Genomic DNA, 57,671 nt, shown 5'->3' on the forward strand with positions numbered 1-57,671 from the left:
CGACGGCGGCTACGGCAACGACGTGTACCGGTTTGGTCGTGGGTCTGGTAGCGATCGTATTTCTAGCTACGATTATTCGTCTAGCGGCGACAAGGTTATCTTTGGAGACGGAGTCGCAATTGATCAGATCTGGTTGGCGCGGACTGGTAATGACCTCGTGCTTTCGATTGCCGGGACGAATGACCAGCTATCTATCGCAAATTGGTTCTCCGACTCTGGCTATCAGGTGGATCAGTTGCAGGTAGCCGACGGGAAAGTTCTTGACGCAAGCGAAGTGGCTAACTTGGTAGCGGCAATGTCTAGTTACAACATGCCCGTTGGGGGGCAAACGACACTAAGTTCGCCAGAGTATGAAAAGCTGATCCCCGTGATCGCAGCTAGCTGGTAATTAAAAAGCCCCGCTTATGCGGGGCTTTTTTTGGCCACCTGAAGCCACTAAGTAATGTAGTGGCATGCCACCGGGCTGGAGCATGAGGGCTTTTGTTGTTTGTTTCTATAGGGCAGCTCTAAAAACCCCCGATCCTTGGCATCATAGTTCCACCGCCATCCAGGGTAAGAGCCGATGATCAGTCTGTTTGCCGGGGCCGAGCGCGAAGCCAAGCGCCAGCAGTTGAGCGATCCGCTGGAGCTGCTGTCGCGGCACATCGATTTCGTCGCGATCGCGGCGGTGATCGATGGCCACCTTCGCCTGGGCACGGGTGCCAAGGGCGGTCGCCCGGCGTGGCCGACGGAGCTGATGATCCGGCTGCTGCTGTTGCAGCAGTTGTACAACCTGTCCGACGAGGCGCTGGAGTACCAGGTGCTGGACCGTCGCAGCTTCCAGCGCTTCCTGGGGTTGGAACACAGCGGCAAGGTGCCTGACGCCAAGACGATCTGGGTGTGGCGTGAGCGGCTCAAGAAGAACGATCTGATCGGCGACATCAGCGCGGCGGTGAGCGGCCAGTTGCAGCGGGCCGGGTTCATTGCCCGGGGTGGACAGATCATTGATGCGAGCATCGTCAGCGCGCCGATCCAGCGCAATACGCGCGAGGAGAACGCCCGGATCAAGCGAGGCGAGGCTGTGCAGGACTGGAGCGATGCCAAGCGGCGGCAGAAGGACGTGCAGGCGCGCTGGACGCTCAAGCACGGCAAGGCCCATTACGGCTACAAGCTGCACGCCAACACGGATCGGCGCTGGGGGTTCATCCGGCGGCACGAGGTGAGTGCGGCCAACGTGCACGACAGCCGGCACTTCGAGACGCTGCTCGATCCAGTCAACACCGGGCGCACGGTACGGGCCGACAGCGCCTATGCCAGCCAGGCTCGGGAAACCGAACTCAGGCGACAAGGCTACCGCGCGGACATCCAGCACAAGGGGCAGACGGACAAGCCGCTGAGCCTGGCCCAGCAGCGTCGGAACCATCGCATCGCCAAGGATCGGGCGTTCGGCGAGCATCCGTTTGCCCGACTCGCCCAACAGGGAGGCAAATGCCTGCGCACGATTGGCCTGGCGCGAGCCCAGGTGGTGATCGGCCTGAAGGTTGCCGCACACAACCTGATGAGGCTGGCGCGGCTGCAGAGCCAGGGGATCGTGCCGGCGTGAGCGGAAACGGCGGCTGACAGGCCGCAATCCGGGTTTGAAATGCCATGGGTCGGCTCTTCGCGCCCCTTCGACCGGCAGGTGCGAGGGGGGCCTGTCGCCTTACCGAACATCTCAAACGGCAGAATCGAGGTTGTTCGAGGTGCCCTATAGAGGCTTGCTACGCATACCGACATTGGTATCGGGTGCAGGTCGGGTAGCGCCGCCGAGATTCAGACTAGAATTCCCCCATGAGCAACGCACCCCCCGATTACCCCACCCTCCAATCCATTGGCTGGCCCTGGCCTGGTCCTGCCGAGGATCCGGCCTGGCAGGCGCTCTTTGCCGCGCATCCGCAGGCGTTGCCGGCGCGGGTGGTGGAGCAGCACCGCACCGGCTATGTGGTGGCCGATACGCCGGAGGCCGGTCTCAAGGCCGAGTCGCTGCCGGAGTGGCAGCGGCCGCGGTTTCCCAGCCATGAGCGGGCGTCGGTGGGCGATTGGGTGCTGATGGAGGGCAAGCGCATCGTGGCCTTGCTGCCGCGGCGCACCTCGATCAAGCGCGGTGCGGCCGGCGAGCATTACCACCAGCAGGTGATCGCGGCCAACATCGATACGGTGTTCATCGTGTGCGGGCTGGATGCGGACTTCAATCCGCGCCGCATCGAACGCTATCTGCTGCTGGTCGGTGGCGGCGGTGCCGAGCCGGTGGTGGTGCTGACCAAGGCCGATCAAACCGAATACGCCGAGGACGCATTGGCGGTGCTGGAGGAACTGGAAGCACAGAACATCCCGTTGCGCGCGGTCAACGCCAAGGATCCGGACAGCGTGGCGGCGTTGCGGCCGTGGCTGGGCGATGGCCGTACCGCGGTGCTGGTGGGCTCGTCCGGTGCCGGCAAGTCGACGCTGACCAATACCCTGCTCGGGTCGCAGAAGATGAAGACCAATGCAGTGCGCGAGAACGATTCGCGCGGCCGGCATACCACCACCCACCGCGCCTTGATTCCGTTGCCGTCCGGTGCCTGCCTGATCGATACGCCCGGCATGCGCGAACTCAAGCCCACCGGCGAAGAGGATCTGGCCGAGGGCGGCTTCTCCGATGTGGAGGCGTTGGCGGCGCAGTGCCGCTTCAACGATTGCGCGCATATCGCCGAGCCCGGCTGTGCGGTGCGTGCGGCGATCGAGGCCGATACGCTGGATCCGGAGCGGGTAGCCAATTACATGAAGCTGCGCGTGGAAGTGGCCGCAGCGGCCGAAAAGCTTGCCACACGCCTGGCGCAGAACAACCGGGGCAAGGGGTCGGGCCGGCGGCCTGCCAGCGTCGACCGTAACGGACGCCGCTGATGCCATCGCGCAAGGGGCCGCCGGACATCGTCCATCATGCGGCGCTGGATGCGCGCCTGGTCAAGGCCGTGCGCGGCGTGCGCCTGCTCGCGCTGGCCAGCTGGCCAGCTGGCCGCGCTCGCTGCAGGAGCCGTTCCTGCAGAGCGTGGCGCGTGGGCAGCCGGAGCTGCCGCAGGTGGAGTATCCGGCACTGGATTTCGGCGATACCCGCCGCGAGCTGGCGGCGATCGCCAAGCAGGCCGATCCGCATCACCCGCTGGGCGCCTACCTGATCGACTCGACGCATAGCTGGGGCCTGGCCGCCGGCCTGCTGGAATCGCTGGGCACTCCCGCAGTCAGCGATTACTCGGCGCAGCTGTTCGGCGTGCCTGACGACCCGATGCCGGGCAACGGCCCGAGCACGCGCGAGGCGGCGCGGCACTTCATCCAGATCGCGCAGGAGCTGGACCGCGAACTGCTGGCGCCGGAAGAACAGGTGCCGGTGTCGGCAACCGCCCTGCGCATGCAGCTGCAAAACGATCTGGACGCCTTCTTCGAAGGGCGCGTCATCACCGTCACGCTGGATCCGGATCTGCTGGCCAAGGCGGCCGCAGGCGCGCATCGCATCCGCCTGCGCAGCGGCGCCACCTTCAGCGATTACGACCGCGCGCAGCTGTTCCATCACGAGGCACTGGTGCATTCGCTGACCGCGCTCAACGGGCGCGCGCAGGCGCACCTGCCCAGCCTGGGCATTTCCTCGCCGCGGACCACCGCAACCCAGGAAGGCCTGGCGACGTTTGCCGAGCAGATCACCGGCAGCATCGATATCGAACGCATGAAGCGCATCAGCCTGCGTATCGAGGCGATCGCGATGGCGCGCTCGGGCGCAGATTTCATCGAGGTGTTCCGCTATTTCACCGCAGGCGGGCAGAGCGCGGCGGAGAGTTTTTCCTCGGCGCAGCGTGTGTTCCGCGGCGTGCCGACCTCCGGCGGCGGCGCCTTCACCAAGGACACGGTGTACCTGCGCGGACTGGTGGCGGTGCACACCTTCTTCCGGCATGCGCTGCAGCGCGATCAGTTGCAGCTATGCCGTTACCTGTTCGCCGGCAAGATGGCACTGGGCGATGTGACGCGGCTTGCGCCCTTGTTCGACAGCGGCGTGCTGGTCGCCCCGCGCTGGCTGCCGCCATGGGTGAGCCGGGTCAGCGGCCTGGCCGGCATGCTGGCGTTTTCGTTGTTCGCCAATCGCATCCGCATGGACCAGCTGCAGCCACCGGCGATGAACGTCTGACGCTTGCCGGGCAACTTGCGCGCAGTCGCCGCGCCGGCGCGCTGGCGCGGCGAAGCTGCCGCAGGCGCGGGTCGGGTGACAAAGCGCAGTACATGACGCATGCCTGGCATTGCATTGCTACCACTGCAAGGCGCTGAACCGTAAGCATCGTGCCGACGCGTTCTACACGATGCTGCAACGGGCCGCACCGGACACTGTTCGCCTTGCCCGAGATGGGCCATGACACGAGGCGATACGATGAAAATCCTGATGGTGCTCACTTCCCACGACCAACTCGGCGATACCGGCAAGAAGACCGGCTTCTGGCTGGAGGAATTCGCCGCGCCGTATTACGTGTTCAAGGATGCCGGCGCAGACATCACCCTGGTCTCGCCCAAGGGTGGCCAGCCGCCGCTGGACCCCAAGAGCGACCAGCCCGATGCACAGACCGAGGCCACCAAGCGCTTCAAGCAGGACACCGACGCGCAGCAGGCATTGGCCAGCACGCAGCGCCTGGCCGACGTCAAGGCCGCTGACTTCGATGCGGTGTTCTACCCGGGTGGCCATGGCCCGTTGTGGGATCTGGCCGAAGACGCGGATTCGATCGCGCTGATCGAGGCATTCGCCGCGGCCAACAAGCCGCACGGCCTGGTGTGCCACGCACCGGGCGCGCTGCGTCGGGTCAAGGGCAGCGATGGCAAGCCGTTGGTCAACGGCCGCCGCGTCACCGGCTTCACCAACAGCGAAGAAGAGGGCGTGGGTCTGACCAAGATCGTGCCGTTCCTGGTCGAAGACGTGCTGACCGAACTTGGCGGCCGCTACGAAAAGGGCGCCGACTGGGGCGTGCATGTGGTCACCGATGGCTTGCTGGTCACCGGCCAGAACCCGGCTTCGTCGGAGAAGGCTGCCGAGGCGCTGCTTGAGTTGTCGAAGCGCTGATTCTGCGGTTGTCGTGCGGCGATGCATGGGCTGCCAACGGAAGGCATCGCGGGTTTGATTCAGAGCGGCCAGCAAAACGGAGCGAGTAGTCGTCAGGTGAGGTGCGGACGTCGCGGAGGCATCGGAGTGTACGCATGGTGCATACCGGTGCCGAGCGGCAGCCGCACTTGTCCGACGGTGAGCGCAGTAGTTTCTAGCGTTTTCCGTCGTGCACTTCCAGAGCGCCGCAGCATCCTAAGAACCGGACGCAATCCGGTGCTTGCAACCAAACGAACCGGCCATGCTGACTGGTCCTTGTCCGCCCACCGTCGCGGGACCTTACGCGGCATGGATGCCGCGTAAGAGCCTACACGGACGTACTTGCGGCGTGTCCCGCGATGGTGGGCGGACAAGGGCCGTGCTGCCAAGCCACAGATCGTCCGTTCAAGCCACAGATCGTCCGTTCAAGCCACAGATCGTCCGTTCAAGCCACAGATCGTCCGTTCAAGCCACAGATCGTCCGTTCAAGCCACAGATCGTCCGTTCAAGCCACAGATCGTCCGTTCAAGCCACAGATCGTCCGTTCAAGCCACAGATCGTCCGTTCAAGCCACAGATCGTCCGTTCAAGCCACAGATCGTCCGTTCAAGCCACAGATCGTCCGTTCAAGCCACAGATCGTCCGTTCAAGCCACAGATCGTCCGTTCAAGCCACAGATCGTCCGTTCAAGCCACAGATCGTCCGTTCAAGCCACAGATCGTCCGTTCAAGCCACAGATCGTCCGTTCAAGCCACAGATCGTCCGTTCAAGCCGCAGATCGTCCGCCCTGCAAGCGCGCTAGGAACGCTAGGAACTTGCACCATCCCGTTCAAACAACACGCTCCAGCCAACGCACTGCATACGCCGGCAGCACCAGTCGCATGTCATCGCTCAGCGACTCAGCAGCCGTCTCGCCGCCATCTGCCACCACCTTCCATCGGCCATCTCCGAGCGCGGCAAGCGCCACCGTCAGCGGTTGTTCGCCGAAGTTGTGCACGGCCAAGAAGCGATCGCCACGCGTCAATGCAAACAGGCGTGCATCGCCCAGCGCAACGCTGCCCAGCGCCTGATCGGCAGCTAGTGCAGGCAGCGCGGCACGTTGCCGGATCAATCCACGTAGCCGGCGATACACCGTGCCGCTCAGGCTGGCTGCATCTTCGCGCTGTGCTGCAAGCGGCCAATCCATCGCCGGGCGATGCAACCAGCGACCTTCGTGCCGACGCTGCGGATCGTCGCGGTAGCTGCCGTCGTTGGGCAGGGCGAGTTCGTCGCCCATGTAGATCAACGGCACACCCGGCATCGCCAGCGCGATGGCATAGAGCAACACCAGCCGATCCACCGCCATGCGCAACGCCGCCGCATCGCGCGATGCCTGTGCGGCCTGGATCCCGGCCAGCGCCGCGGCCATGCCATTGGTGCCGTGCACGCCGTCGCCACTGCTCTGGAAGCTCTCGCCGCGCGCGTAGCTGCCCGGCACCTCGTTGGCATAGAAGCGCGCGACATCGCGCAGCGCGAATGGCGGCTGCGCGGCGTTGCCGGCGGCTTCGTGTTGCAGCACGTTCCAGCCGATGTCGTCGTGGCAGCGCACATAGCTCAGCCATGCGCAGTTGGCCGGCAAGGGCGGGCTATGCGCGATGACGTTGTGCAGGATGTCGCCGCGTTGCAGCGCCAGCGCCGACCAACCGGCCGCCATCAGCGTGCTGTGATAGGCCAGGTGGCATTCGTGGCCCTGGTCCGCACCGCTGCCGAAGTAGGGCGGCAATTGCGTCATCGGCACGATGGCTTCGGCCTTCATCACCACCGACGGCGCAACGATGTCGGTGACCGCGCGCAGCGCCACCAGCAGGGTATGCGCCTCGGGTTGATTCATGCAGTCGGTGCCGGTGCGCTTCCACAGATACGCGGTGGAATCCAGGCGGAAGGCTTCCACACCCAGATTGGCCAGCTGCAGCATCGCCAGCGCCATCTCGCCGAACACCGCCGGATTGCTCCAGTTCAGATCCCACTGATAGGGATAGAACGTGGTCCACATCCACTGGCCGGTGGCGTCCACCCAGGTGAAGTTGCCGGGCGCGGTGTGCGGGAAGACCTGCCCCAGCGTGGCTTCGTACTGGTCGGGCTGCGTGCGATCGGCGAAGTGATGGTAGTAGTCGAGATAGCGCGCATCGCCGGCCCGCGCCGCCTGCGCCCAGGCGTGATCGTCGGCGGTATGGTTGAGCACGAAATCCGCGCACAGGCTGATGCCGGCCTCGCGCAAGCGTGTGGTCAGCGCGACGAGATCGTCGTTGCTGCCCAGGCTCGGCTCCACCTGGCCATAATCGCTGACCGCAAAGCCGCCATCGTTATCGCCGGCGCGTGCACGCAGGAACGGCAGCAGGTGCAGATAGCGCACGCCCAGCTCCTGCAGATACGGCACGCGTTCGGCCACGCCTTGCAGCGTGCCGGCGAAGCGGTCCACGTAGGCGCTGTAGCCCAGCATGTGCTGCTCGCCGAACCAGCCGGGCTGACGCGTGATGTCCAGCTGTTGCAGCGCCTGCGGGCGCTGCTGTGCGTGGCTGCCCAACGCACTCAGCCACTGCGTCAACCAGGATGCAGTGTCGGGGCGTGCGCCGTACAAGGCGTGCAGGGCATCCAGCAGACGCGGCGCATGGCGGTCGAAGCGCGGCAACAGCATGCTGGCACGCTGCGCATCCAGGGGCGCGGCAAAGGCCGCGCGCAATGCAGAGAAATCGGTGGGGGAGGTGCTCATTGGCAAGCGCCGGGATGAACCCGGCCAGGGGTCCTTAGAAGTCGTAACGCAGGCTGATGCTGGTGGTGCGGCCGGCAATCGAGCGCGCGCGGATGATGCCGTTGGCCGGGATGCTGGCTTCCTCGGCCTCGGTCAGGCCGAAGGTGTTGAACAGGCTGTTGACGTTGAGCGCGACGGTCAGTGCGTCGGTCACGCGGTAGTCGCCGAACAGGTTCACCTGCGTATAGCCCGGCATCTTCAGCTGATTGGAATCCTGGGTGTAGGCATCGGTGGTGCCGATCAGGTTGATGCCGAACTGGTAGCCGTCGCCGCGATAGCTGGGCGTCAACTGCCACACCACATCGGCCTGGCGACGCGGCACGTTGCCGGTGTTTTCCGGGGTGATCTGGTCCTTGGAAATCTCCGCATCGGTCCAGGTCAGGCCGCCGTTGACGGTGAAGCCTTCGTAGCGGTAGCTGGCTTCCAGCTCCACGCCGTGCGCCTCGTAGCTGCGGTTGAAGAAACGCTGGCTGGTGACTTCGAAATTCTGTTCCTCGGTGCGCGCCGAGAACGCGGTGGCGAACAGGCTCAGGCCATCGCGGCGCCATTTCAGGCCGGCTTCGGCCTGGCGGACCACGTTGACGCCTTCATCGGAGGAGACCGAGCCGTCGTCGCGGACCACGCCGAACAGCAGGCGGTCGGCATTGGCGCGTGCGCCGCGGCTGATGCGCGCGAACGCGCCCAGGTCGTCATTGATCAGGTAGTTGCTGCCCAGCGAATACGACAGGTAGTTCCAGTCGTAATCCACCGGCCGTGCGTTGGCGGTGTCGACGGTGGCCACGCGCTGTTCCACCGGCTGGATCACGCCATCGCCGTTGACATCCAGGTTTTGCGCGATCGCGGTGCCGGCATAGCTGCCGCGTGCATCGCCCATGTCGTAACGCAGGCTGCCGTCGATGCTGAACTTGCCGCTGTCGAAGGTCAGTGCGACGTACGGCGCGTTGACGTCGTAGCGCACGTCGTAGCTGCGGGTGATGCAGCAATCGCCCCAGAACGGGGTGCCGTACGCATACAGGCCATTTTGCGAGCGCGACACGCCGCCGGCATCGACCACGTTGAGCAGACGCGAATCGCGGCCCAGGCTCTGCACGTAGGAGTTCCAGGTCCAGTCCATGTCGATGGTCTGGCGCGAGCTGTAATAGCCCATGCGCAGGTTGAGCGTGCGGCCGTCGCCGCCGAACTCGCGCGAGACGCTGAGGTCGTTGGTGACGTTGCCCAGGTCGTTGATCGCCACGTTGAACAGATGCGTGCGGATCGCGTTGCCGGTGTAGGCCTGGCCGGCGTCCGGGCCGCTGGCCTGCACCAGTTGCGCGCCGGCGCCGCCGATGGACGCAGCCAGCGTGGCGGCATCGGTGACCTCGGCCGGGAACGGGCTGACGAAGCGGCCGCTGTTGTCGGCGATGCGGAACTTCTCGCTCAGGTTCCAGCCGCTGCCCAGGTCGAACCAGGCCTCGGCGCCGATGGTGCGCGAGATCGGATGCATGCCGTCGCCCAGGTCGGTGCGGCGCGGCTGGTTGTTGCCGTCCAGGCCGACATCGCTGCGGAAATTGCGGCTGTACAAGGTGTCGTTGCCCGGATCGAAGCCGGCGAAGCCGCCCAGGTCCGGCGAGCCATCGCGGCCACGCACGGAGGTCGGCACCGGCAGATAACCGGCGGCGCGATCGTTGAGGTATTTGCCGTAGACGCGCACGTAGCCGTTCTCGAACAGCCGGGTCAGGTTGGCCTTGAGCTGGCCGCCCTTGTCGGTGGTGTAACCGGCATCGCGCACGCCATCGCCCTGGCGGAAGAAGCCGCCGATGTTGAACTGCCAGTTTTCCGCGAACGGCGCGCCGTAGTCGAAGTCCACGCGGGTGTTGTCGTAATCCAGGCCGCGGCTCACGCCGACGCTGCCGCCTGCGGTGTCGCCGGTCTTGCTGATGAAGTTGATGATGCCGCCGGGCGCATTGCTGGTGAACGTCGATGCCGAGCCGCCGCGGATGGCTTCGATGCGGTCCAGGGTGAAATCCGAGCGCAGGAAGATGTCCGAGTTGCCGAAGGCGATATCGCCGAATTCCATCACCGGCAGGCCGTCCTCCTGCAGCTGCAGGAACTTGGCGCCGCCGGAGGCCACCGGCAGGCCGCGCACGGCGATGTTGGCATTGCCTTCGCCACCGCTGGATTCGGAGCGGATGCCGGGGATGTTGCGGAAGATCTCGGCGGTGCTGCGCGGCGCCGATTGTTCGATCGCCTCGGCGCCCACGGTGCTGACCGACACGCTGGACTTCAGCTTGGTGGTGGCGGTGGAAGTACCGGTGACGAACACCGAATCCAGATTGACCGCGGCGCTGTCGGCGGCCGGCGGGGTGACGGGTGCGGCCGTGGTCGCGTCCTGCGCCAGCGCGGCAGGCGCGCACAGGCAGGAGGCGACCGCGCAGGCCAGGGCATGCAGGCGCAGGGTGTGCAAGGTGGACATTGCGGTTCTCTCTCTCACGGATGGTGGTATGCCGACGCCTGCATCGTTCCCTCCCAGGGAGTGGCCGTGTGGCCTGCAGTGCGAGCGCAGTGATACGCCTCAATACAATCGATTGCAATCTTGCGCTGCAGCATCATTCCTTGGCTTGCGCGCTGATGTTTCGATAAGCGAAAACGTGTTGCGGCGCAGCGTTACAATCGATTGCAAAGACGGCAGGGTACAGTGCGCTGCGGCCACTGGGAGCCGCACCGATGCCCAGGGTTCTGCATGTCGTCGACCGCCACTCCGTTCTCCTTCGCGCGCATCCTGGCGCTCAACGCCGGCTTCTTCGGCGTGCAATACAGCTTCGGCCTGCAGCAGAGCAACATGAGCCCGATCTACAACTATCTGGGCGCCGATCACGCGAGCCTGCCGTACCTGTGGCTGGCCGGGCCGATCACCGGGTTGGTACTGCAGCCGTTCGTCGGCGCGTGGAGCGACCGCTCGGTGACCCGCTGGGGCCGGCGCATGCCGTACATGGTGCTGGGCGCGCTGGTGTGCAGCCTGTGCCTGCTGGCGATGCCGTTCAGCACTGCGCTGTGGATGGCGGTGTGCCTGCTGTGGATCCTGGATGCGGCCAACAACGTGGCGATGGAGCCATACCGTGCGCTGGTCAGCGATGTGCTGGCGCCACCGCAGCGGCCGCTGGGCTATCTCACCCAGAGCGCGTTCACCGGGCTTGCGCAGACGCTGGCCTATCTCACCCCGCCGTTGCTGGTGTGGATGGGCATGAACCAGGACGCCGCCAATGCGCACCACATTCCCTATGTCACCATCGCCGCCTTCGTGATCGGTGCGGGGTTTTCCGCAGCCTCGATCCTGCTCACCGCGCGCAGCGTGCGCGAGCCGGTGCTTGCGCCGGCAGAGATCGCGCGGATGCGCCAGACCGGTGCCGGCCTGGGCGCCACAGTGCGCGAAATCTACGGCGCCCTGCGCGCGATGCCGCCGACCATGCGCCAGCTCGCGCCGGTGATGCTGTTCCAGTGGTACGCGATCTTCTGCTACTGGCAGTACATCGTGCTGTCGCTATCGACCAGCTTGTTCGGCACCACCGAAGCCGACTCGCATGGCTTCCGCCAGGCTGGCCTGGTCAATGGGCAGATCGGCGGGTTCTACAATTTCGTCGCGTTTCTGGCCGCGTTTGCGATGGTGCCGGTGGTGCGCCGCATCGGCCCCAAGTACACGCACGCGGCCTGCCCGGTCGCGGCCGGCGTGGGCATGTGGGTGTTGCCGGGCATCCAGGACCGCTGGCTGATGCTGCTGCCGATGATCGGCATCGGGCTCGCCTGGGCCAGCATGATGGGCAACCCGTACCTGATGCTGGCCGACAGCATTCCGCCCGAGCGCACCGGTGTGTACATGGGCCTGTTCAACCTGTTCATCGTGCTGCCGATGCTGATCCAGATCGTCACCTTGCCGCTGTACTACGAGTGGTTGTTGCACGGCGACCCACGCAACGTGATCCGCCTGGCCGGCGCACTGATGCTGGCCGCCGCAGTGGCGATGCTATGCGTCCGCGTCCGCAAGCCCAAGGCAGCAATGGCGTAGCCGCGACGCGTTACGTCTGTGTCGCTGCGTACGAAACAACCGACCGCGACCACGTGGACAGCAACACGTAGCTATGCACCGCACGCCATCACGCACGCTCTTACGATTCCCGATTCCCGATTCCCGATTCCCCAATCCCGGCCTCACGCCGACTCACGCACCACCAATTTCACCGGCATCTCCACCGACTCCACCGCTTCGCCGCCGATCAACGCCAGCAGCCGGTCCACCAGCAGGCGCGCGGCCAGGCCCAGGTCCTGCCGCACCGTGGTCAACGGCGGTTGGCTGTAGGCGGCGAGCGGAATATCGTCGAAGCCCACCAGCGAGATGTCCTGCGGCACGCGATGCCCGGCTTCGACCAGGGCGCGGATCGCGCCGACCGCGATCACATCGGAGGCGGCGAACAGCCCGTCCGGCGGATCGGTCTTCTTGAGCATGGCGCGGGTGAGGCGGTAGGCGTCTTCGCTGAGGAAGTGGCTGCGCGCATGCAGGCGCGTATCGAACTCCAGCCCGTGCCGCTGCAGCGCATGGCGATAGCCGGCAAAGCGCGGTGCGACCTCGGGCAACTGGTCGTCGCCGAGAAAGGCGATGCGGCGACGGCCGCTGGCGATCAGATGTTCGGTGGCCAGCGCGCCGCCCTGGAAATTGTCGCTGCCCACGCTGATGTACGACTGCCCGTCGATGCGGCTGCCCCAGACCGCCATCGGCAGGCCATCGCGCGCGGCTTCGTCCAGCGCGGCATGTTCGGAACTTTGCCCCAGCACGATCACGCCATCGGAGCGGCTGCCGCGTGCGAGTTGTTCCACCCATCCGTCCTGATGCCGGTCGAGCTTGGACAGCAGCATGCTGTAGCCGCGCCCGGTCAGTTCCTCGGCCAGCAGCGCCAGCATCGTCATCATGAAAGGGTCCGACAGCGGCTGGTCCAGCGCATGCATCATCTGCACCGCCACGCTCACCGTGTTGGAGCGTTTGGCGCGCAGGCTGCGCGCGATCGGATCGACCTGGTAGCCGGCATCGGCGGCAATCTGCTTGATGTATGCACGCGTCCGCTCGGCCACCACCGGGCTGCCGGCCAGGGCACGCGACACGGTGGATTCGGACACGCCTGCCATGCGGGCGATGTCGGCCATCTGCGGGCGGGCACCCGGCGTGGCGCGTTCTGAAGGTTTGGCCATGTCAGCGTAGTGCGGAAAAACCCGAGTGTAATCAGTTCGCGCTGGAGGCGGGTTGATCGACGCAGTGGCGGCCGCTTGTGCGCGCTGGGCAATGCGATCACACACCTGCATGCAAACGCCGGGCGCGCGGGGCGTGCATGCAGCGGCCACGACTAGCGCGGGGCTTTGGAGCGGTGAGGCTTCAGGGGAGTGAGGCTTCAGAGCAGTGATGCATCAGAGCGGTGATGCTTCACCGCCATTAGCAAGGACTGCGCTCAGCGCCCGGCTGGCGCGCTCGGCGTTGGAACCGCAAGTCTCCTCCGCACAGTCCTGCTCGGGCGCGCCGTCTGTATCGAGCTGACGACCGCTCGCTACGATCTGTCAGCGGCTCTCAACCCATGTACAGACCGCCGTTGACCGCATAGTCGGCGCCGGTCACGTAGGCAGCCTCATCGGAGGCGAGCCAGGCGCACAGTCCGGCGACTTCGGCCGGTTTGCCGAGCCGGCGGATCGGCACCGAGGTGGCCAGGCGGTCGAGCACGTCGGGTGGGAAACTGCTGATCGAAGCGCTGGCGATATAGCCCGGCGAGATGGTATTGACGGTGACCCCGCGCGAGGCCACTTCCTGCGCCAGGGCGCGGCTGAAGCCATGCATCGCCGCCTTGGCGGTGGCGAAATTGATCTGCCCGATCTGGCCCTTGTGCGCACTGACCGAGCCGATGTTGACGATGCGTCCCCAACCGCGCGCGGTCATGCCATCGACCACCTGCTTGGTGATGTTGAACAGGGAATGCAGGTTGCTGGCGATCACCACGTTCCAGTCGTCGCGGCTCATCTGCCGGAACAGGGTGTCGCGGCTACCACCGGCGTTGTTGACCAGCACATCGATCTCGCCGACCTCGGCCTTGACCTTGGCGAACGCGGCCACGGTGGAATCCCAATCGGCGGCATTGCCTTCGGAGGCGACGAACTCGAAGCCCTGCTCGCGCTGTTCGCGCAGCCAGGAGGTCTTGCGCGGCGAATTGGGCCCGCAACCGGCGACCACGGTATGCCCGCTGCGCGCCAGCTTCTGGCAGATCGCGGTACCCACACTGCCCATGCCACTGGTGACGTATGCGATGCGAAGTGTCATTGCTTGAACTCCTTCGGAGTTTGGGAATGGGGAATCGGGAATGGGGAATCGGGAATGGGGAATCGGGATTGGGGAATCGGTAGAGCAGGAGCCGCTTTTGCGGCTTCTGTTCGCCATGTGGAACTCAGGAATCGACATGACAGCACAGCGCCGCCCTTACGATTCCCCACTCCCGATTCCCCATTCCCGGCGCGCGATCAGCGCGCCAACGGAAACAGGCCAAACAACAATCCGCCCGCCAACATCAACAGGGAGATCAGCACCGCCCACTTCAACGTGAAGCGTTGATGGTCGGCGAAGTCGACCTTGGCCAGGCCGACCAGCAGATAGGTCGAGGGCACCAGCGGGCTGAGCAGATGCACCGGTTGCCCGGCCAGCGAGGCGCGCGCCATTTCCACCGGGGTGATGCCGTAGTGGCCGGCGGCCTCGGACAGGATCGGCAGCACGCCGAAGTAGAACGCGTCGTTGGACATGAAGAACGTAAACGGCATGCTGACGATCGCGGTGATCACCGCCAGATACGGGCCCCAGCTGTCCGGGATCACCGCCAGGAAGCTGCGCGACATCGCTTCGACCATGCCGGTGTTGGACAGGATGCCGGTGAAGATGCCGGCGGCGAAGATCAGCGACACCACCGACAGCACGTTGCCGGCGTGATTGACCAGGCGACGGCGCTGCTCGGCCAGGTTGGGGTAGTTGATCATCAGCGCCAGCGCAAAGCCGATCATGAACAGCACCGGCATCGGCAGCACGCCGACCACCAGCGCGGCCATCAGCGCCAGGGTCAGGAGCAGGTTCACCCATAGCAGCTTGGGCCGCTTCGTGTCCTCGGTGTCTTCCACGCGCGGCAGCGCATCGCTTTCTTCGGGGATGCTGGTGTCCAGCCAGTTGCCGTCGGCCGGCAGGCGCACCACGCCCAGGCGGCGCCGTTCGCGCATGCCCAGATACCAGGCCAGCGTGAGGATGCCGGCGATCGCCATCGCCATCGCGGGCACCAGCGGCACGAACACATCGGCCGGATCCACGTGCAGGGCGGTGGCGGCACGCGCGGTGGGACCGCCCCATGGGGTCAGGTTCATCACGCCGCTGGCCAGGATAGTCACGCAGGTGAGGTTGAGCGCGTTCATGCCCAGGCGCTGGTACAGCGGCAGCATCGCCGACACGGTGATCATGTAGGTGGTGGAGCCATCGCCGTCGAGCGAGATCAGCATTGCCAGGATCGCCGTGCCCATGACGATCTTCAGCGGATCGCCCTTGACCAGGCGCAGGATGCGGCCGACCAGCGGATCGAACAGGCCGGCATCGATCATCACCCCGAAGTAGAGGATGGCGAACATCAGCATCACGCCGGTGGGCGCGATCTTCTTGATGCCGTCGAGCATCATCTCGTTGATGCCGGTGCCGAAGCCGCCCAGCAGCGCGAACACGATCGGCACCGTGATCAGAGCCACCAGCGGCGACAGCCGCTTGCTCATGATCAGGTACATGAAGGTGATCACCATTCCGAAACCGAGCGCGGTCAGCATGCGGGCAAATCCTTTGAGGCGTACAGCAGGGGGAGAGTGGAGCGCGCGGCGGCGGGTGCATTGCAGCAGCGGTGACGCATCATGCGAAGATCAGGCAAACGGTCAGAAGTCGTACTGGAAGCGGCCGGTCACCGCCAGCGTGTGATCGACCACCGCATCGACCATGCGGTCGCGGTTGCGGCTGTCGATCACATTGAGCATCACGCGCAGGTTCGGCTTGAAATACCAGTTACCGCCCAGCGTCCACGACTGCGTGCTGGCGTTGATGAAATCGGGTTGGCCATCCAGATGCTGATCGCCGCGCATGTAGTCGTAGCGCAAGGCCAGCTCGAACGCGCCGGAGGGGCGATTGGGCGTCTTGATCCGGCTGAAACGTCCGGTCTTGCGGTCGTAGCCGCGCGACTCGCCGGTGACGAACCAGCTGACCAGGCCGTAGCTGGCCAACACCTTGGCATGCTGGGAGCCGTCGTCGAGCAGGCCGCCGCTGAATTCGCTCTGCCACGACCACGGGCCCAGCACTTCGGCGTATTCCAGCGACCATTTGTCGAAATCGGTATCGCGGCCATCGGCAAAGCGCGCCAGGGTGATGCGGCTGTTGTTGGCCAGATCGTTTTCCGGGCGTGGCCGGATCAACAGGGACGCCGCGCCGCCGCTGCCCGGATGCGAATAGCGCTCGTGCGCCAGCGACACGCCCAGGTGGCGCAGCCGTGCCTCGCCCATCTCCGGTGCGAAGGTCAGCCGCGTGCCGAGCGCGCCGCCCTTGGTCGAGGAATTGTCGATGCTTTCCAGGCTGTAGGCCGCGGTGGACCAGGTCGCATCGGGGCGATTGGCCTGCCAGGAGATCGCCTTGCGATAGATCGGCGCCAGCGTGGTGGAGGCATAGCCGCGTTCCAGGAACGGGCCGTAGTTGGAGCCGGTGCGATCGTCCAGCGAGAAGTACTGCTTGAACTGGCCCACAGTCAGCGTACCGGCGGAGAACTTCTTGGCGACGTACACATCGCGCGCCAGGATGCCGCGGCTGCCGGACTCGTATTGCAGGCCGGCAAATTCCGCCTCGGCCTTGTAGGTGAAGCCGTAGAACTTGCCGGCCACATCCAGCCACACGCGACGGAACTGGGTGTCGTTGCGCTCGGGCGTGCCGCGTTCGTCGTTGTCGAACACGGTGAAGTCCCAGTGCACGCGCCCACCCAACTCGGCGGTGACCGGGCCGTCGCCCTCGGCCGCATGCGCCGCCGGTGCCAGGCACAGCGCAGCGCAGGTGGTGAAGACGCGCAGACGCAAGGTGTCGTTGCTCACAGACCCTCCCAGGTACATGTGTGAATCACGTTCAGCGATGCACCGCACAAGCACGCTGCGGCGCGTTGGCAGCAGCCTAGTCCGGTGAAGCTGTCATGGACCTGTCAGGGCGGGGGAATCGGGAATGGGGAATGGGGAATCGCAAGAGCGTTAAGAGCTTTTGTCCGCGAGGGCTGTTACCTTCCGGCCGCGGCCAACCGCTGTTCCGATTCCCAATTCCCGATTCTCGATTCCCCGCCCATGCGCCTGCTGCTAGTCGAAGACAACGCCGATCTCGCCGATGCCATCGTGCGGCGCATGCGCCGTAGCGGGCATGCGGTGGATTGGCAGTCCGATGGCCTGGCGGCGGCGAGTGTGCTGCGCTATCAGAGCTTCGATCTGGTGGTGCTGGATATCGGTCTGCCCAAGCTGGATGGCCTGCGCGTGCTGGCCGGGATGCGCGAGCGTGGCGATACCACGCCGGTGCTGATGCTGACCGCGCGCGATGGCATCGAAGACCGCGTGCAGGCGCTGGATGTCGGGGCCGACGACTACCTCGGCAAGCCGTTCGATTTCCGCGAGTTCGAGGCGCGTTGCCGGGTGCTGCTGCGGCGCAACCGCGGGCAGGCCAGCGAGGTGGTGCAGATCGGCGGGTTCGTGTTCGACAACGCCGCGCACACGCTGGTGCTGGACGGGGTGCCGATCGAGTTGCCCAATCGCGAATACCGCCTGTTCGAGATCCTGATCGGGCGCCTGGGCCATGTGGTGGGCAAAGACGAGATCGGCAACGGCTTGTTCGGTTTCGACGACGATGCCGGGCCGAATGCGATTGAGCTGTATGTCGGCCGCCTGCGTCGCAAGCTAGCGGGCGCGCCGTTGCGCATCGTCACCGTGCGCGGCGCCGGCTACAAGCTCGAAGAAGCCGATCCGCATGCGCCGGTGGAGCCAGGCGTCGATGGCTGAGCCGCGCATGGTGGCACCGTCGATCCGGCGCACCTTGCTGCTGTACCTGGGCAGCCTGTCGGTGCTGGGCGCGGTGGTGCTGTTCTTTGCCGCACGCGACTACGGCGAGCGGGCCGCCAACCGCTCCTACGACCACCTGCTGGTGTCCTCGGCCCTGTCCATCGTCGACAGCGTGGCGCTGGTCGGCGGCGACTGGCAGGTGGACCTGCCGTATGCCTCGCTGGACCTGCTCGGCATGGCACCGGAAGACCGCGTGTTCTACCGCGTGTTCGATGCGCAAGGCCGCACCATCACCGGTGAAGAGAGCTTGCCGTTGCCGGCGCGTGCGCCCGGCGACGAGCGCCCGGTGCTGTTCGATGCCGTCTACAGCGGCGAGCCGGTGCGCTTTGCGGTGGTGATGCATCGGGTGGCATCGGCCTCCGGGCAGGGCGAGGTGCGCGTGCAGGTCGGTCAGACCCGGCGCGCGCGCGATGCGGTGGCACGCGATGTGGTGCTCAACGCACTGGTGGCGATCGGCGTGTTGTCGCTGCTCGCCCTGGGCCTGGTGTGGCTGGGCGTGTATCGCGCCCTGCGCCCGTTGCAGCGTATCGAGCGCGACCTGTCGCGGCGCGAGCCCTCCGACCTGAAACCGCTCAGCGTGCCGGCGCCACAGGAAATGCAGTTGATGGTGACCGCGCTCAATCGCTTCATGGCGCGGCTGTCGTCCAGCAACGAAACCCTGCGCGCCTTCATGGCCGAAGCCGCGCACCAGATGCGCACGCCGCTGGCCGCCTTGCGCGCGCAGGCGCAGCTGGCGATGGACGACGACGACCCGCGCGAGATGCAACGCAGCCTGGTGGCGATCGAGCGCAATGCCAGCCATATGAGCCGGCTGCTCAATCAATTGCTCAGCGACGCCAGCGTGATCCACCGCGCCAACCTGCAGCGCTTTGCCACCGTGGACCTGGCCGAAGTGCTGCACCAAGCCTTGCACGAGGCCTTGCCGCGCAGCGACGGCGCACCGCGCGTGCACCTGGCGATCGACCCGCAACCGGCACTGTTGCGCGGCGATGCATTGCTGCTGCGCGAGGCGCTGAAGAACCTGATCGACAACGCCTGCAAATACGGTGCCGGGGCGCCATTGCAGGTCGCGCTCACCAGCGACGGCAGCCATCACGTGCTGACCATCGCCGATCACGGCCCCGGCATTCCCGCCGCCGAAGCCGAGCGCGTGTTCGAGCGTTTCGTCCGCGGGCCGGATGCGCCGGCCGGCGGCGCGGGGCTGGGGCTGGCCATCGTCAAGCGCGTGGTCGAAGCGCACGGCGGGCGCATCGATCTGAGCAACCGCGTCGGCGGCGGGCTGATCGCCTCGTTGCATTTTCCTGGAGGGACGCGGTGATGCGCGTGCTGTTGCTGATGGTGGTCTTGCTGGCGCCGGTTGTTGCGCGGGCCGCGCCCGGCGATGTGCGGGTGTTTCCCGCGCATGGCCCAAAACAGGCGCAATTACGCGTGCAAGGCTCCACCGATCTGGAAGTGTTCGGCGCGGTCATCCAGGACTACCAGCGCCTGCATCCGGGCACCGAGGTGATCTACGAGGACGTGATCGCCTGGGATATCTACGAGCGCTATCTGCATCCGGGCAAGGCCACGGCTGCCGCCGACATGCTGATCAGCGCCAGCATGGACCTGCAGACCAAGCTGGTGAACGACGGCCACGCGCTTGCGCATCGCTCCGCGCAGACCGAAGCGTTGCCGGCCTGGGCGCAGTGGCGGCACGAAGTGTTCGGCATCAGCTACGAGCCGGTGGCGATCGTCTACAACACGCGCAAGCTGGCGGCCGCGCGGGTGCCGCGCACACGCCGGCAGTTGCTGGCCTTGCTGCGCGCGCCCGACGCGCCGCTGCGCGGCCGGGTTGGCACCTACGATGTCGAGCGCAGCGGCGTGGGCTATCTGTTCGCCACCCAGGACGGGCAGGTCGGCAGCATTGCCGGCGCGTTGCTGGCCGCGTTGGGGGCCAACCAGGTCAGGCTGGAAGAACGCACCGGCACCTTGCTCGACCGCGTCAGCCGTGGCGAGCTGCTGCTGGCCTACAACGTGCTCGGCTCCTACGCGCAGACGCGCATCGACGCCGGCGCGCCGCTGGGCATCGTGCAGCCGCAGGACTACACGCTGGTGGCGCTACGCACTGCGGTGATCCCCAGGACTGCACCGCACGCGCCGGAGGCGCGCAGGTTCCTGGATTACCTGCTCTCGCCACGCGGCCAGCAGGTGCTCTCGCGCGAGGCGCGGCTGATGCCGATCCTGCCGGCCGCCGGCGGCCGTGGCGGCCCGGCGCAGCCGCCGTTCCGGCCGATCCCGCTTGGCCCCGGCCTGCTGGTGTATCTGGACAAGCTCAAACGCCGGCAGTTCCTGGATGCCTGGCGGGCCAGCACGCAGCCGCCGCGCTAGGCGAGCGCTGACGAGCTGCGCGAACGGCCGCATGCCGGCGCGGTGCGCGCTGCCGGCCTTGGCGTGCAGGGCATGGGGGCGGCGGTTTCCACGCACATGCTGGCTGCCCGGCAGGCCAGATGCCTGCGCAGCGGGGCGGGGGTGGATGCCCGGGCGCGGGAAACCGACACAGCCATGTGCCAGACTTGGCGCATGGCCGATCTCACCATCCTCGTCGCCGACGACCACCCGTTGTTCCGTGCCGCCGTGATCCATGTGCTGCAGCAGACCCTGCCGCAAGCCGATGTGGTGGAGGCCTCCAGCGCCGCCACGCTGAGCGCCATGCTGCGCTCGCACCCACAGGCCGAGCTGGTGCTGCTGGACCTGGCGATGCCGGGCGCACGCGGCTTCTCGGCGCTGTTGCACGTGCGTGGCGAGCATCCGGACATCCCGGTGGTGGTGATCTCCTCCAACGATCACCCACGCGTGATCCGGCGCGCGCAGCAGTTCGGCGCGGCCGGCTTCATTCCCAAATCCACCCCGGCCGAATCGATCGGCACTGCGGTGGCCAGCGTGCTGGAGGGCGGCACCTGGTTCCCGCCGATGACTGCCGAGCGCTCGGAGGCCGACGCGCAACTGGCCTCCAAGCTCGCCCAGCTCACCCCGCAACAGTTCCGCGTTCTGCTGAGCCTGGCCGATGGCCTGCTCAACAAGCAGATCGCACACGAACTCGGGCTGGCCGAGAACACCGTCAAGGTGCACGTCACCGCGATCCTGAAGAAGCTGGATTGCTACAGCCGCACGCAGGCGGCAGTGCTGGTCAAGGCGCTGGAGCCGGAAGGCGAGGGCTGATCGCTCCTGGTGATCGTGTGCTGCATCGTGTTTTGCGATGACGATGACGTGCTGGGACGCAGCGCCGTGCAGAACGGCGATGCAAACGCGCGATGACGCGATGGATTGATCGGTCGTGCCGTTGTCGGTGAAAGATCATTGCACGTGAGGCAGTGCATCGCTGCCGACGGATCGTCCGTCGGCGATGCATCCATCAACTGCGTAACTGCACCTTGTAGGTGCCGTAGATGAGCTGCTGCGCCATCGGCCGGCCGATAAAGCGTTCCGGGAAGATCGGCGCCAGCGCGCTGATCCGATCCAGCCGAGCCAGGTGTTCATCGCTCAAGACAATTTGCAGCGCACCGAAGTTGTCCTCGGCCTGCTGCAGCGTGCGCGCGCCCATCACCGGCGAGACCACGGCCGGATTGCGCAAGGTCCAGGCCAGCGCCACCTGCGAGCGCGAGGCGCCCAGTTCCTCGGCGACTGCACCGACCGCATCGGCGATCTCCAGCGAGCGTGCATTGAGATGCCCGGTCGAGGCGATCACGCCCTTGCGGCTGGTCGAAACCTCGGCCGCGTTGTCGTCGGAGAGATCGGCGCGGCTGTACTTGCCGGTCAGGATGCCACCGCCCAGCGGCGACCATGGCAACACGCCCAGGCCCAGCTCGCGTGCCATCGGCAGCAACTCGTGTTCGACGCTGCGCTCGACCAGGCTGTATTCGATCTGCAGCGCCACCAGCGGCGACCAGCCACGCAGGTCGGCCAGTGTCTGCAATTGCGCCACCCGCCAGGCCGGGGTGTTGCAGATGCCGAGGTAGAGCACCTTGCCTGACTGCACCAGATGCTCCAGCCCGCGCATCACTTCCTCCGGCGAGGTGGTGAAATCCCAGGCGTGCAGATACAGCAGGTCGATGCGGTCGGTGTCGAGCTGGCGCAGGCTGGTCTCCACTGATCGGATCAGGTTGAGGCGATGATTGCCGCCTGCGTTGATGTTGTCCGGATCGCGCGCCATGGTGAACTTGGTGGCCAGCACGAAGCGCTCGCGGCGGTGCTTGAGCAGCGCGCCGAGGATGCGCTCGGAGCCGCCGTTGGTGTAGTTGACCGCGGTGTCGATGAAATTGCCGCCGTGGTCGGCATACGCATCGAAGATGCGCCTGGCTTCGTCCGCGTCCGCGCCCCAGCCCCAGTCTTCGCCGAAGGTCATGGTGCCCAGCGACAGCGGCGAGACGCGCAGGCCGGAGCGGCCAAGCAGGCGATAGTGGTCCAGCGACAGTGTCTGACTCATGCGGTGTGTCTCCCGGTAGTGGCGTTGTGCGTGTTGCGATGCACTGTGCCGCGGGCCGCCGGGTCGGCGTGAGCCTGGTGATCCGGCATCCTTGCCCGATCGTCCGGATCGTCCGGATCGTCCGGATCGGCACCTCGGCATCGTCACGTAGGGATCCGTGCTCCTGGGGCGCGATTGAGCGACCAAGACGCTGATATCTGCGACTTCGTTGCAGGGCCCTTGCCCGCCCACCCTCGCAGGACACGCCGCAAGTACGTCCCTGTAGGCTCTTACGCGGCATCCATGCCGCGTAAGGTCCCGCGACGGTGGACGGGCAAGGACCAGTCGAGTTGATTGGTGCGCATGGCTTGCAATAAAACAGCCAGCAAACTGTCTGGTGCGGCGAGGGCACCGCGCCCTCGACCGCCTAGGCTGTTGATTGCATCTAAATGACGCAACGAATCGGCATCCATGCGCAGCAGCACGCGTGCACAGGCGTATCCCGCGCACTGCTAACAATCACGCCGCGCCATCAGAAATCCAGCGAATACCCCAGCGTGATGGTGCGGCCGCGCCCGGCGAAGTAGCGCAGCGGTTCGACCAGGGCCGATTGCGAGTAGTAGGTGATGTACTGCTTGTCGAACAGGTTGGATACGCCCATGCGCACTGCACCACGCGGCAACGCGTAGTTGAAGGTCGCATCCACCAGCGTGTAGCCACTGAAACGCTTGTCGGCCTCGTCGAAGGATTGGCTGAAGGCATGCTGAGCCTGCACGAACGAGGAGAGCTTCGGCGTCCACTGCGCCGACCACGAGGCGATCACCCGATTGGGTGCCACGTTGAGCCCATCCAGGCGTGCGTCCAGCTGCCCATCGTTATCGCTGTCATAGCGGCCACGGGTGTAGGCGTAGGACAGGCGCAGGCGATGTGCCGCATCCAGGCGATAGCCCAGGCTGGCGTCCACGCCCTGCACGCGGGTCTTTTCGCGGCTCATCATGAAGGCGCCGTTGATCGGCACCACGCGCGTGCCCAGGTCCGAGTTGGACTGGAAGTAGCTCAGGTCCGCGTCGAAGGCGCCGCGCGTGAGGCGGGTGCCGGCTTCCACGCTCTTGGTCAGGATCGGCTCCAGCGTGCTCAGGCTGGCCACGCGCGTGCCCGGCGTGTTGATCGCGCGCAGCACGCGGCCCACGTCCGGCATGCCGAAGCCCTCGGAATAGCTGGTGAAAAAGCTCACACCCTCGAGCGGCGTATAGACCAGACCGGTGTTGTAGAGGGTCTGGTTGAAGTCGAGCGTGCCGCCTTCGACAGCGACCCGGTTGTAGCGCCACAGCGTCTGGTAGCTGTCGATCTTCAACTCGGCTTCTTCGCGGCGCACGCCGGCGTGCAGGGTCAGCGTGGGCAGCAGCTTGTATTCGCCCTGCACGAACAGCGACAGATTGCGGTAGTCCGATTCGGGCACATAGGTCCGCCCGGTGCCGTACAGATCCTGCTTGCCGGTGTCGGCCAGCAGGTCGACGCCGCCGGTGAGCTTGAGCCGGCTGTCGAGCAGGTCGTCCCTGGTCAGGCTGATCTTGCTACCCCACTTGGAGGCGACCGAACGCGATTGGTCGTACAAGGTGCCGACCGGGGCGATGCGCGGGTCCTGAAACGTGGACGAGTTGTCGGCACCGAACAGCCCTTCGAATTCCTGGTTGAACACCATCGCGCTCAGCTGCATGCCGGCCAGATCGTCATGGGTGTACGACAGGCTGGAGGTCAGCACATCGTTCCAGGGCGCGGTGCCCTGCGGGGTGCCGCGCACCGAGCTGGTGGGCAGGCCTTGCGCGCGGTTGCCGGCGACGCCGATGTAGTCGTTGTCGTTCTTGATGCGGTAGCGGTTGACGCTGACGCTCAGGCGCTGGGTGTCGGTGAGCGCGTAGCCGAGCTTGGCCAGCACGTCGTAGCTCTTGGACGTCATCAGGTCGCCCTGGGTGTTGTCGGCGCCGATCGGCCGGCCTTGTCCATCCACATACAGGCCCTGGTCGCTGTAGCTGGCCGAGAACAGGTAATCGAGCCTGTCCGAGCGGCCGTCCACGCGGTAGCGGGTCTCGACGCTGGTGGTTTCCGCACGCGTTTCGGAAGTAGGTGCGGTGGCCTGCACGTCGATGTGCTGGTTCAATGAGCCGTCCTGCGGACGCCGGGTGATGATGTTGATGGTGCCGCCGGTGGCACCCAGCCCGTTGATGGCGTTGGCCCCCTGGATGACTTCGATGCGCTCGACCATCGCATAGTCGATGGTGTGCGCTTCGCGCCCGGTGGGGCGGATCGGATTGGACTGCGGCACGCCGTCGATCAGGATCAGCGGCGCGCGCCCGCGCAGGGTTTCGCCGCTGCCGTTCATCTTGCCGCGGCTGGGCGTGTACGAGGGAATCAGGTTGGCGAGCACGTCGGAGGAATTGCTGGAGATCGTCAGCTGCTGCTGGATCTGCGCCTTGTCGATGATCAACACCGTCTGCGGCGATTCGGCCACGGTCATGTTGGAGCGCGAGGCGGCGACCACCACGGTGTCCAGCGTGTCGGTGACGTCCGATTGCGCGGACGCGGTGGCAGAGGCGAGCAGGCAGAGGGTGGCAACGAACGGCATGCCGGCCGATCCGGAGACGGGAGATTTCATCGGGCAAGGAACTCCAAGGCGCGGTCGGCACAGACGCAGCACGTGCACGGCAACGCGAAAGGTGAAGATTAAATGGGAATCATTATCGCCATTCTAGCAGGCGCGAGCGCCGCCACGCTGGGCATGCCGCAGCGTCGCGCGTTGCGAATGCGCGCGTTGGCAGCATCGCGGCGATGCCCGAGCCATGCGCCGCGCGTGCAGGTATCACCTGCGTCGGAAACAGGCCTGTGCATTCCTGCGGCGATGACCGCCTGCACGAATGTTGCAAGCCGCGCGCGCCGCATCTGCACGCGTCTGCGCACGCAGCGCAGCAGGCAACTGTCTATGCTATGGCGACCGCCATCGAACATCGCGGCCGCGGCATCGTGACCATCAAATTCGACCTCAACGATCTACAGGCATTCCGTGCCGTTGCCGAAAACGGCAGCTTCCGCCGCGCTGCCGAACGCATCCGCATCACCCAGCCGGCGCTCAGCCGCCGGATCGACAAGCTCGAGTCGGCGTTGAACGTCAAGTTGTTCGAGCGCACCACGCGCAAGGTCGCGCTCACCACGGTCGGGCAGGCGTTCATGCCGCAGGTCGAGCGCATGCTCGACGACCTGGACATGGCGCTGATGAGCATCGGCGATGCCGGATCCAGCCGGATGGGCACGGTGACCGTGGCGTGCGTGCCGTCTGCGGCGTACTACTTCATGCCCCAGGCGATTCACGGGCTGCATCAGCTGTTTCCGAAGATCCGCATCAGGCTGTTCGATGGCAGCGCCAGTCACGTCAGTGCGGCAGTGGCCTCCGGCGAGGCGGATTTCGGCGTCAGTTTCAGCGGCAACCTGGCACCGGAGGTCGAGTTCGAACCGTTGCTGCAGGAGCGCTATGTGATTGCCTGCCGCCGGGACCATCCCCTGTCCGGGCGCGAGCAGGTCAGCTGGCAGGAAGCCTATGGCCATGACTACATCACGCTCGACAAGACCTCGGGCAACCGGCTGGTGCTGGATCGGGCGCTGTCTGCATTCACGCCGGAGCAGCCGAGCATCTGCGAAACCCGCCACGTCACTACATTGCTGGGCTTGGTGGAGGCCGGCGTCGGCATTGCCGCCGTTCCTTCGATCGCCATGCCTTCCGGCCCGCACCCGGTGCTGGCGGCGGTGCCGCTGGTGGAACCGGAGGTGTTGCGCAACGTGGGGATCCTCAAACGCCGTGGGCGGACGCTGACACCGACCGCGCTCGAACTGGCGGAACTGGTGCGACGGATGCCCGCGCGCTCACGGTGAGACCGGATCCAGGCCGGTCGCGCGCGCGACCGCCTGCGCGTCACCCGACTGCAGATAGGCAAGCAGGCGCCTGGCCGCTGCGGGATGATCCGCGCTGACCGGCACGCCCGCGGCATAGCGCGTGATCGACTGCAGCGGTTCGGGGATCTTGCCGACAACATCCACGCCTGCCACCGGGAGCAGTTCGGCCATCTGCTGAAAGCCCAGCTGATAACTGCCGTCGGCCACCACCGAGCCCACCGGGATGCGTTCGATCTTGCGGCTCTTGGCCATCATCGGGCCCTGGATCTGCAGCTGCTTGAACAGCGTGGTCTCGATGTAGACGCCACTGGCGCTGTCGGAATAGGCAACGGAATCGGCCTGCAGCAACGCGTGTTTGAACTGCTCGACGGTATCGATCTTCTGCTTGGGTGCGCCACTGCGCACCACCATGCCGATCCGGGAGTCGGCCAGCTCCACCCGCGATGCCGGGTCCACCAGTCCTGCATCGATCAGTTTCTGCAGCGCGCTGCCCACCATGATCACCACATCGGCATGCTCGCCACGCGCAAGCCGGTTGGGAATGGCTTGCGGCGTCTGCCCCATCGAAGGGCCGTGCAGTGTCGCAACCGTCACTCCGGTCTGCCTGCTGTACTGCGGCGCCAGACGTTCGAAGGCGGCGGTGAAACCGCCGGAGGTCATCACGGTCAGATCCTGCGCGGCTGCGGTCGGCGACAGCAGGGCCGTGGCGACAACCGCAGCCAGCAATTTCTTCCAGAAGGCCCGCATCATTTCGCCGCTCCCGCAGCCGCATCGAGGCCGGCCGCTGCCGCTGCGTTGCCATGCCGGCGATACAGGAACAGCGTCGCCAACAGTGCGCACACCGACGCGAACACCAGCCAGTACCCAGGGGCCGCCTTGTCGCCGTTGACATGGATCAGCCAGGTCGACATCACCGGCGTAAACCCGCCAAAGACTGCCGTGGCCAGGCTGTAGGCGAGCGAGAAGCCCGCAACCCGCACATGCGCCGGCATCAGTTCGGTGAGCGCGGGAATCATGGCGCCGTTGTAGATGCCGTAGAGGAAGGACAGCCACAGCAGCGCCTGCAACATATGCGCAAAGCTCGGTGCGGATGCAAGGAACGCGAGCACCGGATAGGCGCTCAGTGCGCACACCACCGCCATGGTCACCATCAGCGGCTTGCGGCCGAAGCGGTCGCTGAGCGCGCCGCCGATCGGCAGCCACAGGAAGTTGGAGATGCCCACCAGCAGCGTCACGATCAATGCGTCGCCGGTGCTGAGCTTGAGCACGCTCTTGCCGAAGGTCGGTGCGTACACGGTGATCAGATAGAACGCGGTCGTCGTCAGCGCCACCATCAAGCCGCCGGCAATCACGGTGCCGGCATTGTTCGCCAGCCCGCGCATCACCTGCTTCATCGTCACCCGCTGGGTGCGCTGCGCGAACTCCGCAGTCTCTTCCAGGCGACGCCGCAGCAAAAAGATGAAGGGGATGATGACGCAACCGATGGCGAAGGGAATCCGCCAGCCCCACTGCGCCAGATCCTGCGGCGGCATCAGTTGGTTGAGCGCATAGCCGATGGCGGCCGCAGCGACGATGGCCACCTGCTGGCTGGCCGATTGCCAACTGGCATAGAAGCCGCGCCGCCCCGGTGTGGCCATCTCGGCCAGATACACCGACACACCGCCCATTTCGGCACCCGCCGAGAAGCCCTGCAGCAGCCGTCCGAGCAGCACCAGTGCCGGTGCCCACAAACCGATGCTGGCATAGCCCGGCACCAGTACGATCAGCACCGTGCCGCTGGCCATGATCGCCAGGGTGACGATCAAGCCCTTGCGGCGCCCGACATCGTCGATGTAGGCGCCCAGGATCACCGCGCCCAGCGGGCGCATCAGAAAGCCTGCGCCAAACACTGCGAAGGTCATCATCAGCGAGGCGAATTCATTGCTCGCCGGGAAGAACACCGCGGCGATCTGGGTTGCGTAGAAACCAAACAGGAAAAAGTCGAACTGCTCGAGGAAGTTGCCCGAGGTCACCCTCAGCACCATCCCCAGTTTCGACTGCCGCGTTGCCTCAAGGTTCGAAGTCTGCATAGATCGCCCTCCACGATAGGTATGCACGTGCGTCTGATAGGTGAGGCGATCGATTCTGGTGGAGCGGGCCGGCATTGATAATTGCTGCTTTCTCATCGACTGATGCGCGTTGAACATCAACACGCCGGAGCAATGTTCGACTCGACCTGGCGGCGATGCGACGAACGTGGCACGCAGCAGGTGCATGCAGGGGGTCCGCGAGGCGTGGGCGTTTATCGATCCAGGGCGTAGAAACGAACGCTGTCTCGATCTGCCGATGCGCAGATCAGTCCTGAGCAGCGCGTGTGCTTCCGCTCCGCATCAACTGCTAGGCAGCATGCAGTGCCGGCAGCCGGGCAACCTATCCGCGCCGCAACAACATCTGGGTGACCAGTGCGCGCAGCGCGGGCGGGCGCACCGGCTTGGTCAGGAATCCCCAGCCCAGGTCGAGCGCATGTTCGCGCAGCGCCGGGTCGGGTTCGGCGGTGACCAGGATCACGCGTGGTTCGCGTTGCCAGCGTTGCACCAACTGCGGCAGCAGCATGGGACCGTAGTGCTCGCCCATGCGCACATCCAGCAACAGCAGCTCTGGCACCTCGTCGGCGTTGGCGGCGGCCAATGCCTCGTCGGGGCCGCCGGCAAAGTCGACGCGACATTCCCAGCGTTCCAGCAAGGCGCGGCTGGCCTCGCACACGCGCGGGTCGTCGTCCACGCACCACACGCGGCAGCCGTGCAGGATCGGGTCGTTGGCGTTTTCTGCGGTGGTGGTGATTGGCGGCGGCAATTGCCTGACGATCGCAGCGCGTTCGCCCAGTGGCACGGTCACCGAAAACACGCTGCCGCTGCCCAGCGTGGAACGCAGGCCGATGCGGTGGCCGAGCAGCCGGCCGATGCGCTCGACGATGGCCAGGCCCAGACCGGCGCCGCGATCGTTGGCCACGCCGTCATCCAGGCGCCGGAATTCTTCGAAGATCTCTTCCTGCAAGGCCTCGGGAATGCCGGGCCCCTGGTCGTGCACCTCGATGCGCAGCCAGCCGCCGCGACGACGGCAGCCGATCAGCACGCGCCCACGCGGGGTGTAGCGGATGGCGTTGGACAGGAAGTTCTGCAGGATGCGCCGCAGCAGGTTCTCGTCGCTCAACACCACGGCGGACGTTGCCACCCAATCCAGCACCAAGCCGCGGTCTTCGGCAAGGATGCCGAACTCGCGGGCCAGGGTTTCCAGCAGTGGGGCGATGGCGAAATCGCGCACCTGGGTCTTCAGGCTGCCTGCCTCCAGGCGCGAGATGTCCAGCAGGCTGTTGAGGATGGCGTCCTGCGCGGCGAGCGCGCCTTCGATGTTGTCGACCACGCGCGCGCCGCCGGTCTGGCGCACCTGCCCGCGCAGGACCGAGACGAACATGCGCGCGGCATTGAGCGGTTGCAGCAGGTCGTGCACGGCCGAAGCGACGAAACGGGTCTTGTAGCGATTGGCGCTCTCGGCCTCGCGTTTGGCCGCAGCCAGATCGCGGGTCCGTTCGGCCACGCGGTGTTCCAATGCGTCGGCCAGCGAACGCAGTTCGCGCGCGGCGTTCTTGTAACTGGTGATGTCGGCATAGCTGGTGACGAATCCGCCATCGGGCAGCGGATTGCCGCGGATTTCCAGCACGGTGCCATCTTCCTTCTCGCTCTCGCGCATATGCGGTTTACCACTGCGCAAATGATTGAGGCGGCGTTCGATCGCCGCTTCGATCGGCCCGGGTCCGAGCAGGCCGCGGCGTGCGTTGAAGCGAAACAGGTCTTCGATCGGCCTGCCGATCTTCAGCAGTTCGGGCGGGAAGCGGAACAGTTCCACGTAGCGCGAATTCCACGCCACCAGATCGAGCGCTTCGTCGATCACCACCACGCCCTGCGGCAGGTGTTCCAGGCTGCGGCTCAAACCGGCATTGGCCTGTTGCGCGGCGGTCACCACGCCATCCTGCGCGGTACGCAATTCTTCGGCGTGTTGTTGCAGCAGCGTTTCCAGCTCGTGCCGGCTGCGCTGGCGCAGGGCGGACAGGCGCCGCCGCTGCTGCACGAACAACCACAGCAAGGCCAGCGCCAGCCACGCACCGGCTGCGGCGATCGCAGCGGCGCGGCCGGCCGCCGCGCTGGCGCGGGTGTCGTGCAGCAAATGCAGGCGCCAGCCGCTTTCGGGCACCTGCAGGGTCTGCCACAGCACCGGGCCGGCGAGCGGTGGGTCGTTGACCTCGGCCAGCACGCCACCGTTGCCGGTCTGCTCGATCAACCGGCGGCGCAGCGGCAACAAGTCCTGGTCGGCATACTGGCGGGTGCTGCGCAATTCGCTGCGGTCGCGCAGGCTCAGCGGTGCCAGCATGCGGTAGCGCCACTGCGGGCGGCTGGCCAGAAAGACCACCGCGTGGGCGTCGGAGGCCAGCACGATGTCCGGGGTCTGCAGCCACTCGCGTTCCAGCGCGGCCAGTGCGATCTTGATCACCACCACGCCCTGCACCTGGCCGCCGGCATCGACGATGGCCTGCGACAGGAAATAGCCCGGCTCGCTGGTGGTCATGCCGATGCCATAGAAACTTCCGCTGCCGTTGGACAGTGCCTGCTGGTAATACGGGCGGAATGCGTAATCCACGCCCACGTTGCTGCGCGCCGCGCGCCAGTTGCTGGCAGCCAGTGCAATGCCGTCGCGGTTGATGAGCGTCAGCGTGGAGGACCGGGTGACGTTGTTGGCGCGCTCCAGTTTGTGGTTGAGCTGATCCACCTGCGCGGGGGACAACGGGCCGGAAACGGCGGCGCGCAGTTCCGGGTCCAGCGCCAGAATCTGCGGCAGGGTGCGATAGCGATCGATACGTTGCTGCAACGCCTGCGCGTACAGGCGCAGCTGACGCCGCACGGTGGCGCTTTCCTCGTGCAGGGCGTTCTGCTCGACGAAGTGCCCGGCGGCGAACATGGCAACCAACATGCCGCCCAGCACGATGGACAGCGTGGACAGCAGGCGGCGGCGTTGTGAGGCGTACATGGCGACAAGTATGGCGGTGTGCCGATGCATCGTGCAGCCATCGGCGCGGTGGCCTGCGCCCTTCGCCGCCACGGTGCCCCCCAAAAACGACTGCGGCCGCATCCCCTGAAGGATGCGGCCGCAGCGACCCGCACATTGGCGTGCGTTGCCGGGTTACGCGTCGAAGCGGTCAACCGACGCCAACTCGCGGCCGACGAGTCTCGCGTCACCGCTGCGCGATAACGCCTAGAACTGTACCTGCGCGCGCAGTTCCATCACGTGCGGGGTTTCATGCACGCCGTTGCGCGTGGCATCCACCCAGCTGTAGTTGGCCTGCATCTTGAAGTGGCTGGTGAGGTACCAGTTGGCGCCGATGGTGGTGTCGTGCTGGCGACCGCCGCTGACGCGGTTGTCTTCCAGATCCAGGCGGCTGTAGCGGGCGGTCAGCTCGACCGCGCCGTAGTCGTGCGCCGGCTTGATGTTGCCCGGTACGCCGCCGGCATAGCTGCGCGACTCGCCGGTCAGCGTCCAGGTGCCGTAGAGGTACTGGCCCTGCGCGATGTAATGCGGCAGGTTGTCGTTACGCGCCACTTCGGCGCGCAGCGCTTCGCTCTGCAGCGAGAACGGGCCGTGGATCCAGACCGCTTCCACGCCGGCGCGGATCACGTGGTCCACATCGAGAATGGTACCGGTGTCGATCAGGCGCACGTCGGTCAGGCCGGCTTCCGGGCGGGCACGCAGGCGCACGCGCGGGCTGAACGACACGCCACGGCCGTCGCTGAAGCCGCGCGGGTTTTCCACCGAACCGGCCAGGCCCAGATGCAGCACATTGCCTTCGGCCTTGAACGGGGTCCAGGCAGCATGCACGGCCTGGGTGGTGCCCGGGTTGTCGCCCTGCAGATCCTTGCCGCCATAGGCGCCGGCCTGGAGCAGATACTGCTGGCGTTCCAGCGTCCATTCCACGCCGGTGCGGCGGCCCTGGAACACCGCCTGGATCGGCAGGCCCAGTTCCATGAAACTGCCCGCACGCGAGCTCTGTACCGCTTCCAGACCCACCGGCACCTTCATGTAGCCCAGCCGCACGCGACCGTAGTCCTGACCGAACAGGGCCTTGGTCTCGACGCGGAAGAACACGTCCAGCCACAGCTTGGATTCGAAGTCGAAATACACCATGGCGTCGTAGACGCCCTTCTTCTTGAGGGTGGCGCCGAATTCCTTGCGGCGGAAGTCGGTGCGGTCTTCCAGGCGGTCGTCGCCGGAGAAGTTGTTGTCGTCGTAGGCGTAGTTGCCGGTCAGGCCGAGCTCGGTGCCATCACCGAAGGTGTACTTGGTGGGCCAGTTTTCCAGCGAGGTGGCCGCATTGGCGGCAGCGGGCGCGGCGGCGATGGCCAACGCGAGAACGAGCGGATTGAGGCGCATAGGTGTGGTCTTCGGCAATGAGAAGGGGCCGGGCGTCCTGCCATGGCGGTCGCACTGAACAGCTTCAGCAAGCGCGCAGGTTCCGGACGGCCAACAACACGGGAATCGGTGTCTGCGTTAAACGGATTTAACGGCCGGGGGTGGCGCGGCTGAAGTGTAAGGCGACGTTCAGCCCGGGGACAGTGGGTAGTACCAATGGGCTATCGGCTCGGGCTGTGACGTACGGCCAGAATGCCGCACCGGGTACCGCTCAGGCACCCTCTATGTTCCCTCGGAGTGGCGTCATGCACATCAGCAAGCCTGCCGGCCCTTTGCCGGCGCCCGTTCCCTTTTACCGTCAGCTGTATTTCCAGGTGGTGGTGGCGATCGTCCTGGGCGCCCTGCTGGGCCACTTCGAGCCGGCGTTTGCCGAAAGCCTCAAGCCGCTGGGCGATGCCTTCATCAAGCTGGTGAAGATGATCATCGCCCCGGTGATCTTCCTGACCATCGTCACCGGCATCGCCGGCATGACCCACCTCAAGACGGTGGGCCGGGTCTTCGCCAAGTCGATGACCTACTTCCTGTTCTTCTCCACGCTGGCATTGATCGTGGGCATGATCGTGGCGCACGTGGTGCAGCCCGGCGCCGGCATGAACATCAACCCGGCCGAGCTGGATCAGAGCGCGGTCAACACCTACGTGCAGAAATCGCACGAGCTGAGCCTGGTCGGCTTCCTGATGGACATCATCCCGGCCACGCTGATCAGCGCGTTCGTCGATGGCAACATCCTGCAGGTGCTGTTCGTGGCGGTGCTGTTCGGGATCGCGCTGGCCCTGGTCGGCGAACGCGGCCGCCCGGTGCTGAGCTTTCTGGAGGCGCTGACGGCGCCGGTGTTCCGCCTGGTGCATATGCTGATGAAGGCCGCGCCGATCGGCGCGTTCGGTGCGATCGCCTTCACCATCGGCAAGTACGGGGTGGACTCGTTGGTCAATCTGGCCTGGCTGGTGGGTTCGTTTTACCTGACCTCGCTGTTCTTCGTGCTGGTGATCCTGGGCATCGTCTGCCGTCTGTGCGGCTTTTCGGTACTCAAGCTGATCCGCTATCTCAAGGCCGAGTTGCTGCTGGTACTGGGCACTTCGTCGTCGGAGTCGGCGCTGCCGTCGCTGATGGAGAAGATGGAAAAGGCCGGCTGCGAGAAGTCGGTGGTGGGCCTGGTGGTGCCGACCGGCTACTCGTTCAATCTGGATGGCACCAACATCTACATGACCCTGGCCGCATTGTTCATCGCCCAGGCCACCAACGTGGACCTGAGCCTGGGCCAGCAGATCACTCTGCTGGCGGTGGCGATGCTCAGCTCCAAGGGCGCGGCCGGCGTGACCGGCGCCGGCTTCATCACCCTGGCGGCCACGCTGTCGGTGGTGCCGGACGTGCCGGTGGCCGGCATGGCGCTGATCCTGGGCGTGGACCGCTTCATGAGCGAGTGCCGCTCGCTGACCAACTTCATCGGCAACGCGGTGGCCACCGTGGTGGTGTCGCGCTGGGAAAATGCGCTGGACCGCGATCAGCTCAAGCTGGTGCTGGATGGCGGCTCGCCGCCGCTGCAGGCGCCGGTGGCCTCGACCGACGTCGTCGCCCCGATCAGCGCACGCTGATGCTTCCTACGGCCCTGTATTCCGTCGGCGTTGCCGGCGGGATACAGGGCCGTTTTCGCTTCTAGCCAAAACTGGCCGCGGCGCACGACGCGTTGCAGCATGCGATCTTCCTGCCGCGCCGACAGCTGCGCGACAGGCCCTTGTTCAGGCAGGAGGGTAGAATTCAGACCTCCTGCGCCTTCGAGACCCACACAGCCGATGTCCAACGACGACTTCAAACAGGCCGCCCTCGACTACCACCGCCAGCAGCCGGCCGGCAAGATCAAGGTCACCGCGACCAAGCCGATGCTGACCCAGCGCGATCTGTCGCTGGCGTATTCGCCGGGCGTGGCCTTCGCGTGCGAGGCGATCGTCGAGGAACCCACCCAGGCCAGCGAGCTCACCGCGCGCGGCAATCTGGTGGCGGTGATCACCAATGGCACCGCGGTGCTGGGCCTGGGCAACATCGGCCCGCTGGCCTCCAAGCCGGTGATGGAAGGCAAGGGCGTGCTGTTCCAGAAGTTCGCCGGCATCGACGTGTTCGACATCGAGATCAACGAGAACGACCCGGACAAGCTGGTCGACATCATTGCCAGCCTGGAGCCGACCTTCGGCGGCATCAATCTGGAAGACATCAAGGCGCCGGAGTGCTTCATCGTCGAGCGCAAGCTGCGCGAGCGCATGAACATCCCGGTGTTCCATGACGACCAGCACGGCACCGCGATCATCGTCGGCGCCGCGGTGCTCAACGCGCTGGTGGTCACCGGCAAGAAGATCGAAGAGGTCAAGCTGGCCACCACCGGCATGGGCGCGGCCGGCATCTCCTGCGTCAACATGCTGGTCTCGCTTGGCCTGAAGCCGGAGAACATCCTGGCGCTGGACCGCGATGGGGTGATCCACACCGGCCGTACCGACCTGGACCCGGACAAGCAGCGCTACGCGCGCGACACCGACAAGCGCACCCTGGCCGAAATCGTCGAGGGGGCGGACATCTTCCTGGGCCTGTCGGCGGCCGGCATCCTCAAGCCGGAGATGGTTGCCAGCATGGCGCGCCAGCCGGTGATCTTCGCGCTGGCCAATCCCAACCCGGAAATCACCCCGGAAGCGGCCAAGGCGGTGCGTCCGGATTGCATCATCGGCACCGGCCGTTCGGACTACCCGAACCAGATCAACAACGTGCTGTGCTTCCCGTATCTGTTCCGCGGCGCGCTGGACGTGGGCGCCACCGGAATCAACGAAGACATGAAGATCGCCTGCGTCAAGGCGATCGCGGCGATGGCGCGGCGCGAGGCCTCCGACCTGGGCGCGGCCTACGGCGGCGAAACCCCGAGTTTCGGCCCGGAATACCTGATTCCGCGTCCGCTGGACCCGCGCCTGCTGGTGGAGCTGTCGTCCGCCGTCGCGCAGGCGGCGATGGATTCGGGCGTGGCCACGCGCCCGATCACCGACATGGAGGCCTATCGCGACAAGCTCGGCCAGTTCGTCTACCGCACCAGCCTGATGATGAAGCCGGTCTATGACCGCGCGCGCGCCGACAAGCAGCGCGTGGTCTATGCCGAGGGCGAAGAGGAAGTGGTGCTGCGCGCGGTGCAGAACGTGGTCGACGAAGGCCTGGCGTTTCCGATCCTGATCGGCCGCCCGGATGTCATCGAGGCGCGCATCGAGCGCATGGGTCTGCGCCTGACCGCCGGTGTGGACTTCGAGATCACCAATATCCTCGACGATCCCCGCTTCAACGAATACTGGCAGTACTACCACGCGCTCACCGAGCGTCGCGGCGTGACCGACACCGCCGCCAAGGAACTGATGCGCTCGCGTCCGACCCTGATCGCGGCGGTGATGGTGGCGCGTGGCGAAGCCGATGCGATGCTGTCCGGTGTGGTCGGCCGCTTCCACAAGAAGCTGGGCTACGCACGCAGCGTGATTCCGCTGGAACCGCGGGTGAGCTCCACCTCGGCGATGACCGGCGTGATCAACCAGCTGGGCGTGTTCTTCTTCCTGGACACGCATGTGCAGGAAGACCCGACCGTGGAGCAGGTGGTCGAAGCGACGCTGCAGGCCGCGTATCGCCTCAAGCTGTTCGGCATCGAGCCCAACATCGCGCTGCTGTCGCACTCCAACTTCGGCAGCCACGACTCGCGCGATGCGCTGAAGATGCGCCAGGTGCGCGAGGCCCTGCTCAAGCGCAAGCCCGAGCTCAACATCGACGGCGAGATGCAGGGCGACACCGCCTGGGACGAGGCGCTGCGCAAGCAGATCATGCCCAACAGCACGCTCAAGGGCCGCGCCAACCTGTTCGTGCTGCCGAACCTGGAGGCCGCCAACATCGCCTACAACCTGGTGCGCGTGTTCACCGACGGCGTGGCGATCGGCCCGATCCTGATGGGCATCTCCAAGCCGGTGCATATCCTCACCACCAGCGCCACCTCGCGCAGGGTGATGAACATGACCGCGATCGCCGCGGTGGATGCGCAGATCCGCCGGCAGCGCGATGCCGAGAAGGGCGCCAGCGAAAAATAATAGCGGTTGAGATTCTGCCACCGGCAAAACCCCGAAACCCTGCCCGCCAGCGGCACCAGACACACCGCTGCAACGCCCCTCTCCCCCCGGGGCGACAAGGCACTGCTTGCGCGCGACTGGCGCGCGTGCCTTGAAGCGCCCGCGCCGCAAGCGCGGGCCGGGGCGCGGAGCGGGGGGGGGGGGTGAGGGTACGGCTTACCAGCGCTGCTGACGTTGCAGTGAAACCCTACTCCGGCAGCAGTCGCGAATCCGCCGATTGCGTGAGCCAGTGCCTGCATCCTGCAGTCACCTGCCTCCAGACAAGCAGCGCCATCAGCGATGCGAGACCTCCGCTTCAACGCACCGCAGGCTCCGCCGCCAACAATTCGATCTCCGCCAGCTGCAGTTTGGCAGGCGCGCTGAATCGCAACCGATACTCCGCATACGCACCAGGGGAGGCAATGCGAAACGGCCGCGTCTGCAACGGCCAGTCAAACGTTTCCTCATGGCGCTGATCGACGACCTCCCACGCACCACCGGCCGCACGCGCTTCCAAGGTCCATCCACTCGCCGCAATCGCCGCATTGCCGCTAGTCAGGGTGTAGAGGATCGGCGTGCCGCGCGCCATGCCGCTGAACGTCAGCGCCGATGCCGGTGCGACTGAAGCGACCGTCCCCGCATCGTCGTCATGCAGTGCGGCGACATCGCCACCATCGGCCGGCGTGATGCGCGCCGTGTCTCCGAGTACATCGTGCAACGGGGCAGGGCGTTCCCCTGCAGGCGTCAGCGACGGCGGCGCATCGTCCGGCCCGGTGCCCCAGCGCGAGGGTGCCGGCCCCATCACGAAGTCCAGCGTCGCACCCTTGGCGATGTCTGCATGCGGCAACCAGGTCTTGCGCCAGGGCTTGCCGTTGAGCCTGAGCGATTGCACGTACACGTTCTGCGGCGAATTCTGTGGCGCGTTGACCGTCAGCGTCCGGCCACCGGGTAGACGCACGCTGGCATGCTTGAACAGCGGAGAGCCGATCACATAGTCCGGCGTGCCCATGCGCAACGGATACAACCCCATTGCTGCGAACAGATACCACGCCGACATTTCGCCGTTGTCCTCATCGCCGGGATAGCCCTGGCCGATCTCGCTGCCCAGGTACAGGCGCGCCAGGATCTCGCGGGTCAGGCGTTGCGTCTTCCATGGCTGCCCGGCGTACAGATACATCCACGGAATGTGGTGCGCGGTCTGGTTGCTGTGCGCATACATGCCCATGCGCACATCGCGCGCTTCGGTCATCTCGTGAATGGTGGTGCCGTAAGAGCCGGCGAAGCTGGCCTCGGCGGTCTCGGGGGTAGCGAAGAACGTATCCAGTTTGGCTGCCAGGCCCGCGCGCCCTCCATACAGCGCGGCCAGGCCTTGCCCATCGTGCGGTGCGGTGAACGCAAACGTCCAGCCGCTGGATTCGGTGTAATCGTGGCCCCAGACGCGCGGATCGTACCGTGCCGCGTCCACGCGCCAGGTGCCGTCCGGTGTACGGCCCTGGAAGAACCCGATCGCCGGATCGAACAGTGCCGAATAGCCCGCCGCGCGGTGACGAAAATACAAAGCCTCGGTCGCGTAACGCTCGCGCGCCGCGGCTGTTTTCGCCTGCGTGGCCAGCGCATCGGCCATGTTGGCGATACCGAAGTCGTTGAGCGCGCCTTCCATCGACCACGACATGCCTTCGTGCGTGTCGGTATCGGCGTAACCGCGAAAGGTCGAACGCGCCATGCCCTTGCGGCCGACATGCCTGTCGGGCGCCACCACGGTGGCGTTCTTGCGTGCGGCAACATACGCCTCGACCGGATCGAAGCCCTGCACGCCCTTGAGCCAGGCATCGGCGAAGGCCACGTCGGAACTGGTGCCGACCATCAGATCGGCATAGCCGGGCGACGACCAGCGCGCCACCCAGCCGCCCGCGCGCGACTGCTCCAGAAAGCCTTGTACCAGCGCACCGGCATCGTCGGGCGCGAACAAGGCGTACGCCGGCCACGCAGTGCGAAAGGTGTCCCACAATCCGTTATTGACGTAGACCCGGCCATCGCGGATGGGCGCAAAGCTGCGCACCGCGCTGCCATCGATGTTGTCGTCCGACCAGCTGCTCTGGCTGGCGTAACGCCAGTCCGGTGCGCCGGCGCTGCCGACATTCTCATGCCCGGAGTTGGGATACAGGTGCAGTCGGTACAGGTTGGAATACAGCGTGGTCTTCTGATCGGCCGTGGCGTCGGGCACGTCCAGGCGCCCCAGCAACGCATCCCAGGCCTGCTGCGCCCGCGCGGCGACCTGCTCGAACGTTGCCTGGGGCGCGATTTCCAGTGCCAGGTTGTGCCTGGCCTGATCGAGCGAGATCAGCGAAGTGGCAATACGCATCTGCACCTGCCGGCTGCTGCCTGCATCGAACTTGATCCAGCCGGTGGGCCGGCCGGTGTCGCTCAGGCCGCTGGTTTTCCACGGCGTGTCGAAGCTGGCATAGACATACATGCGCGTGGCCCCGGTCGATAGCCCGCTACGCACGTCGGTGTAGCCGCAGAGCGTCTGCGTTGCCGCATCCAGGCGCAGCCCGCCGCGCGCGTCCACGTTGTCGAACACCAGATTGGCATCGCCCTGCGCCGGGAAGCGAAAGCGGAACAGCGCGGCATGGTCGGTCGGTGCGATCTCGGCGTGGATCCCGTTGTCCAACTGCACCGCGTAGCGATAGGGGCGCGCAGTTTCGTTGGCATGCGAAAACGCCAGCGCACGCTGTTTGCGATCGGCTGGCGGCACGCCGGCGGCCAGCGACGGCATCACCTGAAAGGTCTGGCGGTCGCCCATCCACGGGCTGGGCTGGTGGCTGAGCGACAACGCCTGCAGGCGCGGGCGATTGTCCGTGTCGTTATGTTCGTTCCAGCGATACAGCCAGGTCAGCGTGCCCGCATCGGTCACCGGCGTCCAGAAGTTGAAGCCATGCGGCACGGCCGTTGCAGGAAAATTATTGCCGCGCGAGAAGGTGCCATTGGATTGCGTGCCGCGCGTGGTCAGCACCCAATCCGACGGATGCGTTGCCGGCGTCAGCGGTACATCGGCAAGCGCGATATCGTCGATCCAACCGGTACTGGCCGCGCCTGCGGGCGGCGCAACGTCCAGCTCGATCGCACGCACATGGCGCCCACGCAGACCGGGCACCTCGCCCAGCCGCACCGCCTTGCGCGCCCATTGCTGCGGATACAGCGTCTTCGACTCGCCTTGCGCCTGCGCAGCCAGCGCGACGCCATGCTGATCCCGCGCAGCGCTGGCAGACACGCGCGTGCCGTCGTCCAGCAGCAGATCCAGGGACACATAGGTCGACGCCACATGCTCGCCGCCCACACTTTCCGGCAATATCAGCCACGACAGCGTCGTATCGGCACCGATCGGGACATCGGCGGTAAACAGGGTGCGCCGCCCACCAGCGGCATGACTTTGATACCGCAAGGCATGCGCACCGCTGTAGCCGGCGTTGGGCTTGGCCGCATACGGCGCGGCCGGGCCGGTACCGATGGCAATCTGCACATCGCCTGCCGCCGCGCTCACCGGCAACGGTTGCCCGGGCTCGAACGAACTCGAAAACCCGATTGCCGCGCTCACCGACAGCGGCGCAGCGCAGCCCAGGGCGACAACCAGCCGGAGCCACAGCTCACGCGGGTGCAACAGCACAACAGACGAGGTCACGTGGCGATGTCTCCTTGGGTGCGATACCGCAGGGCAGGTCCGGCCGAGTGCTGCGGGCGATCCGGACACGGGGCGCAGGCGCGGGGCGGTGCGCCATGGTCAGGCGATGATAAGCGCGATGTCCGGGTGGGGTGGCCTGGCGCTGCCGGACCGGCAAGGCCGCGGCCCTGCCGGACCTGCCGCATCTCTCGAGGTTGCCGGTGCCCGCGCTGGCGCCGAGACCACCCCCACCCGAACCGGCATCGCCCGCTCAATGGGCCGATCACCGCGCAGGCTGCTAGAATCCGCGCTCTGCCTTTGCCTCTACGATCGTGCCGCCATGAGCCAGACCGCCACCGCGCCCGCCAATGCCGAATCGCGCTACACCGTGCATCGCAGCGATCTGCCGCTGAGCTGCCCGACGCCGCAGATGGCGTTGTGGAACTCGCATCCGCGCGTATACCTGCCGATCGAAGACGAGCCCAACTGCGAAGCCAAGTGCCCGTACTGCGGCGCGCTGTTCGTGCTCGCCGACTGATCCTGGCCGGATGCACCGCCTGACCGTGGTGCAACTGCTGCCGGCGCTGCAGTCCGGCGGCGTCGAGCGCTCCACCCTGGAAATCGCCGCCGCGCTGGTGCGCGCCGGCCACCGCGCGGTGGTGGTGTCGGCCGGCGGTCGCCTGGTCCAGCCGCTGCTGGAGGCGGGCGGCGAACATCTGACCCTGGACATCGGGCGCAAGTCGCTGCTGACCTTGCGCCACGTGATCGGCCTGCGCCGGCTGTTCGCCGAACTGGGCGCCGACATCGTGCATGCGCGTTCGCGCCTGCCAGCCTGGCTGGGCTGGTACGCGTTGCGCGGCATGCCGCCAGCCACGCGGCCGCGCTTTGTCACCACCGTGCACGGGCTCAACTCGCCCAGCCGCTACAGCGCGGTGATGACCTACGGCGAGCGGGTGATCTGCGTGTCGCAGACGGTGCGCGAGTACGTCTGCACGCACTATCCGCAGACCGACAGCGCGCGCTTGCGCACGATACCGCGCGGTGTCGATATCGCGCAGTTTCCGCGTCGCCCGCATCCGGATCGCCGCGCGCGCACCTGGGCACAGGGCATGCTGCCCGGCTTGCCGGCCGATGCACCACTGCTGCTGCTGCCCGGGCGCGGCACCCGCCTGAAGGGGCACACCGACGGTCTGCAACTGCTCGCCGACGTGCGCGCTGCCGGCGTGCCGGCCTGGTTGTGGCTGCCGGGCGCGCGCGAGCCGGGCCGCGAGGCCTATCTGCGCGAGCTGGAAGCCGAGGCCACCAGGCTGGGCGTGGCCGAGGCGGTCGCCTTCACCGAACCCACCGCACGCATCGCCGAGGCCTATGCCGCCAGCGATCTGGTGCTGCAGCTGTCGCGCAAACCCGAGGCCTTCGGCCGCACCGTGGTGGAGGCCTTGTCGGTGGGCCGGCCAGTGCTGGGGTGGGCGCATGGCGGCGTCGGCGAACTGCTGGCCGAGTTGCAACCCGGCGGCGCGGTGCCGGCCTTCGATGCCGCTGCCTTGCGCACCCAGGCGCTTCATTTGCTGCAGCAGGCGCCGACAGCGCCCGCCGTGCTTCCCTACACGTTGCAGGCCATGCAAGCGGCCACCCTGAAGGTCTATGACGAACTCCGCCGCTGAGGCCATCCCCTCCGCGTCCGTGCTGACGCCCGATGCCGGTCGCTGGGCGCCGCTGTGGGTGATCCTGTTCGTGGCGCTGTGGCCCACGCCCGGGCTAGCCGAGACGGTGTTGTCGCTGGGCGCGCTGTTTGCGGCGTATCGCCTGCTGCATGCGCGGTTCCGCGGCGGCACCCGGCTGCTCAGCGGTGCGGCCTGGGCGCTGACCAGCGTGTTGTTCTTCGCGTACTGGTTGCCGCAGATGCTGTCGGCGTTCGATGCGGTGGACGTTGGGCGCGCGCTGCGCAAGGCGGCCACCGATCTGCGCTATCTGCCTTTCATGTGGTTGTGCGCGATCGCGGTGGCCAATGCGCAGCGGCGTCGGCGCACCTTCACCGGCCTGGCGGTGATCGGCGCGGTGTGGACGCTGGATGCGCTGCTGCAGGCCGCGTTCGGCAACAGCCCGTTGTTCTTCGGCCTGGATCAGATCAAGCAGCTGATCAGCGGGCATGGCCTGTGCACGCCGCAGGAGCTGGCCCTGGTCGACCGCCTCAGCGGCGTGCTGGGGCCGTGCAACCTCAAGTTCGGCCAGACCCTGGCCAGCCTGTCGCCCTTCCTGTTGCTGGCGCTGGGCCGGCGCCATGCCTGGGCCTGGGCAGGCGCTGCGGCGGCGGTCGGGGTGGTGTTGGTGCTGGCGGGTTCGCGGGCGTCGTGGATCACCTACGGCGTGATCGTGCTGCTGTCCGGCTGGCAGTTACTGGGTGGCCGTCGTCTGCTGGGAGTGGCGCTGATCGGCGCGCTGCTGGCGGCCGGCGTGGTGGCGGTGGCGCCGCAGGCGCGCGAGCGGATCCAGCGCACCGCCCTGGCCTTCGGCGACGGCGAGCAGGGCGTCGACCAGGCCCTGTCCGGGCGTGCGCAGATCTGGGGCGCGGCGTTGTGCATGATCCGCGCGCATCCGCTCAATGGCGTGGGCGCACGCGGATTTCGGCAGGCCTACCCGGCCTGCAATCCGGCCCCCGCGCAGGCGCCGGCATGGGGCGACGGGCCGGCCTTCCATGCGCACCAGATCGTGCTGGAAATCCTGGCCGAAACCGGGGTGATCGGTTTGCTGCTGTGGCTGGCCGGTGCGGCCCAGGCCTGGCGCGCGTGGCGCTATTCCAGCCTGGCCGCGCGCGCGCAGGCACGCCCGGCAATGATCGCGCTGGTGGCAACCGTGTTCCCGCTCAATACGCATCTGGCGTTCTATTCCAGCTTCTGGGGCGGGCTGAGCCTGATGCTGGCCGGCCTGTATGCCGGTGCCTTGCTCAACGACGACGCAGATCAGCCGCCGCCGCGCTGACTCGCCGCACATCCGTGCGCTGCTGCGGCTGCACGCAGCGCAGGCGTGAGACCCGCCGACATCAGCGATAGAATGCGCTGCGCCCGCCCGGCTGGCGCTTGAAGCGCCGATGGATCCACAGGTACTGGTCCGGCGCCTCGCGCACCATGTCCTCGATCGCCGCATTGACCTGCGCGGTATCGGCGATCACATCGTCGGAGGGGATGTCTGCCAGCGGCGGCGCGATCTTGAGGATGTAGCGGCCACCTTCGCGCCGATGGAAGTACGGCACCACCGCGCAGCCGGTCAGCCGCGCCAACTGGTGGGTGGCGGTGATGGTGGAGGCCGGATGCCCGAAGAACGGCACGAACACGGTGTCCTTGCCGCGCATGTCCTGATCCGGCGCGTACCACAGGAAACCGCCGCGCTTGAGGTGCTTGATGGTGGCGCGCAGATCCTCGTTGGCGAACATGTGCGTGGCATAGCGCAGCCGCCCGCGCTTGACCGCCCACTCGAACACCGGGTTGCGATGCCTGCGGTACATGCCGGCCAGCGGCACGTAATCGCATAGCAGCCGCCCGCACATCTCCAGCGTCATGAAGTGGCCGGACACCAGCAACACGCCGCGCTTTTGTTCCTGCAGACGCTGCAGATGTTCCAGCCCTTCGACCTGCACGCCCGGCCGGATGGCATCGATGCTGCCCCACCAGGCACGCGCGAATTCGAACAGGCCCACGCCCAGCGCATCGAAACTGTCGCGCAACAGCCGCGCCCGCCAGGCATCGTCCTGTTCGGGAAAACACAGCGTGAGGTTGACCTCGGCAGCGCGCCGACGCGTGCCGGCCAGGCGCATCGCGATCCAGCCCACGCCACGGCCGAGCGCGCGCTGCAGCGTCCAGGGCAGGCGTCCGGCGATCACCATGACGGCAAGGGCCAGATACATCGGCCAGTGCCTGGGGTTGCGCAGGGAAGGGCGGACAGCGACGTTGGCGGGTTCGGACATGCGTCAATTCTAAGGGATCATGCGCGCGCGGCAGCGTGCACATGCGCATGCCGCAACGCTCCCGTATCCTGCAGCGATGCGGAAAGACCCGATCGAATGGCTGTTGCGCGGACTGTACTCGGCGCTGTTGTACCTGTTGCTGCCGGTGACGGTGTACCACCTGGTGTGGCGCGGTTTTCGCGTGCGCGAGTACTTCAACCGCTGGAACGAGCGCTATGCCTCCTACACGCATGCCTGCGGTCGCCCGCGCGTATGGGTGCATGCGGTGTCGGTGGGCGAGGTCAATGCCGCCGCGCCGCTGGTCAACGCCTTGCGCGCGCAGCGTCCGGATATCCGCTGGGTCATCACCACCATCACCCCCACCGGCTCCGAGCGCGTGCGCGCGGTCTGGGGCGATGCGGTGGACCACGTGTATCTGCCCTACGACGTGCCCGGCAGCGTCGGCCGGTTCCTGGAGCATTTCCGCCCGCGCCTGGCGTTGATCCTGGAAACCGAACTGTGGCCGAACATGTTGTTCGGCTGCCGCGACCGCAGGATTCCGGTGTACATCCTCAATGCGCGGCTGTCGGCGCGCTCGCTGCGTGGCTATCGCCTGCTGGCGCCGTTGATCAGCCGCGCGCTGCGCAGCGTCACCTGCGTGGCCGCGCAGTCGCACGACGATGCCGAACGCTTCATCACGCTGGGTGCGCGGCCCGACCAGGTGATCGCACTGGGCAATCTCAAATTCGATATCGCCGCGCCTGCGCAGTTGCAGGCGCTGGTCGCGCAGTTCCATACGCATGTGCCGGCAACGCGGCCGGTGTGGATTGCCGCCAGCACGCACGAAGGCGAGGAAGCAGCCGTGGCCGACATCCATGCGCGCCTGCTGCTGCAGTTTCCTGACCTGCTGATGTTATGGGCGCCGCGCCACCCGGAGCGCTTTCCCAAGGTCGAGGCCGTGGCGCGCGAGCGTGGCTGGGCCGTGTCCACGCGCAAGAGCCAGCAATGGCCGCAGGCGCGCGACAAGGTATTCGTCATCGATACGCTGGGTGAGCTGATGAGCTTCTACGCCTGCGCACAGGTCGCCTTCGTCGGCGGCAGTCTGCAGCCGATCGGCGGGCACAATCTGCTCGAACCGGCAGCAGTCGGCACGCCGGCAGTCACCGGCCCACATCTGCACAATTTCTCGGAGATTTCGCGGCGCATGCGCGAGGCTGATGCAGTGGCCATCTGTGACGATGCCGACAGCGTCTACCACGATCTTGCGCGCCTGCTCGGCGACCCTGCCCAGCGCGAGGCGATGGCTGCAGCAGGGCTGGCCTTGGTCGCCAATGGCAAGGGCGCGGTGGCGCGGACGCTGGTGCAGATCGCGCCGGACCTGCCACCGGTGGTGAGCGAGGGCGCGGCGTCCTGAGGATGTCACTGCGCCTGCACTGCAGCGTTGCAGTGCAGGCGCAGTCACGCTAATGCGCGTCATCCAACGACCTTGGAGTGCCAACAGACGTGGCGATCGCGCAGTCGTGTTATCAGCCGCTTTGGGCGTCATCTGGAGAGTCTCAAGCCGTATTGGTCGAGCGTGCGGTGCTCTCGCCGCTCGCGGGACACGCCGTGAATCCGTCCGTGGAGGCTCGGTGGCGGCATCCATGCCGCCGCACGGTCCCGCAACCGGCGAGGACACCGTACCAGAGAGTTAGCCGGTTGCTTTGTTGAAATTGCTTGCAAACCTGCACACCGACCATCACGACTGGTCCTTGCCCGTTCACCGTCGCGGGACCTGACGCGGCATGGAGGCCGCTTAAGAGCTTACAAGGACGTACTTGCAGCGTGTCCCGCGATGGCAGGCGGGCAAGGGCCCTGCAGCCAAGTCGCAGATCAGCTGCGAATGCCGCAGTCATCGCAGGGATCGCACGCAGCCAGGTACGCGCGTGCATCGGACATAAAAAAGGCGGGCCTGCGCCCGCCTTTTTAGTTACCTATCCGACCGCATTACCGCAGCGAGCCACTGCCCTGCAGCTTGGACTCGGCATCCTGCGACAGCAGGCGATTCACGTCCTGCAGGTCGGTGATGTCGAGCTTGCCGATCGCCTGGCCCAGCAGCAGACGGTTCTGCAGGAAGTTGTAGCGCGACTGCGCGTAGTTCAACTGCGCCTGGAACAAGGTGCGCTGGTTCTGCACCACGTCCAGCACGGTGCGCGTACCGACTTCCAGACCCACCTGCGAGGCGTCGTATGCGGCCTGTGCGGAGACCACGGCCAGGCGGCGTGCTTCCACTTCGCTGATGCCGGCGACCACGGTCTGGTAGGCATTGCGCGTGTTGCGATCCAGCGCGCGCTTCTGCTGCTCGTAGGTGTCCTGCTGGATATCGCGCTGCGAGAGTGCCTGACGTACTGCGGACTGCGTTGCGCCGCCGGCAAAGATTGGAATTGACACGCTGATGCCGATCGAGTCGGTATCGATGTCGCGGCCTTGGGTCGTAAACACACCGCTTTCCGCAGCCCCTGTGCCCCAGCTATTGCTGCGTCCCACGCTGCCGGTCAGATTGACTGTGGGCAAATGGCCGGCACGTGCCGCGGTGATGCTGGCCTCGGCCGCGCTCACCTGCAATTGCTGCGCCTTCAACGCCGGGTTGTCTGCGATCGCGGTCGCCACCAACTTGTCGACGTCACTGTAGGCGGCAGGCACCTCGGGGCGAAATTCTTCTGGCAGTGCACGTAGACCAACTACCGGCTGGCCGGTCAACTCGGTGAGTGCCTGGTAATAGTCCTTCAGCGTGTTGCGGGCGTTGATCGTATCTGCACGCGCCTGGTCGTACTGAGCGCGCGCTTCATGCACGTCGGTGATCGGGGCCAGGCCCACTTCCAGGCGTTTGTCGGCGTAGTCGAACTGCTTCTTGGCTGCGGCTTCGTTGGTCTCTGCAGCCGCCAGCGACTCGATGCCCACCAGGACCTGGAAATACGCCGCCGAGGTGCGGGTGATCAGGTCGTTATTGGCAGATGCCAGTGTGAAGTCGGCTGCCCTTGCAACTTCGCGCTGCGCGCGCAGGTTTGAGAACTGCGCCCAATTGAAGATCGTCTGAGAGCCTTGGATTTGGCTGGAGCGCGACGAGGTGGTGATGCGGCCATCTTGGCCTTCGATTTCGCGGTGGGATTTACTGTAGTCGTAAGCACCGTTGAGCTGCGGCAACAACGCCGCACGCGCCTGCACCTGACCTTCCCGATTGACCAGGCGGGTGGACTCGGCCACTGCCAGCTGCGGATCGCCGTTGCGGGCCATTTCGTAGACCTGCAGCAGATCGGTGGCGTTCGCAGCCATCGGAGACAGGGCGGCGGCCAGCGCCAGGACGAGGGATCGGCGGATCATCGGGGAAGCTTCCTTGGGAATCAGAATTGGAATCGGGGCGTCGGTGCGGCGCCCTGGAGATAGGCGAGGTCGGTTTCGAACAACGATTCGATGCGCGGCGCGTTGACGTCGCCACTGACCAGGACCGCTTCCATCACCGGATCGTGACCGCGCACCACGAACAGCCGGCCGTTCGGGCGCAGCCACTGCAGCCATTGCGTCGGCAGCGACTCGACCGCGCCGGTCACACAGATGGCGTCGAAGCGGCGCTCGCTCTGCCAGCCGAACACGTCGGCGGTCTCGATACGCACGTTGCTGCCCAGGCCGCTGCTGTCCAGATTGGCGCGTGCAGCGGCGGCCAGTGCCGGGTCGATCTCCAGGCTCAGCACTTCGCGGGCCAGCGCGGCCAGGCAGGCAGTGGAAAACCCGCTGCCGGTGCCGATTTCCAGCACGTCTTCGCCCGGCTGCAGATCCAGCGCCTGCAGCATGCGGCCTTCCACCACCGGCTTCATCATCTTGTGGCCGGCCGACAGCGGGATTTCCACGTCGACATAGGCCAGGGTCTTGTAGGCCTCGGGCACGAAGGCTTCGCGCGGCAGGCGCGCCAGCACCTCGAGCACGCGCAGGTCCAGCACGTCCCACGGCCGGATCTGCTGTTCGACCATCTTTTCGCGGGCCTGGGAGAAATCGATCGTCATGGTGCGGTTATCCAACGCGGTGGGGCAGGCATTTTACCGGTGCACGGGGCAACTGGCGCATCTAGCATCGCTGCGCGCCGCCAAACGGCGCAGTGCCGGAAGTCATCGCCACCAAAGGCCGGGGGCGGTCAGCGCGGCGCATACGCCCTCAAAAAGAAATCCACGCTGGCCTGCAGGTGTTCGTCCACCTGCGCGCGGGTGGGCTGGCCATGCAGACCGCACATCATCAGCGCATACAGCTCGCCCTTGAGCAGGCAGAAGAACTGCGAGGCGGCACGCGCCACATCGTCGATCTTCAGCTGGCCATCGACCACGCGCGCGGACAGGAAATCGGCCAGCGCCTGCTGGGTTCGCTTGGGGCCGGCGTCCCAGAACATCTCGCGCACATGTACGTCGCCGGTGCCGGGCGCCATCATCATGCGGTGGGTGGCAATGGCCGAGTCGGTGCTGACCATGGCGAAGAAGGCGTCGGCGATTTCGATCAGCTGATCGCGCAGTGCACCCTTGGGGGCGTGGTCGAACAGGTCGTCCGGCATCATGTGCTGGCATTGCGCACGGATCGCCTCGGAAAACAGGCTCTCCTTGTCGCCAAAATGACTGTAGACCGTGAGCTTTGACACGCCCGCCTGCGCGGCGATGCCATCCATGCTGACACCGGCATACCCCTGCTCCATGAACATGGTGCGGGCAGCGCCCAGGATGGCGGCGCGTTTCCCAAGATCCTTGGGCCGTCCGGGGCCGTTGCTCTTGGCCTTGGACTTGAGGGGGGGCGAGCTGGACATGGTGTCAATACTAGACCATCGGGTTCTATATTTATACTCGCCGCCCGCCAAACCCTTTGAAGCGCTCAGGAACGGTCGCGCCACCGCGTTAGCTGCGCACCAGCTTGGTTATGGCCGGTAATTGTTTCAACTGAATGCCTCCCGGTGTCATGGTGCGTCCCATCCTTGTGGGGAATCCACCTAGCGCGCTGAAAAACCCCCGGTGATAGATTGACTAACGGTCTGTCGGCGCATGTCGGCAGCCCCTTTTGCCAGCACAACGAGGGGATGGGAGAGCGTGGACAGGGTCGGGGCGCATGCGCATACAGGCTGCGTCCGCAGCACATGCGTGCGGCGGACCGGGCTGCTGTGGCGATGGGCGTTGCTGGCCTGCATCCTGCTCGGCGTGTGGCCGGCCGGCGCCCAGCCGCCGACCCATACCGCGTATCACACCGTCACGCGCTGGAGCATGGGCGACGGCCTGCCACACAATCTGGTGCATGCGGTGGCGCAGGGCGCCGATGGCCTGATCTGGCTGGGTACCTGGGAAGGCGTGGCGCGCTTCAACGGCCGCGACTTCACCGTGTATGACCGCCAGAACACACCGGGCGTCGAGCTGGGGGGCGTGTTCGTGGTGGTACGGGACAGCACCGGTGGGATGTTGTTCGGCACTGCATTCGACGGGGTCTACCACTACCAGGACGGCCACTGGCAGCAACTGGGCGACGCTTCGGCGCGGCACCTGGCGGTCAGTGCGCTGCTGCGACGCGCCGATGGCGCGCTGTGGGTCGGCACGCCGCAGACGCTGTACCGCATCGAGCCGGATGGGCGGGTGGTGGACGTCGGTCGCCAGGCCGGCCTGCCGCGCGCGCGCATCACCGCGCTGGCGGCCGAGGGCGACGGCGCTTTGTGGGTGGGTACCGAAGTCGGGCTCTATCGTCTGCCCCGCGACGGCAGCGCAGCCGAGGCCTGGGGCAAGGCGCATGGGATGCGCGCCGCACCGGTGCGGCGGCTGGCCAGCGATCGTCAGGGCGGCTTGCTGGTTGCTGGCGACGACGGCGTGTGGTGGTGGAGCCGCGGCGGCGGCCTGCAGCGGTTCCGCCAGGGCCAGCGCGTGGATGCATTGCTGCTGGATCGACGCGGACATCTGTGGATGAGCCTGCCCTCGGGCACGCTGGTGGTCCACAGCGGCGCGGATGCGCCGGACGAACAGATCGCCATTTCCGGAGTGGCCAGCCCGGCGCTGCTGGAAGACGCCGAGGGCCTGATCTGGGTCGGCAGCACGCACGGGCTGTTCCGCATTGCCGAAGGCGCCGCGCACGGCATCACCCACGAAGACGGGCTGGCCTCGGACTATGTGCGCACGGTGCTGCAGACCGGCGACGGCACCGTGTGGGTGGGCAGCGCGGTGGGCCTGGACCGCTGGCGCAATCGTCAGATCAGCCGTGTGTCGGTGGTGCCGAACCAGGGCGGACGCGTGCTGGAGCAGTCGGTGCTGGCCCTGGCCGACGCCGGCGATGGCGGTGTCTGGGCCGGCACCTACAGCCAGGGCGTGGTGCGGCTGGACGCGCAAGGTCGCGTGCTGGCGCGCATCGGTGCGGCCGACGGCCTGCCGTCGCTGTCGGTGCGCGCGGTGTTGCCGGATGGCCAGACGCTATGGATCGGCACCACGGCCGGGCTGGTGCGCTGGCGCGATGGCAAGGCACGCCGCTACACCGCCGCCGACGGCGTACCCGATGGCTCGGTGCAGGTGCTGTATCGCGACACGCTGGGCACCGTGTGGATCGGCACCGATCGCGGCATGACCGCGCTGTCGGCAAACGGCAGCACGCGCGCATGGCTGGGCGAGCAGGATTTTCCCGGGCAGAACGCCTTCGACTTCCTGCGCGATGCCAAGGGCGACCTGTGGATCGCCAGCGATCGTGGCCTGCTGCGCCTGAGTGGTGAGACCTTTCGCGTCTACGACCACCGGGTCGGGCTGCCGCGCGACAAGGTGTTCCGGGTGATCGATGACGGCCGCGGTTACTTCTGGTTGTCGAGCAACCATGGCGTGTTCCGCATCGCGCGCAGCGACTTCGACCAGCTCGATGCCGGTACGCGCGAGCAGTTGAGTGTGGAGGTGGTGGATCGCAGCGACGGCATGCCCGGCAATCAGGGCAACGGCAGCAGCGCGCCGGCCGGCTGGATGACGCAGTCCGGGCAGCTGCTGTTCCCCACCGCTGCGGGTCTGGGCGTGATCGATCCGGCGCGCGTGGGCACCTTGCAAGGCCATCGCGTGCCGATCGTGTTCGAGCGCCTGCTGGTCGACGGTATGGTGCAGCCGCTCAATGGCCTGCATCGCTTCGGTGCGGAGACCCGGCGCATCGCCATCGGCTATGCCGGGTTGAATTTCCGTGGCCCGGACAAGGTGCGCTACCGCTACCGGCTGGAAGGCTTCGACCCGGATTGGGTGGACGCCGACAGCGCCAGCGAGGCGGTCTACACCAATCTGCCGCCGGGCCGTTTCCGCTTCCGCGTCCAGGCGATGTCGCTGCCGGTGGACTGGCGGCAGACCGCGCTGTTGGGCGAATCCAGCCTGGTGATCGCCCTGGCGCCGCCGTGGTGGCGGCGTGGCGAAGTGATCGCCCTGGGCATCCTCGGGCTGGGCAGCCTGATCTACGGGTTTTATCTGTGGCGTACCGCCAGTTATCGCCGCCGGCAGCGCCAGCTCAATACGGTGATCGACGCACGCACACGCGAGCTGAGCGACAAGAATCTCGCGCTGCAGCAGGCCAGCCAGGAACGCGAAGCCCTGATGCGCCAGCTCGAATACCGCGCCAGCCATGACGTGCTGACCGCCTTGCCGAATCGGCGCGAGGCCGAGCGGGTCCTGCAGCAATGGTTCGACGATGCGCACGCCGGTGGCGCCCCGTTGGCGTTGGTGCTGATGGATATCGACCATTTCAAGCACATCAACGACGAATACGGCCACGAGGTCGGCGATGCGGTGCTGTCCGCGATCGGCGAAGCACTCAGTGAACAGGATCGGGCGCAGTGCTTTGCCGCGCGCCACGGTGGCGAGGAGTTTCTGCTCGCGGCAGTGGGTGTGGACGCGGCACAGGCGCGCGCGCTGTTCGAACGCATGCGCCAGCGGCTCGCCGCGATCGCTGTCCAGACGCAGGGCACGACGGTGCGCTGCACCGCCAGCATGGGCATGGCGATGAGCGATGAGGCACCGAGCCGGCGCGAATTGCTGGCGCTGGCAGACCGCCGTCTGTACCACGCCAAGCGGCTGGGGCGTGATCGGTTGGTGGATCAATAAGGCTGCTGCGTTGCCGGCTGCATGGAGCTGCCGCGCTCACTTCTGCAGCTGCTGGTCCGCCTGCGCATGCAACAACGCAACAAACGCCTGCGCGGCGCGCGACAGGGTGCGCCCGCCATGGGTCACGCAGCCCAGCTCGCGCGACAGCGCCACGTCGGGCAGCGGCAGCGCCACGATCTGGTGGTCGATCATGCGCTCCGGCAACACGCTCCACGCAAGGCCCACCGACACCAGCATCTTGATCGTCTCCAGATAATTGGTGGTCATGCGCAGGCTCGGCACCAGGGCGCGCTCGGCGAACAGGCCGGCGACGATGCGATGGGTGAACGTGCCCGGGTCCGGCAGCACCGCCGGATGCGCCACCACATCTTCCAGCGACACCGCGCGCAATGCGGCCAGCGGGTGATCCGGCGCCACCACGAACTGCAGGCGGTCATGCCAGATTGGTTGCGCGCGCAGCGGCGCACGCGTATCCGGTGCCAGCGTGGTGACCGCCAGCTCCACCTCGCCGCGCAGCACCGCGGCATAGGCCAGCTCCGAATCCAGAAACTGGATGTCCAGCGCGGCCTGCGGGTGTTGCGCAGCGAAGCCGCGCAGCAGGGCGGGCAGGCGGTGCAGGCCGACATGATGGCTGGTGGCCAGGCTCAGGCGCCCGCCGACCGCCGCGCCAAGATGCTCCAGCACGCGGCGGGTGTCCTGCAGCTCGGCCAGGATGCGTTGCGCGCGCGGCAGCAAGGCCTGGCCGGCCTCGGTCAGAACCACCTGGCGGCCAAGGCGGTCGAACAGCCGCGCCGACAGTTGCGCTTCCAGCAAGGCGATCCGCTTGCTCACCGCCGGCTGGGTGAGGTGCAAGGCCTCGCCGGCTGCCGAAAAGCTGCCGCTCTCGGCGATCGCCACGAAGGCGCTGAGGCTTGCCAGGTCCATTGCCATTCCCAAATTTCATTTGTTGAATAAACAATATGAATTTGCGTTATCCAAGGCAAGCTCCTAGCATCGAACGCAGCCAGGTGGGTGCTCCCACCATCCGCCAACCGGATCGCCGCAATGACTGCCAAGACGCTGTACGACAAGCTGTGGGACCTGCACGAGGTCACGCGTCGCGACGATGGTTCGTCGCTGATCTACATCGACCGCCACATCCTGCACGAAGTGACCTCGCCGCAAGCGTTCGAAGGCCTGCGCCTGGCCGGGCGCAAGCCGTGGCGCATCGACGCCAACATCGCCACGCCCGACCACAACGTGCCGACCACGCGTGCCGAGCGCCAGGGCGGGCTGGAGTCGATCTCCGACGAAATCTCGCGCCTGCAGGTGCAGACGCTGGACGAGAACTGCGACGACTTCGGCATCCTCGAGTTCAAGATGAACGATGCGCGCCAGGGCATCGTGCATGTGGTGGGCCCGGAGCAGGGCGCCACCCTGCCGGGCATGACCGTGGTCTGCGGCGATTCGCACACCTCCACGCATGGCGCGTTCGGCGCGCTGGCGCACGGCATCGGCACCTCCGAGGTCGAGCATGTGCTGGCCACGCAATGCCTGATCGCCAAGAAGATGAAGAACATGCAGGTGCGCGTGGAAGGCACGCTGCCGTTCGGCGTGACCGCCAAGGACATCGTGCTGGCGGTGATCGGCAGGATCGGCACCGCCGGCGGCAACGGCCATGCACTGGAATTTGCCGGCAGCGCGATCCGCGACCTGTCGATGGAAGGCCGCATGACCATCTGCAACATGTCCATCGAAGCCGGTGCGCGCGTGGGCATGGTGGCGGTGGACGAAAAGACGATTGCCTACGTGCAAGGTCGCCCGTTTGCGCCCAAGGGCGCCGACTGGGAAGCGGCGGTCGCGCTGTGGCGCACGCTGGTCTCCGATGCCGACGCGCACTTCGACACGGTGGTGGAGCTGCGCGCCGAAGACATCAAGCCGCAGGTCAGCTGGGGCACCTCGCCGGAAATGGTGCTGGCGGTGGATCAGCAGGTGCCCGACCCGGCAACCGAACAGGATCCGACCCGGCGCGATTCGATCGAGCGCGCGCTGAAGTACATGGGCTTGCGCGCGAACCAGCCGATCACCGAGATCCGCCTGGACCGCGTGTTCATCGGCTCGTGCACCAACTCGCGCATCGAAGATCTACGCGCGGCCGCTGCGGTTGCGAAGGGCCGCAAGGTCGCCTCCACCATCAAGCAGGCGCTGGTAGTGCCGGGCTCGGGTCTGGTGAAAGCGCAGGCCGAGGCCGAAGGCCTGGACAAAGTATTTCTGGACGCCGGCTTCGAATGGCGCGAGCCGGGTTGCTCGATGTGTCTGGCGATGAACCCGGACAAGCTGGGCAGCGGCGAACACTGCGCCTCCACCTCCAACCGCAATTTCGAAGGCCGCCAGGGCGCCGGCGGCCGCACCCATCTGGTCAGCCCGGCGATGGCCGCAGCGGCGGCGGTCAGCGGGCATTTTGTTGATGTGCGTGCGTTGCAGGGAATCGAGAATCGGGAATAGAGAATCGCAACGTCCGTCCCGTCTCCGCTCTGCCAATTCCCCATTCTCCACTCCCAATTCCCGGCATTCCAATGACCCCTTTCACCCAACACACCGGACTGGTGGCGCCGCTGGATCGCGCCAATGTCGATACCGATCAGATCATTCCCAAGCAATTCCTCAAGTCGATCAAACGCACCGGCTTCGGGCCGAACCTGTTCGACGAATGGCGGTATCTGGACATCGGCGAGCCCGGCCGTGACAACAGCCAGCGCCCGCTCAATCCGGAGTTCGTGCTCAATTTCCCGCGCTATCAGGGCGCCAGCGTGCTGCTGGCACGCGAGAACTTCGGCTGCGGTTCCTCGCGTGAGCACGCGCCGTGGGCGCTGGACGAATACGGCTTCCGCACCGTGATCGCGCCCAGCTTTGCCGACATCTTCTTCAACAACAGCTTCAAGAACGGCCTGCTGCCGATCGTGCTGGCCGAAGCGGAAGTGGACGCCCTGTTCGAGCAATGCCTGGCCACCGAGGGTTACCAACTCACCGTGGATCTGGCCGCACAGCGCGTGCGCCGCCCCGATGGCGTGGAATACAGCTTCGACATCGATGCATTCCGCAAGCACTGCCTGCTCAATGGCCTGGACGACATCGGCCTGACCCTACAGGACGCCGATGCGATCGGTCGCTTCGAGCAAGACCATCGCGCGCGCCAACCGTGGCTGTTCGGCGCGCTGCAGTGAGCGTGGTTGCCAACGCTGACGCCGGTGCGCTGAGCGAGCATGTCGCTGCGCAGTTCGGCCCGCAGGCGCAGGCTTATTTGCACAGCGACGTGCATGCGCAAGGCGCCGAGTTCGCCGAGCTCCGCGCTGGTCTGCAGGGTCATTGCAACGGGCGATTGCTCGACCTGGGCTGCGGTGCCGGGCATGTGAGTTTCCAGTTGGCGCCGCTGATGGCCGAGGTGGTGGCCTACGATCTGTCTGCCGACATGCTCGAGGTCGTGGCGGCCACCGCCGCAGACCGTGGGCTGACCCAAGTGCGCACGATGCAAGGTGCCGCCGAGCGCCTGCCGTTCGAGACCGGCAGCATCGATGCAGTGGTCAGCCGCTACTCGGCGCACCATTGGAGCGACCTGGGACAGGCACTGCGCGAAGTGCGGCGCGTGCTGCGTCCAGGCGGAATTGCGGCCTTTGTTGATGTGGTGGCACCTGGCCTGCCGCTGCTGGATACGCACCTGCAGGCGATCGAGTTGCTGCGCGATACCAGCCATGTGCGTGACTACAGTGTTGCGCAGTGGTTGCAGACGCTAGGCGATGCCGGCTTGCAGGTGCAGCGGCATCATTGCCAACGGTTGCAGCTGGACTATCTGAGCTGGGTGGACCGCATGCGCACGCCGGAGGTGTTGCGCGCGGCTATTCGCGCATTGCAGGGCGCGGCCGTAGACGAAGTGCGCGAATACTTTCAGATTGCGGCCGATGGTTCCTTCAGCACGGATGTGCTGGTGGTATGGGCGGCACGTTGATTTTCAGGGCGCTACGGCGCCAACTTATGAGGATTGCATGAGCAAGCAGATTCTGATTCTTCCTGGCGACGGCATTGGCCCGGAGATCATGGCCGAAGCGGTCAAGGTGCTGACGCGCATCGATGCGCAGCACGGACTAGGTTTCACCCTGGTGTACGACGAACTCGGTGGCGCGGCCTACGACAAGTACGGCAGCCCGCTGGCCGACGAAACGCTGGAGCGCGCACGCGCTGCCGACGCGGTGCTGCTGGGCGCCGTCGGTGGGCCGCAATGGGACACCATCGACCCATCGTTGCGCCCGGAGCGGGGACTGCTCAAGATCCGCTCGCAGCTTGGGTTGTTCGCCAATCTGCGTCCGGCACTGCTGTATCCGCAGTTGGCCGAGGCCTCTACGCTCAAGCCGGAGGTGGTGTCCGGGCTGGATCTGCTGATCCTGCGTGAGCTCACCGGCGGCATTTATTTCGGTCAGCCGCGGGGCACGCGCACGCTGGAAAACGGCGAGCGTCAGGCCTACGACACGCTGCCATATAGCGAAAGCGAGATCCGCCGCATCGCCAAGGCCGGTTTCGAGATGGCACGTTTGCGCGGCAAGAAGCTGTGTTCGGTGGACAAGGCCAATGTGTTGGCATCGAGCCAGCTGTGGCGTGCCGTCGTCGAAGAAGTGGCCAAGGACTATCCGGACATTGCGCTGTCGCACATGTACGTGGACAACGCGGCGATGCAGTTGGTGCGTGCGCCCAAGCAGTTCGACGTGATCGTGACCGACAACATGTTCGGCGACATCCTGTCCGACCAGGCGTCGATGCTCACCGGTTCGATCGGCATGCTGCCTTCGGCCTCACTGGATGCCAACAGCAAGGGCATGTACGAGCCGTGTCATGGCTCGGCACCGGACATCGCAGGCAAGGGTATCGCCAATCCGCTGGCCACCATCCTGTCGGTGGCAATGATGTTGCGCTACACGT

Annotated in this window: 39 protein-coding genes, 1 other RNA gene and 1 pseudogene (1 of these 41 running past the window's edge); 22 read left to right on the top strand and 19 right to left on the bottom strand. The window is 66.3% G+C overall.

Annotated elements, in window-relative coordinates; genetic code table 11:
- The 5 genes and pseudogenes from XARJCFBP2528_RS10940 to XARJCFBP2528_RS10960 all read left to right on the top strand — a co-directional run.
- The coding region (locus XARJCFBP2528_RS10940; RefSeq protein ID WP_047124703.1) for a calcium-binding protein at positions 1-388 on the top strand (388 nt) is incomplete at its 5' end.
- A 174-nt stretch (positions 389-562) separates the two neighbouring features.
- Positions 563-1,582, top strand: a complete 1,020-nt coding sequence (locus XARJCFBP2528_RS10945; RefSeq protein WP_047124271.1) for an IS5 family transposase — start codon at positions 563-565, stop codon at positions 1,580-1,582.
- A 227-nt stretch (positions 1,583-1,809) separates the two neighbouring features.
- Complete coding sequence (rsgA, locus tag XARJCFBP2528_RS10950) at positions 1,810-2,901, top strand: ribosome small subunit-dependent GTPase A (RefSeq protein ID WP_016904297.1); 1,092 nt, start codon at positions 1,810-1,812, stop codon at positions 2,899-2,901.
- Positions 2,901-4,171: pseudogene (locus XARJCFBP2528_RS10955) on the top strand (flavohemoglobin expression-modulating QEGLA motif protein). Before rsgA ends, XARJCFBP2528_RS10955 begins: the two are co-directional and overlap by 1 nt.
- Before the next feature lie 237 nt (positions 4,172-4,408).
- Positions 4,409-5,089 (top strand): type 1 glutamine amidotransferase domain-containing protein, encoded by a 681-nt coding sequence (locus XARJCFBP2528_RS10960; RefSeq protein ID WP_016904299.1) that lies wholly within the window; start codon positions 4,409-4,411, stop codon positions 5,087-5,089.
- Between the two features lie 66 nt (positions 5,090-5,155).
- Here the strand turns inward: XARJCFBP2528_RS10960 and XARJCFBP2528_RS22400 are convergent.
- The 3 genes from XARJCFBP2528_RS22400 to XARJCFBP2528_RS10970 form a co-directional block, all read right to left on the bottom strand.
- A non-coding RNA gene (locus tag XARJCFBP2528_RS22400) (sX9 sRNA) lies at positions 5,156-5,232 on the bottom strand.
- 703 nt (positions 5,233-5,935) lie between these two features.
- Positions 5,936-7,855, bottom strand: coding sequence for an alpha-amylase family protein (locus XARJCFBP2528_RS10965; protein WP_016904300.1), 1,920 nt, complete (start codon positions 7,853-7,855; stop codon positions 5,936-5,938).
- Positions 7,856-7,889: 34 nt separating this feature from the next.
- Positions 7,890-10,346, bottom strand: a complete 2,457-nt coding sequence (locus tag XARJCFBP2528_RS10970; RefSeq protein ID WP_016904301.1) for a TonB-dependent siderophore receptor — start codon at positions 10,344-10,346, stop codon at positions 7,890-7,892.
- 267 nt (positions 10,347-10,613) lie between these two features.
- Here XARJCFBP2528_RS10970 and XARJCFBP2528_RS10975 point away from each other — a divergent pair, with 267 nt between their 5' ends.
- Positions 10,614-11,933 carry an MFS transporter gene (locus XARJCFBP2528_RS10975; RefSeq protein WP_016904302.1) on the top strand — a complete coding sequence of 440 codons (1,320 nt, stop codon included), beginning with the start codon at positions 10,614-10,616 and terminating at the stop codon, positions 11,931-11,933.
- A 143-nt stretch (positions 11,934-12,076) separates the two neighbouring features.
- Here the strand turns inward: XARJCFBP2528_RS10975 and XARJCFBP2528_RS10980 are convergent, their stop codons facing one another.
- The 4 genes from XARJCFBP2528_RS10980 to XARJCFBP2528_RS10995 all read right to left on the bottom strand — a co-directional run bounded on the left by XARJCFBP2528_RS10980 (position 12,077) and on the right by XARJCFBP2528_RS10995 (position 17,041).
- A complete protein-coding gene (locus tag XARJCFBP2528_RS10980) occupies positions 12,077-13,108 on the bottom strand; it encodes a LacI family DNA-binding transcriptional regulator (protein ID WP_047124704.1) in 1,032 nt (343 codons plus the stop codon).
- Between the two features lie 370 nt (positions 13,109-13,478).
- Entirely contained in the window at positions 13,479-14,219 is a 741-nt protein-coding gene (gene phbB / locus XARJCFBP2528_RS10985; RefSeq protein WP_016904744.1) for an acetoacetyl-CoA reductase, read from the bottom strand.
- A gap of 197 nt (positions 14,220-14,416) precedes the next feature.
- The gene (locus XARJCFBP2528_RS10990) at positions 14,417-15,745 is read right to left on the bottom strand and encodes a CitMHS family transporter (RefSeq protein ID WP_016904743.1); all 1,329 of its coding nucleotides are present in this window, start codon (positions 15,743-15,745) and stop codon (positions 14,417-14,419) included.
- 102 nt (positions 15,746-15,847) lie between these two features.
- Positions 15,848-17,041: an OprO/OprP family phosphate-selective porin gene (locus XARJCFBP2528_RS10995; RefSeq protein ID WP_016904742.1), complete on the bottom strand. Its 1,194-nt coding sequence runs from the start codon at positions 17,039-17,041 to the stop codon at positions 15,848-15,850.
- Positions 17,042-17,281: 240 nt separating this feature from the next.
- Here XARJCFBP2528_RS10995 and XARJCFBP2528_RS11000 point away from each other — a divergent pair, with 240 nt between their 5' ends.
- The 4 genes from XARJCFBP2528_RS11000 to XARJCFBP2528_RS11015 all read left to right on the top strand — a co-directional run bounded on the left by XARJCFBP2528_RS11000 (position 17,282) and on the right by XARJCFBP2528_RS11015 (position 21,241).
- Positions 17,282-17,983 carry a response regulator gene (locus tag XARJCFBP2528_RS11000; protein WP_016904741.1) on the top strand — a complete coding sequence of 234 codons (702 nt, stop codon included), beginning with the start codon at positions 17,282-17,284 and terminating at the stop codon, positions 17,981-17,983.
- Positions 17,976-19,361, top strand: a complete 1,386-nt coding sequence (locus tag XARJCFBP2528_RS11005; protein WP_016904740.1) for a sensor histidine kinase — start codon at positions 17,976-17,978, stop codon at positions 19,359-19,361. Before XARJCFBP2528_RS11000 ends, XARJCFBP2528_RS11005 begins: the two co-directional genes overlap by 8 nt.
- The gene (locus XARJCFBP2528_RS11010; RefSeq protein WP_047124705.1) at positions 19,361-20,410 is read left to right on the top strand and encodes an ABC transporter substrate-binding protein; all 1,050 of its coding nucleotides are present in this window, start codon (positions 19,361-19,363) and stop codon (positions 20,408-20,410) included. The genes XARJCFBP2528_RS11005 and XARJCFBP2528_RS11010 overlap by 1 nt, the downstream gene beginning before the upstream one ends.
- A gap of 192 nt (positions 20,411-20,602) precedes the next feature.
- Positions 20,603-21,241, top strand: coding sequence for a response regulator (locus tag XARJCFBP2528_RS11015; protein ID WP_024938967.1), 639 nt, complete (start codon positions 20,603-20,605; stop codon positions 21,239-21,241).
- A 193-nt stretch (positions 21,242-21,434) separates the two neighbouring features.
- Here XARJCFBP2528_RS11015 and XARJCFBP2528_RS11020 read toward each other — a convergent pair whose 3' ends face one another.
- Positions 21,435-22,505: an aldo/keto reductase gene (locus XARJCFBP2528_RS11020; protein ID WP_016905040.1), complete on the bottom strand. Its 1,071-nt coding sequence runs from the start codon at positions 22,503-22,505 to the stop codon at positions 21,435-21,437.
- A 511-nt stretch (positions 22,506-23,016) separates the two neighbouring features.
- Entirely contained in the window at positions 23,017-25,137 is a 2,121-nt protein-coding gene (locus XARJCFBP2528_RS11025; RefSeq protein ID WP_230673867.1) for a TonB-dependent receptor, read from the bottom strand.
- A 365-nt stretch (positions 25,138-25,502) separates the two neighbouring features.
- Between XARJCFBP2528_RS11025 and XARJCFBP2528_RS11030 the strand changes: the two genes are divergently transcribed.
- Complete coding sequence (locus tag XARJCFBP2528_RS11030; protein WP_026064333.1) at positions 25,503-26,405, top strand: LysR family transcriptional regulator; 903 nt, start codon at positions 25,503-25,505, stop codon at positions 26,403-26,405.
- On the opposite strand, the gene XARJCFBP2528_RS11035 is transcribed toward XARJCFBP2528_RS11030, so the two are convergent.
- The 4 genes from XARJCFBP2528_RS11035 to XARJCFBP2528_RS11050 all read right to left on the bottom strand — a co-directional run bounded on the left by XARJCFBP2528_RS11035 (position 26,397) and on the right by XARJCFBP2528_RS11050 (position 32,882).
- A complete protein-coding gene (locus tag XARJCFBP2528_RS11035) occupies positions 26,397-27,176 on the bottom strand; it encodes a substrate-binding domain-containing protein (protein ID WP_016902548.1) in 780 nt (259 codons plus the stop codon). The genes XARJCFBP2528_RS11030 and XARJCFBP2528_RS11035 overlap by 9 nt on opposite strands.
- Complete coding sequence (gene tcuC, locus XARJCFBP2528_RS11040) at positions 27,173-28,522, bottom strand: MFS transporter (protein ID WP_026064334.1); 1,350 nt, start codon at positions 28,520-28,522, stop codon at positions 27,173-27,175. The genes XARJCFBP2528_RS11035 and tcuC overlap by 4 nt, the downstream gene beginning before the upstream one ends.
- A 313-nt stretch (positions 28,523-28,835) precedes the next feature.
- Positions 28,836-31,484 carry a hybrid sensor histidine kinase/response regulator gene (locus XARJCFBP2528_RS11045; RefSeq protein ID WP_047124826.1) on the bottom strand — a complete coding sequence of 883 codons (2,649 nt, stop codon included), beginning with the start codon at positions 31,482-31,484 and terminating at the stop codon, positions 28,836-28,838.
- Between the two features lie 225 nt (positions 31,485-31,709).
- Positions 31,710-32,882 (bottom strand): OprO/OprP family phosphate-selective porin, encoded by a 1,173-nt coding sequence (locus tag XARJCFBP2528_RS11050; protein ID WP_047124706.1) that lies wholly within the window; start codon positions 32,880-32,882, stop codon positions 31,710-31,712.
- A gap of 284 nt (positions 32,883-33,166) precedes the next feature.
- On the opposite strand from XARJCFBP2528_RS11050, the gene XARJCFBP2528_RS11055 reads away from it, so the two are divergent.
- Both XARJCFBP2528_RS11055 and XARJCFBP2528_RS11060 read left to right on the top strand, forming a co-directional pair.
- On the top strand, positions 33,167-34,513 hold the full coding sequence (locus XARJCFBP2528_RS11055) for a dicarboxylate/amino acid:cation symporter (protein ID WP_047124707.1): 1,347 nt from the start codon (positions 33,167-33,169) through the stop codon (positions 34,511-34,513).
- Between the two features lie 198 nt (positions 34,514-34,711).
- Complete coding sequence (locus XARJCFBP2528_RS11060) at positions 34,712-37,012, top strand: NADP-dependent malic enzyme (protein WP_047124708.1); 2,301 nt, start codon at positions 34,712-34,714, stop codon at positions 37,010-37,012.
- A 334-nt stretch (positions 37,013-37,346) separates the two neighbouring features.
- Here the strand turns inward: XARJCFBP2528_RS11060 and XARJCFBP2528_RS11065 are convergent, their stop codons facing one another.
- A complete protein-coding gene (locus XARJCFBP2528_RS11065; protein ID WP_047124709.1) occupies positions 37,347-40,709 on the bottom strand; it encodes a GH92 family glycosyl hydrolase in 3,363 nt (1,120 codons plus the stop codon).
- Between the two features lie 319 nt (positions 40,710-41,028).
- On the opposite strand from XARJCFBP2528_RS11065, the gene XARJCFBP2528_RS11070 reads away from it, so the two are divergent.
- Genes XARJCFBP2528_RS11070 through XARJCFBP2528_RS11080 form a run of 3 tightly spaced genes read left to right on the top strand, consistent with a single transcriptional unit; the run spans position 41,029 to position 43,664 of the window.
- Positions 41,029-41,226: a zinc-finger domain-containing protein gene (locus tag XARJCFBP2528_RS11070; RefSeq protein WP_016902555.1), complete on the top strand. Its 198-nt coding sequence runs from the start codon at positions 41,029-41,031 to the stop codon at positions 41,224-41,226.
- Between the two features lie 10 nt (positions 41,227-41,236).
- Complete coding sequence (locus tag XARJCFBP2528_RS11075; protein ID WP_016902556.1) at positions 41,237-42,349, top strand: glycosyltransferase; 1,113 nt, start codon at positions 41,237-41,239, stop codon at positions 42,347-42,349.
- Complete coding sequence (locus XARJCFBP2528_RS11080; protein ID WP_016902557.1) at positions 42,330-43,664, top strand: O-antigen ligase family protein; 1,335 nt, start codon at positions 42,330-42,332, stop codon at positions 43,662-43,664. The genes XARJCFBP2528_RS11075 and XARJCFBP2528_RS11080 overlap by 20 nt, the downstream gene beginning before the upstream one ends.
- Positions 43,665-43,725: 61 nt before the next feature.
- Here the strand turns inward: XARJCFBP2528_RS11080 and XARJCFBP2528_RS11085 are convergent, their stop codons facing one another.
- Positions 43,726-44,646 carry an LpxL/LpxP family Kdo(2)-lipid IV(A) lauroyl/palmitoleoyl acyltransferase gene (locus tag XARJCFBP2528_RS11085; RefSeq protein ID WP_026064336.1) on the bottom strand — a complete coding sequence of 307 codons (921 nt, stop codon included), beginning with the start codon at positions 44,644-44,646 and terminating at the stop codon, positions 43,726-43,728.
- 76 nt (positions 44,647-44,722) lie between these two features.
- Here XARJCFBP2528_RS11085 and waaA point away from each other — a divergent pair, with 76 nt between their 5' ends.
- On the top strand, positions 44,723-46,039 hold the full coding sequence (waaA, locus tag XARJCFBP2528_RS11090; RefSeq protein WP_039514563.1) for a lipid IV(A) 3-deoxy-D-manno-octulosonic acid transferase: 1,317 nt from the start codon (positions 44,723-44,725) through the stop codon (positions 46,037-46,039).
- A gap of 572 nt (positions 46,040-46,611) precedes the next feature.
- Here waaA and XARJCFBP2528_RS11095 read toward each other — a convergent pair.
- The 3 genes from XARJCFBP2528_RS11095 to XARJCFBP2528_RS11105 form a co-directional block, all read right to left on the bottom strand.
- The gene (locus XARJCFBP2528_RS11095) at positions 46,612-47,985 is read right to left on the bottom strand and encodes a TolC family outer membrane protein (RefSeq protein ID WP_016902560.1); all 1,374 of its coding nucleotides are present in this window, start codon (positions 47,983-47,985) and stop codon (positions 46,612-46,614) included.
- Positions 47,986-48,005: 20 nt separating this feature from the next.
- Positions 48,006-48,662: a protein-L-isoaspartate O-methyltransferase family protein gene (locus XARJCFBP2528_RS11100; RefSeq protein WP_016902561.1), complete on the bottom strand. Its 657-nt coding sequence runs from the start codon at positions 48,660-48,662 to the stop codon at positions 48,006-48,008.
- A 128-nt stretch (positions 48,663-48,790) separates the two neighbouring features.
- Entirely contained in the window at positions 48,791-49,444 is a 654-nt protein-coding gene (locus tag XARJCFBP2528_RS11105; RefSeq protein WP_026064337.1) for a TetR/AcrR family transcriptional regulator, read from the bottom strand.
- A gap of 232 nt (positions 49,445-49,676) precedes the next feature.
- Between XARJCFBP2528_RS11105 and XARJCFBP2528_RS11110 the strand changes: the two genes are divergently transcribed.
- Entirely contained in the window at positions 49,677-52,724 is a 3,048-nt protein-coding gene (locus tag XARJCFBP2528_RS11110; RefSeq protein ID WP_162200824.1) for a diguanylate cyclase, read from the top strand.
- Between the two features lie 36 nt (positions 52,725-52,760).
- Here XARJCFBP2528_RS11110 and XARJCFBP2528_RS11115 read toward each other — a convergent pair whose 3' ends face one another.
- A complete protein-coding gene (locus XARJCFBP2528_RS11115) occupies positions 52,761-53,648 on the bottom strand; it encodes a LysR family transcriptional regulator (protein ID WP_016902565.1) in 888 nt (295 codons plus the stop codon).
- A 120-nt stretch (positions 53,649-53,768) separates the two neighbouring features.
- Here XARJCFBP2528_RS11115 and leuC point away from each other — a divergent pair, with 120 nt between their 5' ends.
- From leuC to leuB, 4 genes are all read left to right on the top strand, one after another.
- Entirely contained in the window at positions 53,769-55,208 is a 1,440-nt protein-coding gene (leuC, locus tag XARJCFBP2528_RS11120) for a 3-isopropylmalate dehydratase large subunit (RefSeq protein ID WP_016902566.1), read from the top strand.
- 71 nt (positions 55,209-55,279) lie between these two features.
- Positions 55,280-55,927: a 3-isopropylmalate dehydratase small subunit gene (leuD, locus tag XARJCFBP2528_RS11125; protein ID WP_016902567.1), complete on the top strand. Its 648-nt coding sequence runs from the start codon at positions 55,280-55,282 to the stop codon at positions 55,925-55,927.
- Positions 55,928-55,956: 29 nt separating this feature from the next.
- Positions 55,957-56,706: a class I SAM-dependent methyltransferase gene (locus tag XARJCFBP2528_RS11130; RefSeq protein WP_047124827.1), complete on the top strand. Its 750-nt coding sequence runs from the start codon at positions 55,957-55,959 to the stop codon at positions 56,704-56,706.
- Between the two features lie 37 nt (positions 56,707-56,743).
- Positions 56,744-57,671: the 5' portion of a 3-isopropylmalate dehydrogenase gene (gene leuB, locus XARJCFBP2528_RS11135; RefSeq protein ID WP_016902569.1), read on the top strand. Its footprint extends 146 nt past the window's final position; the window shows 928 of its 1,074 coding nt (coding positions 1-928); it begins with the start codon at positions 56,744-56,746; the stop codon falls past the right edge of the window.

This window comes from Xanthomonas arboricola pv. juglandis (assembly GCF_001013475.1).
Lineage (GTDB): Bacteria > Pseudomonadota > Gammaproteobacteria > Xanthomonadales > Xanthomonadaceae > Xanthomonas > Xanthomonas arboricola.

What these genes read in the sequence shown, in the direction of transcription:
- XARJCFBP2528_RS11100 (WP_016902561.1), bottom strand. Translation starts at nt 48,662, where the DNA reads ATGACGATCGATTTCTCCCAGGCCCGCGAAAAGATGGTCGAACAGCAG.
- XARJCFBP2528_RS11070 (WP_016902555.1), top strand. Translation starts at nt 41,029, where the DNA reads ATGAGCCAGACCGCCACCGCGCCCGCCAATGCCGAATCGCGCTACACC.
- XARJCFBP2528_RS11005 (WP_016904740.1), top strand. Translation starts at nt 17,976, where the DNA reads ATGGCTGAGCCGCGCATGGTGGCACCGTCGATCCGGCGCACCTTGCTG.
- XARJCFBP2528_RS10965 (WP_016904300.1), bottom strand. Translation starts at nt 7,855, where the DNA reads ATGAGCACCTCCCCCACCGATTTCTCTGCATTGCGCGCGGCCTTTGCC.
- XARJCFBP2528_RS11025 (WP_230673867.1), bottom strand. Translation starts at nt 25,137, where the DNA reads ATGAAATCTCCCGTCTCCGGATCGGCCGGCATGCCGTTCGTTGCCACC.
- leuD (WP_016902567.1), top strand. Translation starts at nt 55,280, where the DNA reads ATGACCCCTTTCACCCAACACACCGGACTGGTGGCGCCGCTGGATCGC.
- XARJCFBP2528_RS11110 (WP_162200824.1), top strand. Translation starts at nt 49,677, where the DNA reads ATGTCGGCAGCCCCTTTTGCCAGCACAACGAGGGGATGGGAGAGCGTG.
- XARJCFBP2528_RS11075 (WP_016902556.1), top strand. Translation starts at nt 41,237, where the DNA reads ATGCACCGCCTGACCGTGGTGCAACTGCTGCCGGCGCTGCAGTCCGGC.
- XARJCFBP2528_RS11000 (WP_016904741.1), top strand. Translation starts at nt 17,282, where the DNA reads ATGCGCCTGCTGCTAGTCGAAGACAACGCCGATCTCGCCGATGCCATC.
- XARJCFBP2528_RS11015 (WP_024938967.1), top strand. Translation starts at nt 20,603, where the DNA reads ATGGCCGATCTCACCATCCTCGTCGCCGACGACCACCCGTTGTTCCGT.
- XARJCFBP2528_RS11085 (WP_026064336.1), bottom strand. Translation starts at nt 44,646, where the DNA reads ATGTCCGAACCCGCCAACGTCGCTGTCCGCCCTTCCCTGCGCAACCCC.
- XARJCFBP2528_RS11010 (WP_047124705.1), top strand. Translation starts at nt 19,361, where the DNA reads ATGCGCGTGCTGTTGCTGATGGTGGTCTTGCTGGCGCCGGTTGTTGCG.
- waaA (WP_039514563.1), top strand. Translation starts at nt 44,723, where the DNA reads ATGCGGAAAGACCCGATCGAATGGCTGTTGCGCGGACTGTACTCGGCG.
- XARJCFBP2528_RS11035 (WP_016902548.1), bottom strand. Translation starts at nt 27,176, where the DNA reads ATGATGCGGGCCTTCTGGAAGAAATTGCTGGCTGCGGTTGTCGCCACG.
- XARJCFBP2528_RS11080 (WP_016902557.1), top strand. Translation starts at nt 42,330, where the DNA reads ATGACGAACTCCGCCGCTGAGGCCATCCCCTCCGCGTCCGTGCTGACG.
- XARJCFBP2528_RS11055 (WP_047124707.1), top strand. Translation starts at nt 33,167, where the DNA reads ATGCACATCAGCAAGCCTGCCGGCCCTTTGCCGGCGCCCGTTCCCTTT.
- XARJCFBP2528_RS11050 (WP_047124706.1), bottom strand. Translation starts at nt 32,882, where the DNA reads ATGCGCCTCAATCCGCTCGTTCTCGCGTTGGCCATCGCCGCCGCGCCC.
- XARJCFBP2528_RS10970 (WP_016904301.1), bottom strand. Translation starts at nt 10,346, where the DNA reads ATGTCCACCTTGCACACCCTGCGCCTGCATGCCCTGGCCTGCGCGGTC.
- XARJCFBP2528_RS10975 (WP_016904302.1), top strand. Translation starts at nt 10,614, where the DNA reads ATGTCGTCGACCGCCACTCCGTTCTCCTTCGCGCGCATCCTGGCGCTC.
- XARJCFBP2528_RS10990 (WP_016904743.1), bottom strand. Translation starts at nt 15,745, where the DNA reads ATGCTGACCGCGCTCGGTTTCGGAATGGTGATCACCTTCATGTACCTG.
- XARJCFBP2528_RS11045 (WP_047124826.1), bottom strand. Translation starts at nt 31,484, where the DNA reads ATGTACGCCTCACAACGCCGCCGCCTGCTGTCCACGCTGTCCATCGTG.
- phbB (WP_016904744.1), bottom strand. Translation starts at nt 14,219, where the DNA reads ATGACACTTCGCATCGCATACGTCACCAGTGGCATGGGCAGTGTGGGT.
- XARJCFBP2528_RS11115 (WP_016902565.1), bottom strand. Translation starts at nt 53,648, where the DNA reads ATGGACCTGGCAAGCCTCAGCGCCTTCGTGGCGATCGCCGAGAGCGGC.
- XARJCFBP2528_RS11105 (WP_026064337.1), bottom strand. Translation starts at nt 49,444, where the DNA reads ATGTCCAGCTCGCCCCCCCTCAAGTCCAAGGCCAAGAGCAACGGCCCC.
- XARJCFBP2528_RS10960 (WP_016904299.1), top strand. Translation starts at nt 4,409, where the DNA reads ATGAAAATCCTGATGGTGCTCACTTCCCACGACCAACTCGGCGATACC.
- XARJCFBP2528_RS11095 (WP_016902560.1), bottom strand. Translation starts at nt 47,985, where the DNA reads ATGATCCGCCGATCCCTCGTCCTGGCGCTGGCCGCCGCCCTGTCTCCG.
- leuC (WP_016902566.1), top strand. Translation starts at nt 53,769, where the DNA reads ATGACTGCCAAGACGCTGTACGACAAGCTGTGGGACCTGCACGAGGTC.
- rsgA (WP_016904297.1), top strand. Translation starts at nt 1,810, where the DNA reads ATGAGCAACGCACCCCCCGATTACCCCACCCTCCAATCCATTGGCTGG.
- XARJCFBP2528_RS10980 (WP_047124704.1), bottom strand. Translation starts at nt 13,108, where the DNA reads ATGGCCAAACCTTCAGAACGCGCCACGCCGGGTGCCCGCCCGCAGATG.
- XARJCFBP2528_RS10945 (WP_047124271.1), top strand. Translation starts at nt 563, where the DNA reads ATGATCAGTCTGTTTGCCGGGGCCGAGCGCGAAGCCAAGCGCCAGCAG.
- XARJCFBP2528_RS11060 (WP_047124708.1), top strand. Translation starts at nt 34,712, where the DNA reads ATGTCCAACGACGACTTCAAACAGGCCGCCCTCGACTACCACCGCCAG.
- XARJCFBP2528_RS11020 (WP_016905040.1), bottom strand. Translation starts at nt 22,505, where the DNA reads ATGAGTCAGACACTGTCGCTGGACCACTATCGCCTGCTTGGCCGCTCC.